Origin of the sequence: Mesorhizobium sp. M0848 (assembly GCF_040319805.1) — a bacterium.
Taxonomy (GTDB): domain Bacteria; phylum Pseudomonadota; class Alphaproteobacteria; order Rhizobiales; family Rhizobiaceae; genus Mesorhizobium.
The window spans coordinates 1-56902 of the sequence record NZ_JAMYOM010000034.1 but is presented as its reverse complement, the minus strand read 5'-3'; the positions used below and the strand labels follow the sequence as shown (position 1 = coordinate 56902).

56 protein-coding genes, 1 tRNA gene and 1 riboswitch (1 of these 58 cut by a window edge) are annotated in these 56902 nt (G+C 64.1%); of the genes, 23 read left to right on the top strand and 34 right to left on the bottom strand.

All coding sequences use genetic code 11. The features are described from left to right. A protein-coding gene (gene lipB, locus NKH95_RS29515) for a lipoyl(octanoyl) transferase LipB (protein ID WP_352775544.1) crosses the window boundary here: on the top strand, positions 1-33 show its 3' end. 711 nt of this gene lie to the left of the window's left edge; 33 of the gene's 744 nt are visible here — the last part of the coding sequence; its start codon lies beyond the left edge, outside the window; its stop codon occupies positions 31-33. A gap of 72 nt (positions 34-105) precedes the next feature. Here lipB and NKH95_RS29510 read toward each other — a convergent pair whose 3' ends face one another. The 23 genes from NKH95_RS29510 to NKH95_RS29400 all read right to left on the bottom strand — a co-directional run bounded on the left by NKH95_RS29510 (position 106) and on the right by NKH95_RS29400 (position 25206). Next, positions 106-1356 carry a site-2 protease family protein gene (locus tag NKH95_RS29510; protein WP_352439835.1) on the bottom strand — a complete coding sequence of 417 codons (1251 nt, stop codon included), beginning with the start codon at positions 1354-1356 and terminating at the stop codon, positions 106-108. A 600-nt stretch (positions 1357-1956) separates the two neighbouring features. Beyond that, complete coding sequence (locus NKH95_RS29505; protein WP_206535279.1) at positions 1957-2685, bottom strand: ABC transporter ATP-binding protein; 729 nt, start codon at positions 2683-2685, stop codon at positions 1957-1959. Then, a complete protein-coding gene (locus tag NKH95_RS29500; RefSeq protein WP_127293254.1) occupies positions 2637-3923 on the bottom strand; it encodes a lipoprotein-releasing ABC transporter permease subunit in 1287 nt (428 codons plus the stop codon). The genes NKH95_RS29505 and NKH95_RS29500 overlap by 49 nt, the downstream gene beginning before the upstream one ends. Next, complete coding sequence (proS, locus tag NKH95_RS29495) at positions 3920-5248, bottom strand: proline--tRNA ligase (RefSeq protein ID WP_352894075.1); 1329 nt, start codon at positions 5246-5248, stop codon at positions 3920-3922. Before proS ends, NKH95_RS29500 begins: the two co-directional genes overlap by 4 nt. Before the next feature lie 654 nt (positions 5249-5902). Continuing rightward, on the bottom strand, positions 5903-6187 hold the full coding sequence (locus NKH95_RS29490) for a DUF1467 family protein (protein ID WP_023812375.1): 285 nt from the start codon (positions 6185-6187) through the stop codon (positions 5903-5905). After that, positions 6184-6588, bottom strand: a complete 405-nt coding sequence (mce, locus tag NKH95_RS29485) for a methylmalonyl-CoA epimerase (protein ID WP_128304418.1) — start codon at positions 6586-6588, stop codon at positions 6184-6186. The genes NKH95_RS29490 and mce overlap by 4 nt, the downstream gene beginning before the upstream one ends. 102 nt (positions 6589-6690) lie before the next feature. Continuing rightward, on the bottom strand, positions 6691-8361 hold the full coding sequence (locus NKH95_RS29480; protein WP_127267199.1) for a ribonuclease J: 1671 nt from the start codon (positions 8359-8361) through the stop codon (positions 6691-6693). Between the two features lie 118 nt (positions 8362-8479). Then, the gene (locus NKH95_RS29475; RefSeq protein ID WP_352751316.1) at positions 8480-9301 is read right to left on the bottom strand and encodes a biotin--[acetyl-CoA-carboxylase] ligase; all 822 of its coding nucleotides are present in this window, start codon (positions 9299-9301) and stop codon (positions 8480-8482) included. Positions 9302-9306: 5 nt separating this feature from the next. Then, positions 9307-10743 (bottom strand): NADH-quinone oxidoreductase subunit NuoN, encoded by a 1437-nt coding sequence (nuoN, locus tag NKH95_RS29470; protein WP_352894073.1) that lies wholly within the window; start codon positions 10741-10743, stop codon positions 9307-9309. An 18-nt stretch (positions 10744-10761) separates the two neighbouring features. Further along, positions 10762-12267: an NADH-quinone oxidoreductase subunit M gene (locus tag NKH95_RS29465; protein WP_023812379.1), complete on the bottom strand. Its 1506-nt coding sequence runs from the start codon at positions 12265-12267 to the stop codon at positions 10762-10764. Next, complete coding sequence (nuoL, locus tag NKH95_RS29460; RefSeq protein WP_023812380.1) at positions 12267-14240, bottom strand: NADH-quinone oxidoreductase subunit L; 1974 nt, start codon at positions 14238-14240, stop codon at positions 12267-12269. Before nuoL ends, NKH95_RS29465 begins: the two co-directional genes overlap by 1 nt. 10 nt (positions 14241-14250) lie before the next feature. After that, positions 14251-14559: an NADH-quinone oxidoreductase subunit NuoK gene (gene nuoK, locus NKH95_RS29455; protein ID WP_010910101.1), complete on the bottom strand. Its 309-nt coding sequence runs from the start codon at positions 14557-14559 to the stop codon at positions 14251-14253. 1 nt (position 14560) lies between these two features. After that, positions 14561-15181 carry an NADH-quinone oxidoreductase subunit J gene (locus tag NKH95_RS29450; RefSeq protein WP_023812381.1) on the bottom strand — a complete coding sequence of 207 codons (621 nt, stop codon included), beginning with the start codon at positions 15179-15181 and terminating at the stop codon, positions 14561-14563. Between the two features lie 240 nt (positions 15182-15421). Further along, positions 15422-15913 (bottom strand): NADH-quinone oxidoreductase subunit NuoI, encoded by a 492-nt coding sequence (gene nuoI / locus NKH95_RS29445; protein WP_023812382.1) that lies wholly within the window; start codon positions 15911-15913, stop codon positions 15422-15424. Next, positions 15913-16956 (bottom strand): NADH-quinone oxidoreductase subunit NuoH, encoded by a 1044-nt coding sequence (nuoH, locus tag NKH95_RS29440; RefSeq protein ID WP_352894072.1) that lies wholly within the window; start codon positions 16954-16956, stop codon positions 15913-15915. Before nuoH ends, nuoI begins: the two co-directional genes overlap by 1 nt. 2 nt (positions 16957-16958) lie before the next feature. Continuing rightward, positions 16959-19040: an NADH-quinone oxidoreductase subunit NuoG gene (nuoG, locus tag NKH95_RS29435; protein ID WP_352894069.1), complete on the bottom strand. Its 2082-nt coding sequence runs from the start codon at positions 19038-19040 to the stop codon at positions 16959-16961. 73 nt (positions 19041-19113) lie between these two features. Continuing rightward, positions 19114-19803 (bottom strand): helix-hairpin-helix domain-containing protein, encoded by a 690-nt coding sequence (locus NKH95_RS29430; RefSeq protein ID WP_023812384.1) that lies wholly within the window; start codon positions 19801-19803, stop codon positions 19114-19116. Between the two features lie 71 nt (positions 19804-19874). Then, positions 19875-21179, bottom strand: coding sequence for an NADH-quinone oxidoreductase subunit NuoF (gene nuoF / locus NKH95_RS29425; RefSeq protein ID WP_023812385.1), 1305 nt, complete (start codon positions 21177-21179; stop codon positions 19875-19877). Positions 21180-21189: 10 nt separating this feature from the next. Next, on the bottom strand, positions 21190-22470 hold the full coding sequence (locus NKH95_RS29420) for an NADH-quinone oxidoreductase subunit E (RefSeq protein ID WP_352894066.1): 1281 nt from the start codon (positions 22468-22470) through the stop codon (positions 21190-21192). Next, positions 22471-23661: an NADH-quinone oxidoreductase subunit D gene (locus NKH95_RS29415; protein ID WP_023812387.1), complete on the bottom strand. Its 1191-nt coding sequence runs from the start codon at positions 23659-23661 to the stop codon at positions 22471-22473. It abuts the gene before it with no gap. Then, positions 23662-24264 (bottom strand): NADH-quinone oxidoreductase subunit C, encoded by a 603-nt coding sequence (locus NKH95_RS29410; protein ID WP_127293230.1) that lies wholly within the window; start codon positions 24262-24264, stop codon positions 23662-23664. It abuts the gene before it with no gap. A 4-nt stretch (positions 24265-24268) separates the two neighbouring features. Continuing rightward, complete coding sequence (locus NKH95_RS29405) at positions 24269-24850, bottom strand: NuoB/complex I 20 kDa subunit family protein (protein WP_013531090.1); 582 nt, start codon at positions 24848-24850, stop codon at positions 24269-24271. After that, the gene (locus NKH95_RS29400) at positions 24841-25206 is read right to left on the bottom strand and encodes an NADH-quinone oxidoreductase subunit A (protein WP_010910112.1); all 366 of its coding nucleotides are present in this window, start codon (positions 25204-25206) and stop codon (positions 24841-24843) included. The genes NKH95_RS29405 and NKH95_RS29400 overlap by 10 nt, the downstream gene beginning before the upstream one ends. Positions 25207-25537: 331 nt before the next feature. Here NKH95_RS29400 and NKH95_RS29395 point away from each other — a divergent pair, with 331 nt between their 5' ends. The 8 genes from NKH95_RS29395 (at position 25538) to NKH95_RS29360 (ending at position 35867) form a co-directional block, all read left to right on the top strand. After that, positions 25538-26737, top strand: a complete 1200-nt coding sequence (locus NKH95_RS29395) for a winged helix-turn-helix domain-containing protein (RefSeq protein ID WP_352894063.1) — start codon at positions 25538-25540, stop codon at positions 26735-26737. A 30-nt stretch (positions 26738-26767) separates the two neighbouring features. Beyond that, positions 26768-26972, top strand: a riboswitch (cobalamin riboswitch). A 38-nt stretch (positions 26973-27010) separates the two neighbouring features. Next, complete coding sequence (locus tag NKH95_RS29390) at positions 27011-27439, top strand: DUF1636 family protein (RefSeq protein WP_352894061.1); 429 nt, start codon at positions 27011-27013, stop codon at positions 27437-27439. A gap of 2 nt (positions 27440-27441) precedes the next feature. Continuing rightward, the gene (gene cobW / locus NKH95_RS29385; RefSeq protein ID WP_352894058.1) at positions 27442-28479 is read left to right on the top strand and encodes a cobalamin biosynthesis protein CobW; all 1038 of its coding nucleotides are present in this window, start codon (positions 27442-27444) and stop codon (positions 28477-28479) included. Between the two features lie 18 nt (positions 28480-28497). Continuing rightward, positions 28498-32208, top strand: a complete 3711-nt coding sequence (locus tag NKH95_RS29380) for a cobaltochelatase subunit CobN (protein ID WP_352894055.1) — start codon at positions 28498-28500, stop codon at positions 32206-32208. Further along, the gene (gene cobG, locus NKH95_RS29375; protein ID WP_352894053.1) at positions 32205-33716 is read left to right on the top strand and encodes a precorrin-3B synthase; all 1512 of its coding nucleotides are present in this window, start codon (positions 32205-32207) and stop codon (positions 33714-33716) included. The genes NKH95_RS29380 and cobG overlap by 4 nt, the downstream gene beginning before the upstream one ends. A gap of 2 nt (positions 33717-33718) precedes the next feature. Next, positions 33719-34351, top strand: coding sequence for a precorrin-8X methylmutase (locus tag NKH95_RS29370; RefSeq protein ID WP_352551936.1), 633 nt, complete (start codon positions 33719-33721; stop codon positions 34349-34351). Beyond that, positions 34348-35106, top strand: coding sequence for a precorrin-2 C(20)-methyltransferase (locus tag NKH95_RS29365; protein WP_352551934.1), 759 nt, complete (start codon positions 34348-34350; stop codon positions 35104-35106). The genes NKH95_RS29370 and NKH95_RS29365 overlap by 4 nt, the downstream gene beginning before the upstream one ends. Further along, positions 35103-35867, top strand: coding sequence for a precorrin-3B C(17)-methyltransferase (locus NKH95_RS29360; RefSeq protein WP_352551932.1), 765 nt, complete (start codon positions 35103-35105; stop codon positions 35865-35867). Before NKH95_RS29365 ends, NKH95_RS29360 begins: the two co-directional genes overlap by 4 nt. Here the strand turns inward: NKH95_RS29360 and NKH95_RS29355 are convergent. Next, positions 35831-36598, bottom strand: coding sequence for a cobalt-precorrin-6A reductase (locus NKH95_RS29355; protein ID WP_352894048.1), 768 nt, complete (start codon positions 36596-36598; stop codon positions 35831-35833). The genes NKH95_RS29360 and NKH95_RS29355 overlap by 37 nt on opposite strands. 1 nt (position 36599) lies before the next feature. Between NKH95_RS29355 and cbiE the strand changes: the two genes are divergently transcribed. From cbiE to cobT, 7 genes are read left to right on the top strand one after another with little or no spacing between them, the layout of a single operon-like run. Then, positions 36600-37829, top strand: a complete 1230-nt coding sequence (gene cbiE / locus NKH95_RS29350; protein WP_352751294.1) for a precorrin-6y C5,15-methyltransferase (decarboxylating) subunit CbiE — start codon at positions 36600-36602, stop codon at positions 37827-37829. Continuing rightward, positions 37826-38212, top strand: coding sequence for a cobalamin biosynthesis protein (locus tag NKH95_RS29345; RefSeq protein ID WP_352799203.1), 387 nt, complete (start codon positions 37826-37828; stop codon positions 38210-38212). The genes cbiE and NKH95_RS29345 overlap by 4 nt, the downstream gene beginning before the upstream one ends. Beyond that, positions 38209-38973, top strand: coding sequence for a precorrin-4 C(11)-methyltransferase (gene cobM, locus NKH95_RS29340; RefSeq protein ID WP_352751290.1), 765 nt, complete (start codon positions 38209-38211; stop codon positions 38971-38973). Before NKH95_RS29345 ends, cobM begins: the two co-directional genes overlap by 4 nt. Continuing rightward, positions 38970-39788, top strand: a complete 819-nt coding sequence (gene cobA / locus NKH95_RS29335; RefSeq protein ID WP_352751288.1) for a uroporphyrinogen-III C-methyltransferase — start codon at positions 38970-38972, stop codon at positions 39786-39788. The genes cobM and cobA overlap by 4 nt, the downstream gene beginning before the upstream one ends. Further along, positions 39785-41098 carry a cobyrinic acid a,c-diamide synthase CobB gene (locus tag NKH95_RS29330; protein ID WP_352751286.1) on the top strand — a complete coding sequence of 438 codons (1314 nt, stop codon included), beginning with the start codon at positions 39785-39787 and terminating at the stop codon, positions 41096-41098. Before cobA ends, NKH95_RS29330 begins: the two co-directional genes overlap by 4 nt. A gap of 3 nt (positions 41099-41101) precedes the next feature. Then, a complete protein-coding gene (locus NKH95_RS29325; protein WP_128304434.1) occupies positions 41102-41878 on the top strand; it encodes an adenosylcobinamide-GDP ribazoletransferase in 777 nt (258 codons plus the stop codon). Between the two features lie 49 nt (positions 41879-41927). Further along, complete coding sequence (cobT, locus tag NKH95_RS29320; protein WP_128304435.1) at positions 41928-42938, top strand: nicotinate-nucleotide--dimethylbenzimidazole phosphoribosyltransferase; 1011 nt, start codon at positions 41928-41930, stop codon at positions 42936-42938. Between the two features lie 253 nt (positions 42939-43191). Here cobT and NKH95_RS29315 read toward each other — a convergent pair. Next, positions 43192-43267, bottom strand: a tRNA-Lys gene (locus NKH95_RS29315). 106 nt (positions 43268-43373) lie between these two features. Next, positions 43374-44282, bottom strand: coding sequence for a PhzF family phenazine biosynthesis protein (locus tag NKH95_RS29310; RefSeq protein WP_023812407.1), 909 nt, complete (start codon positions 44280-44282; stop codon positions 43374-43376). A 101-nt stretch (positions 44283-44383) separates the two neighbouring features. Between NKH95_RS29310 and NKH95_RS29305 the strand changes: the two genes are divergently transcribed. The 4 genes from NKH95_RS29305 (at position 44384) to NKH95_RS29290 (ending at position 47984) form a co-directional block, all read left to right on the top strand. After that, positions 44384-45676, top strand: coding sequence for an efflux RND transporter periplasmic adaptor subunit (locus NKH95_RS29305; RefSeq protein WP_352894044.1), 1293 nt, complete (start codon positions 44384-44386; stop codon positions 45674-45676). 4 nt (positions 45677-45680) lie between these two features. Beyond that, on the top strand, positions 45681-46388 hold the full coding sequence (locus tag NKH95_RS29300) for an ABC transporter ATP-binding protein (protein WP_023812409.1): 708 nt from the start codon (positions 45681-45683) through the stop codon (positions 46386-46388). A 2-nt stretch (positions 46389-46390) separates the two neighbouring features. Next, complete coding sequence (locus NKH95_RS29295) at positions 46391-47608, top strand: ABC transporter permease (RefSeq protein ID WP_023812410.1); 1218 nt, start codon at positions 46391-46393, stop codon at positions 47606-47608. Between the two features lie 133 nt (positions 47609-47741). Beyond that, positions 47742-47984: a hypothetical protein gene (locus tag NKH95_RS29290; protein ID WP_352439810.1), complete on the top strand. Its 243-nt coding sequence runs from the start codon at positions 47742-47744 to the stop codon at positions 47982-47984. Here the strand turns inward: NKH95_RS29290 and NKH95_RS29285 are convergent. Together NKH95_RS29285 and NKH95_RS29280 are read right to left on the bottom strand one after the other, a co-directional pair. Next, complete coding sequence (locus NKH95_RS29285; RefSeq protein WP_352894042.1) at positions 47981-48697, bottom strand: hypothetical protein; 717 nt, start codon at positions 48695-48697, stop codon at positions 47981-47983. The genes NKH95_RS29290 and NKH95_RS29285 overlap by 4 nt on opposite strands. Before the next feature lie 23 nt (positions 48698-48720). Further along, a complete protein-coding gene (locus NKH95_RS29280; RefSeq protein ID WP_352439808.1) occupies positions 48721-49851 on the bottom strand; it encodes an endonuclease/exonuclease/phosphatase family protein in 1131 nt (376 codons plus the stop codon). Positions 49852-50040: 189 nt separating this feature from the next. Between NKH95_RS29280 and NKH95_RS29275 the strand changes: the two genes are divergently transcribed. Then, complete coding sequence (locus NKH95_RS29275) at positions 50041-50604, top strand: BA14K family protein (RefSeq protein WP_352894040.1); 564 nt, start codon at positions 50041-50043, stop codon at positions 50602-50604. 102 nt (positions 50605-50706) lie between these two features. Here NKH95_RS29275 and ilvC read toward each other — a convergent pair whose 3' ends face one another. From ilvC to NKH95_RS29260, 3 genes are all read right to left on the bottom strand, one after another. Beyond that, the gene (gene ilvC, locus NKH95_RS29270; protein ID WP_013531065.1) at positions 50707-51726 is read right to left on the bottom strand and encodes a ketol-acid reductoisomerase; all 1020 of its coding nucleotides are present in this window, start codon (positions 51724-51726) and stop codon (positions 50707-50709) included. Between the two features lie 26 nt (positions 51727-51752). Next, a complete protein-coding gene (locus NKH95_RS29265) occupies positions 51753-52406 on the bottom strand; it encodes a TetR/AcrR family transcriptional regulator (protein ID WP_352894038.1) in 654 nt (217 codons plus the stop codon). 151 nt (positions 52407-52557) lie between these two features. After that, positions 52558-53016, bottom strand: coding sequence for a MarR family winged helix-turn-helix transcriptional regulator (locus NKH95_RS29260; RefSeq protein ID WP_352894036.1), 459 nt, complete (start codon positions 53014-53016; stop codon positions 52558-52560). 100 nt (positions 53017-53116) lie between these two features. On the opposite strand from NKH95_RS29260, the gene NKH95_RS29255 reads away from it, so the two are divergent. After that, entirely contained in the window at positions 53117-53863 is a 747-nt protein-coding gene (locus tag NKH95_RS29255; RefSeq protein WP_352894033.1) for a glutathione S-transferase family protein, read from the top strand. On the opposite strand, the gene NKH95_RS29250 is transcribed toward NKH95_RS29255, so the two are convergent. Continuing rightward, positions 53811-55073, bottom strand: coding sequence for an FAD-dependent oxidoreductase (locus NKH95_RS29250; protein ID WP_352894031.1), 1263 nt, complete (start codon positions 55071-55073; stop codon positions 53811-53813). The genes NKH95_RS29255 and NKH95_RS29250 overlap by 53 nt on opposite strands. Positions 55074-55119: 46 nt before the next feature. Next, the gene (locus NKH95_RS29245) at positions 55120-55530 is read right to left on the bottom strand and encodes a winged helix-turn-helix transcriptional regulator (protein ID WP_127293162.1); all 411 of its coding nucleotides are present in this window, start codon (positions 55528-55530) and stop codon (positions 55120-55122) included. Positions 55531-55665: 135 nt separating this feature from the next. Between NKH95_RS29245 and NKH95_RS29240 the strand changes: the two genes are divergently transcribed. Beyond that, positions 55666-56559 carry an SDR family oxidoreductase gene (locus NKH95_RS29240; protein WP_352612395.1) on the top strand — a complete coding sequence of 298 codons (894 nt, stop codon included), beginning with the start codon at positions 55666-55668 and terminating at the stop codon, positions 56557-56559. A gap of 62 nt (positions 56560-56621) precedes the next feature. Here the strand turns inward: NKH95_RS29240 and NKH95_RS29235 are convergent. After that, a partial coding sequence (locus NKH95_RS29235) for a KUP/HAK/KT family potassium transporter (protein WP_502895379.1) occupies positions 56622-56902 on the bottom strand: 281 nt, incomplete at its 5' end.

Sequence of the window (56902 nt, the reverse complement as noted above, 5' to 3'; positions counted from 1 at the left end):
TTGCCTGTCGAAGCCGAGCGCAAGGCCGGCTGATTCTTCCTGATCCGGTACGGCTCAAGCTATGTGTGATTCACAGGCCGGCATCCATCTGAATATCAACACACCTCAGATGAGCTGGGCGGAGGCCCACAGGACGCCATAGCCATGGATGGCGAACACCGCCAGCAACGCCGCGGCCATGGCGAGGCGGTCGATGGTGCGGATCGGCTTCAGCTCGTAACGCGGCTTGACCCCGCTGCTCATCGTCAACAGGCTGAGGATCGAAAACACCGCTCCCGTCGCGAGCAGGAAATTGGAGGAAAAGCCGGCCTGCCAACCCACGGCCAGGAAAGCCGAGAGCAGGAAGAAGGAAGCCAGCGCCAGCGCGACCGGCCCCGGACAGATCTGGCGCAGCACCTGACCGCCGTCGAACTTCCACACCGGCACCAGATTGGCGATGTTGAACAGGGCGGCGAAGCCCGCCAGTGTCGCCAGCAGCGCCGCCGCCAGCCGATGTCCTTCAGCGCCGGCAAAGGTGCTGGCGGCGATAGCGATCGGCACCAGGAATGCGGAGAAGCCGGCGCCCATCAGCGCCACGAAGGCGACTTCGAAACGGCTGTCATAGGGCCGCCCGCCAATGGCGATGCCGCCGAGCAGCGGAATGAAGATCATCCGTGCCCGGTTGTGGCCCATAAGCCGAAACGCCGCCATATGGCCAAGCTCATGCAGGGCGACCACTGATGTGAGGATCGCGGCCAGTGCCAGGCCGCCGAAGTGAAGGCCGAAGAATGGCCACAGGATCAGCGCCGAAAGCCCGGCGAAACCGACCTGGCTCAACGGATGCTCGAACCAGCCGCCCTTGCGATACTGCCCGGTCCGCGCCCAGCGCTGCAGTTTGCCAAGCTCGCGGCGCATGGCGAAATAGCGGAACACCAGGAAGGCAACGCCGCGATAGCGATCGGTCTGGCTGAGCGTCACCCGCGTGCCGTTGCCCTCGGAAACGAGCTCAGTGGTCTCGCGAAAATCCTTCCAGAATGAAGCGTCGAGCGCGGTGTCCTCGATGACGCGCATCGAGAAGCTGATACCTTCGACGACGTCCTCAAACCGCGACTTGCGTTCGATCGGCTTGCCGTCGCGACCTTCCCACGACAGCGTGATGCGGGCCACGCCCTCGCCGTCCGGCGCCTCGGCGGAAAGGATCTCACCGGACCAGCCAGCATCGCTGCCGAGCGGCCACAGCGCCTGCCAGAGGCGCTGCCGGTCCATCGCCACCAGACGAGTCAACCGGATCGTGCGCAGACCCAGCGGCACGGTCATCAAGAGAAAGATTAGCCCGAGATTGCTTGCCACCAGAATGGCCGTGACGATGGGCGACACCTGGACGTTGCTCCCTGTCTTGCCGGGGCACCCTAACGCCGCGACGGCAAGAAAAGCTTAACGGCGGAACGGCCTTCGACCGTGCGGGAACAGCGACGGCGAACGCCGCCAAATCACATGGCTCCGATCCAGATCGCCATGGAAACAAGGAACGTGCTCATGCAAACCAGTGAGATGACATCCTGAACCAGATCGGTCATAACTCTCTCCTGTTGTTGATATGTTCGCATTTTGTTCTAATTTTGTCTCAAAGTCAACGGGCACGATCCGCCCGCATCCGGATTTTTGCGGCGATCAGATCGGCATGGTTAAGAAAAGGTTGATGGGCGTCGGACGGTGCTACGTGGTGAGATCGCAGTCTTTGCGATTAGCCAATACACCCATTGCTTCGTCATCCTAGGGCGGAGCAAGGAGCGGAGCGACGCGCACAGACCCTAGGATCCATGCCGTGACCTTGGGGCGATGCTACGGTGCAGAATTATCGCTCTGATAAAGGTCGCATATCCTCGACCCCTGCATTTGTCTCGAAAGTAACGGCATGGATCCTAGGGTCTACGCTCCGCTCCGCGGAGCTCCGCCCTAGGATGACGACATCGGAGACTAAAGCGGCACCACTTTGCCGTCGGCCAGGGTGACGCGCCGGTCCATGCGCGATGCCAGTTCGTGATTGTGGGTGGCAATCAGCGCCGCAAGGCCCGATTGCTTGACCAGCGCCGCCAGCGCCTCGAACACATAAGACGCGGTGACCGGATCGAGATTGCCGGTCGGCTCGTCCGCCAGCAGCACCAGCGGCGCATTGGCGACCGCGCGCGCGATGGCGACGCGCTGCTGCTCGCCGCCGGAGAGTTCGGACGGCCGGTGCGACGCGCGTTTGCCGATCTGCATGTAATCGAGCAGCTGCGCCGCGCGCTCGGCCGCGTCCTTCCGGCTGAGCCCTTTGATGAGCTGCGGCATCATGATGTTTTCCAGCGCCGAGAATTCCGGCAGCAGATGATGGAACTGGTAGACGAAGCCGACATCGTTGCGGCGGATCGCCGTGCGCTCGTCGTCGGAGAGCCGCCCGCAGGCACGGCCGGCCAGGATGACGTCGCCGGCGTCGGGACGCTCCAGCAGGCCGGCGGTGTGCAGCAGCGTCGACTTGCCGGTGCCCGACGGCGCCACCAGCGCCACCATCTCACCGCGCTTCAGCGAGAAATCGGCGCCGTTCAGGATGGTGAGCTTGCGCGGCCCCTGGACATAGTGCCGCTCGACGCTCTTCAGCTCGATAATGACCTCGGCCACTACTCGTACCTCAAGGCTTCGACCGGATCGAGACGCGCGGCGCGCCATGCCGGAAACACCGTTGCCAGGAAGGACAGGCCGAGCGCCATCAGGACGACATAGGTGGTCTCGCGTGGATCCATCTTCGCCGGCAACTGGCTGAGGAAATAGAGTTCAGGATTGAACAGCACCTTGCCGGTCATCCATGAGAAGAACTGGCGGATGGATTCGATGTTGGTGCAGATCAGCACGCCGAGCAGCACACCGGCAAGCGTGCCGGTCACGCCGATCGCCGCACCCGTCATCAGGAAGATGCGCAGGATGGCGCCGCGCGAAGCCCCCATGGTGCGCAGGATGGCGATGTCGTGGCCCTTGTCCTTCACCAGCATGATCAGGCCGGAGATGATGTTCAGCGCCGCCACCAGCACGATCAGCGTCAGGATCATGAACATGACGTTGCGCTCGACCTGCAGGGCGGAGAAGAAGGTCTCGTTGCGCTGGCGCCAGTCGACCATGTCGATCGGCCGCTGCGCCGCCGCCTCCACCTTCGGTTTCAGCGCATCGACATCGTCTGGATTGTCGACATAGATCTCGATCGTCTGCGCCCGCCCATCCATGTTGAAATAGAGCTGCGCTTCGGAAAACGGCATGTAGACGATGGAGGTGTCATATTCGGACATGCCGACTTCGAAGATCGCCGCGATCTTGTAGCCCTTCATGCGCGGCGTGGTGCCGATCGGCGTCACGTCGCCGTCGGGCGAAATCAAGGTGATGGTATCGCCAAGCGTCAGGCCGAGATTCTCGGCCATGCGCTTGCCGATGGCAACCCCCTCGCCAGAGTCGAAATCGGCGATCGAACCCTGCTTGATGTTGCTGGCAACGATGGCGATCTTGCTCAGATCCTCGCCGCGTATGCCGCGCACCAGCGCTCCGGTTCCGCCGCCGACATTGCCTTGCGCAAGCACCTGGCCATCGATCAGCGGGATGGCGTATTTGACGCCTGCTACACCGTTGATGCGGCTGGCGACCTGCGCATAGTCCTCCAACGGCGAATCGAGCGGCTGCACGATCAGGTGGCCGTTGACGCCGAGGATGCGCGTCAAAAGCTCCGCCCTGAAACCGTTCATCACCGCCATGACCACGATCAGCGTGGCGACGCCCAGCATGATACCGAGGAAGGAGATCGAGGCGATCACGGAGATCACCGTCTCCTTGCGCCGCGAACGCAGATAGCGCCAGGCAACCATGCGCTCGAAGATGGAAAAGGGTCCGGCGCCGACCGGTCTTGCCGCCACCGCCTCGCTCATGCGGCGACACCGAAGCGCTTTTTCACGTCTGCGATCGGCAGCGTCTCACGCTCGCCGGTCTTGCGATTCTTGATCTCGATCTCGCCGGCGGCGACACCGCGCGGGCCGACGATCACTTGCCAGGGAAGGCCGATCAGATCGGCGGTGGCGAACTTGCCGCCGGGCCGCTGATCGGTGTCGTCGTAGAGCACGTCCTTGCCGGCGGCGACGAAAACGGCATGCAGTTCGTCGCAGACGCGGTCGCACTCGGCGTCGCCCGCCTTCATGTTGATCAGCCCGATGTCGAACGGCGCCACCGCCTCCGGCCAGATGATGCCGTTGTCGTCATGGCTGGCTTCGATGATCGCAGCGACCAGCCGCGACGGACCGATGCCGTAGGAGCCTCCGGAGACGAAATGATCCTTGCCGTCGGGCCCGGTCACCTTGGCGCCCATGGGCTTCGAATATTTATCGCCGAAATGGAAGATGTGGCCGACCTCGATGCCGCGCGCCGAAACCTTGTCGCTCTCGCCGATCTTCTCCCACGCCGCCTCGTCATGCATCTCGTCGGTGGCCGCGTAGGGTGTCGTCCAAGTCTTGACGATATCGCCGATCTCGGCGGCATTGGCGAAGTCGGTCTTCTCTCCGGGCACATCGAGCGAAAGATAGTCGCGGTGGCAGTAGACCTGGCTCTCGCCGGTGTCGGCCAGGATGATGAATTCATGGCTGAGATCGCCGCCGATCGGCCCGGTATCGGCCCGCATCGGTATTGCCTGCAGCCCCATGCGCGTAAAAGTCCGGAGATAGGACACGAACATCCTGTTGTAGGCCGCCCTGGCGCCCTCGAAGTCGAGGTCGAAAGAATAGGCGTCCTTCATCAGGAATTCGCGCGAACGCATGACGCCGAAGCGCGGCCGCACTTCGTCGCGGAACTTCCACTGGATGTGGTAGAGATTGAGCGGCAGGTCCTTGTAGGATTTGACATAGGCGCGGACGATCTCGGTGACCACTTCCTCATTGGTCGGGCCGTAGAGCATGTCGCGGTCCTGCCGGTCCTTGATGCGCAGCATCTCCTTGCCGTAGTCGTCATAGCGGCCGCTTTCGCGCCACAGATCGGCCGACTGGATGGTCGGCATCAGGATTTCCAGCGCACCGGCGCGATTCTGCTCCTCACGGATGATGCCGCAGACCTTGTCCAGCACCCGCTTGCCGAGTGGCAGCCACGAGAAACTGCCCTGCCCCTGCTGGCGGATCATGCCGGCGCGCAGCATCAGCCGGTGCGAGACGATCTCGGCCTCGCGCGGGTTTTCTTTGAGGATAGGCAGGAAATAGCGCGACAAACGCATGGACTGGTCCGTGAGTGAGGAGGGTCGCGTCAGAATCGGCGCGACTTTGGCTTGCTTGACCCGGCTTCATAGCCATTTCAAGGCGGAATGGGAACCCGGACGCTTCGGCCCGAAAAGCGGCAATCGATTTTCAAAAAGCACGGGATAGCCGGGATCAGAAGCGTCGCACCGTCCTTCGCCCGCCCAGAAGACCCACGGCGCCGCAAGGCCTCCCGGTCACCGCGCGCGTCTTGATGATCGTTCGCCAAGCAACGCCTGCCACACTATTGTGCAGTGCAGCACGAGAATGCCCGTTTCAAGGCAAAATTCTTCGTGACATTGTCATTCGCCTTAGGCTAATGTACCTCGATAACCGAGAGGGTAGAAAAAAATCTGCTCTCCTACGCGGTCAAAGTCTTGGGAGGATGCGATCTAGGCGCGGTTACTCGCTGCCGCCGGAAACCGGAAACAGATCGGACGCGTTTAAATTGCAAGGCCTCGTGCCTTGCATTTTTTTTGTGCAATCATCTGCTTAGCGCAATGCGTTGCCAAACCACCTTACCTAGCGTCAGCGCTCGTCCGGCCGCAAAACGACACAGCATTCCTGTCTGGAACCAAGCTGTTCCGACGGATGAAAACGTCTTTGCCGAACAAATCTTCTTGGGCCGGGACCGGCTATTTGGCTGGGGTTTGGCTGAATTCCGGCACGATGTGCGGGATGTCGTTGAGGCTGTATCCCAGCCCATGCGTCAGGCCATAGAAAATGCCCATCAGGATCGCGGTGGCGATGGTGGTGCGGATCACGGCGCGCAGCATGTGAGGCCCACGCGGCGCGCTCGGAACCGTGCCGAGCGTCACGTCACGATCGTCGTCCTGCGTCCTCACGCTGAACGGCAGCACGGCGAACAGCACCACCCACCAGGTCGCGAAAAACAGGGCGGTGAACGAAACCCAGCTCATGATTGCTCCAGTTCGATCAGCGTTCCGAAAAAATCCTTCGGATGCAGGAACAGCACCGGCTTGCCGTGCGCGCCGATCTTCGGATTGCCGTCGCCCAGCACGCGGGCGCCGGCGGCCTTGAGCTGATCGCGCGCGGCCAGGATGTCATCGACCTCGTAGCAAAGATGGTGCATGCCGCCGGAAGGATTCTTCTCCAGGAAGGCGGCGATCGGCGACCCCTCGCCCAAGGGCTCCAGAAGTTCGATCTTGGTGTTGCCGACATTGACGAACACCACCGTCACCCCATGCTCCGGCAGCGCCTGCGGCGCCGTCACTTCCGCGCCGAGCGTGTTGCGATAGGCAGCGACGGCAGCAGCCAGATCCGGCACGGCAAGCGCGACATGGTTCAGTCGTCCGAGCATTGGCACTCCCAAGTAGGGAGTATGGGAATACGGGAGTAAGGGAAAAGACAGGTATGTCAGCTGTTTGCTCTTCCTACTCCCCTACTCCCCTACTCCCTTTCGTCACCTTGTGACGAATACAGTCACCAGCGGCTTCTTGCCCCAGGCTTCGTTGGCGGCGCCGCGCACGGCGCGCCGCACTGCTTCTTGCACCAGGTCGAGGTCTTTTCGGCGCTGACGGGGGATCGAGTCCACCGCGCCGATTGCCGCATCGATCATCAAGTCTTCCAGCGACTCGCCACGGCCATCGGCCTCGGCGACGCCGATGGCGACCAGATCGGGGTCGCCGGCAAGCTCATATTTGTCGTCCAACACGACATTGACCGCCACGTGGCCGGCAAAGGACAGCTTGCGCCGGTCACGGATGCCCATCGCCTGATCGGTGCCGATCAGTCTGCCATCCTTGTAGATACGGCCGAACGGCACCTGATCCATGATGGTGGCTGGGCCGGGAGCAAGCCTGAGCATGTCGCCGTCGCGCACCTGCGCCACCTGGCCGATGCCCGATGTCGACATCAGCGAGCCCTGCGCCACCAGATGTGCCGCCTCGCCATGCACGGGAACGCCGATCTGCGGGCGCACCCATTCATACATCTTGCGCAATTCGCTGCGCCGCGGATGGCCGGAGACATGCACCAGTGCATCGCCGTCCTCTATGATCTTGACGCCGAGGTCGATGAGACGGTTCTTGATCTCGAGGATCGCCTTCTCGTTGCCGGGAATGGTACGCGAGGAAAACACCACCGTGTCGCCTGCCGTCAGTGACACCGACTTCATCTCTTCGCGCGACAGCTTGGCCAGTGCGGCCAGCGGCTCGCCCTGGCTGCCGGTGCAGATGATGACCAGGTTTTCGCGCGGGATGAAACCAAAATCCTCCTCGGCGATGAACTCCGGCAGACCGTCCATGTAGCCGAGTTCGCCGGCCACATCGATGACCCGCTTCAGCGAACGGCCAAGCACCAGACACTGGCGTCCGGCATCGCGCGCCGCTTTGGCGATCGAGACGATGCGTCCGACATTGGAGGAGAATGTGGTGACGGCGACACGGCCCTTGGCAGCCTGGATGACGCCTTTGAGGCCCTCGCCCACAGCCACTTCCGAAGGCGACTCACCTTCGCGCAGCGCATTGGTCGAATCGCAGATCAGCGCCAGAACGCCCTTGTCGCCATAGGCCCGGAAACGCGCCTCGTCGGTCTTCGGCCCAATCGTCGGCTCCGGATCGATCTTCCAGTCACCGGTATGGATGACGGTGCCGGCCGGCGAGGTAATCGCCAGCGACATCGGCTCGGGAATCGAGTGCGCGACCGGAATGGCTTCGATCTCGAACGGGCCGACGGTGAATTTCTCGCCCGCCCGATAGATCGTGACCGGTATTTTCGGCGCGCCCTGCTCGCCTTGCCGCTTGGCTTCCAGCAGGCCGGCGCTGAACGGCGTCATCCAGACCGGCGCCTTCAGCTTCGGCCATGTGTCGAGCAGCGCGCCGTAATGGTCTTCATGCGCGTGCGTGATGATGATGCCGCGCAGATTGGCGAGGTTCTCCTCGATGAAGCGCGTGTCGGGCAGCACCAGGTCGACGCCCGGCAGGCTGGCATCGGGGAAGGTCACCCCGACATCGATGACGATCCATTCGCGCGCATTGGGCGGCCCGTAGCCGTAAAGAGCGAAGTTCATGCCGATCTCGCCGACGCCGCCGAGCGGCACGAAGACGAGTTCGGCGGTTTCCGCTTTCGCCATGATTTTTCCCTTCCTGGCCCTCAGGCCAAGCCCAAAAAGCAATTCCGGGAAAAGTGTGTAACGGTTTTCCCACCGGAGTTGCGCAAAAACAAACAGTTAGAACGGTGCATAAACGGCCCTATGCCCTGGCCGAAGCGACCGCGCCGAAATGCACGTCGCCGGCGGCGATCGTCCGAACCGAACCTTCATCGTCGCGGATCACGAAACGGCAGTCCTCGTCAATGGTCTCAAACACCCCACGCACCACATTACCGTCAATTCTGACAGCAACCTCGCTGCCAAGCCCCGCAGCACGATCAAGCCACCGACGCCTGACGGCGGCAAGTCCGCGCCCCTCATCCCACAACCGGGCATTCTCGCTCCAGGCATCCGACAGCGCCAGGAACAGTGTTTCCGCATCGCATGCCGCGCCCAGCGCGCTGAGTGATGTTGCGGGATAGGGCAAATCCTCGGGGTATGCCACCACATTGACGCCGATTCCGACCGCCACCGCGAAACGGCCGCCTTCCAGGATTGCCGATTCCAGCAGGATGCCGGCCAGCTTGGCGCCGGAGGCAAGCACGTCGTTCGGCCATTTCAGTTCGAAACGGTTTTTCCCTTCGCTGCCACCGTCGAGGCCGATGGCTATCCGGCCTTTCGGCACCACGGCGTCGAGCGCATCGGCCAGCGCCAGTCCGGCGACGAAGCCCAGCGTCGCGGCAAGGCGAAGCTCTGCCTTGGTGATGACCAGTAGCGTCGCCGCGAGGTTGCCTTCTGGCGTCGCCCAGACGCGGCCGCGCCGGCCACGCCCACTTTCCTGTTTCTTGGAAACGACCCACAATTTGCCGGGGTCGCCTGCCCTTGCGTGGTCCAGTGCCAGCGCATTGGTGGAGCCTACGCTCTCATGCGCCTCGAGCCGGAACCCATCCGACGCCGAGGTTGGAGCCAGCCGAAATGCCATGCCGACTAGAAAAACGTCTTGGCGGCGGCTTCGGCATAGGTGCCGATCGGCCCGCCGATCAGCACGTAGAACAGCACGAAGGCGCCGGAGACGCCGAGCACGACACGCAATTCCGTCGCCATCGGCACGAAGCCGCCGACCGGTTCGTCGAACCACATGATCTTGATGATGCGCAAATAGTAATAGGCGCCCACCACCGAGGCCAGCACGCCGATGATCGCCAACGCATAGAGATTGGCGTTGATGGCGGCGAGGAAGACGTACCATTTCCCCCAGAAGCCGGCGAGCGGCGGGATGCCGGCCAGCGAGAACATCAGGATGGTCAGGATCGTCGCCATGATCGGATTGGTCGACGACAGGCCGGCCAGCTCGCTGATCTGCTCGACATTGCCTTCCTTGCGCCGCATGGCGAGGATGAAGGCGAAGGTGCCGAGCGTCATCACCAGATAGATCAGCATGTAGATGGCAACGCCGCGCACGCCGGCCTGGCTGTTGGCGGCAAGGCCGACCAGCGCATAGCCCATATGGCCGATCGAGGAATAGGCCATCAGCCGTTTGATGTTGGTCTGGCCGATGGCGGCGAAAGCACCAAGCGCCATCGAGGCGATCGAGATGAAGACCATGATCTGCTGCCAGTCGGAGGCGATCGGCTTGAACGCACCCATGGTGACGCGCACCATCAGCGCCATCGCCGCCATCTTCGGTGCTGCCGCCAAAAAGGCCGTCACCGGTGTCGGCGCGCCCTCATAGACATCTGGCGTCCACATGTGGAACGGCACCGCCGAGATCTTGAAGGCAAGGCCGGCCAGCACGAAGACGAGGCCGAAAACGAGACCGAGCTGGCGCTCGCCGCTGCCGAGCGCAGAAGCGATCTCCTGGAAGCCGGTGTTGCCGGTGTAGCCGTAGACCAGGCTGATGCCATAGAGCAGCATGCCCGACGACAGCGCGCCGAGGACGAAATATTTGAGGCCAGCCTCAGTCGAACGCAGATTGTCGCGGTTGATCGCGCACAGCACGTAGATCGCCAGCGACTGCAGCTCGAGGCCGAGATAGAGGCCGATCATGCCATTGGCGGAGATCATCAGCATCATGCCGAGCGTGCAGAGCAGGATCAGCACCGGATATTCGAACTTGTCGAAGCGTTCAGCCTTGGCGAAGCGCATCGACATCACCAGCGTCACCGCCGAACCGATCAGCGCCAGCACCTTCATGAAGCGGCCGAAGGAATCCTGGATGAAGGCATTGCCGTAAGCGCTGCCCTGCCCGGTCCGGAAGATCAGCCAGGCGCCCGCGATCGCCAGAACGGCAACCGCAAGGCCGGTTACCGTGTTGGCCGTGTTGGCGCGCGAATAGGCTCCGACCATCAGCAGCGCCAGCGCGCCGACGGCAAGGATCAGCTCTGGCGTCGAGAGCGACAGGCTGGAGAGAAGGTCCGGCGTCATGGTTCGCAAAACCTCTGGTCAGTTCGCCGCCGCGGTCTGCGCGGCGCCGATGGATGCAGTGACATTGGTGACGAGCGACTTGACCGATTCGGCCGTCGCGTCGAAGACCGGGGCGGGATAGACGCCGAAGAAGATGACCAGCACGACCAGCGGGTAGATGATCACCTTCTCGCGCGGCGACAGATCGAGCAGGCCCTTCAGGCTCTCCTTGGTCAGTGCGCCGAAGATCACCCGGCGGTAGAGCCAGAGCGCGTAGGCGGCCGACAGGATGACGCCGGTGGCGGCGAAGAACGCCACCCAGGTGTTGACCCGGAACACGCCCAGCATGGTCAGGAACTCGCCGACGAAGCCGCTGGTACCGGGCAGGCCGACATTGGCCATGGTGAAGATCAGGAACACCGTGGCGTATTTCGGCATGTTGTTGACCAGGCCGCCATAGGCGGCGATCTCACGTGTGTGCATGCGGTCGTAGATGACGCCGACGCACAGGAACAGCGCGCCGGAGACGAGGCCGTGGCTGAGCATCTGGAAAATCGCGCCCTGCACGCCTTCCTGGTTCATGGCGAAGATGCCCATGGTGACGAAGCCCATATGAGCAACCGACGAATAGGCGATCAGCTTCTTCATGTCTTCCTGCATCAGCGCCACCAGCGAGGTGTAGATGATGGCGACGACGGACAGCGCGAAGACCAGCGGCGCGAACATTTCCGACGCCAGCGGGAACATCGGCAAGGAGAATCGCAGGAAGCCATACCCCCCCATCTTCAACAGGATGCCGGCCAGGATGACGGAGCCCGCCGTCGGCGCCTCGACGTGCGCATCGGGCAGCCAGGTGTGCACCGGCCACATTGGCATCTTCACCGCGAAGGAGGCGAAGAAGGCAAGCCATAGCCAGGTCTGCATGTTGGCCGGGAAGTTGTGGGTCAGCAGCGTCGGGATGTCGGTTGTGCCGGACTGGAAGAACATCGCCATGATGGCGAGCAGCATCAGCACCGAGCCGGCGAGCGTGTAGAGGAAGAACTTGAACGAGGCGTAGACGCGCCGCTTGCCGCCCCAGACGCCGATGATGATGAACATCGGGATCAGGCCGGCTTCGAAGAAGACGTAGAACAGCACGATGTCCAGCGCGCAGAACACGCCGATCATCAGCGTTTCGAGCAGCAGGAAGGCAATCATGTAGGCCTTCACGCGCTTCTCGATCGATTCCCACGACGCCAGGATGCACAGCGGCATCAGGAACGTCGTCAGGATGACGAACAGCATCGAGATGCCGTCGACGCCCATATGGTAGGAAATGCCGGAGTCGAGCCACGCGACCTTCTCGACGAACTGGAAGCCGGACTGCGAATTGTCGAATCCGGTCCAGATGAACAGCGAGATGATGAACGTGAACGTCGTCGTCAACAGCGCGATGGAGCGGATGTTGCGGCGTGCATTTTCGCTGTCGTCATTGATGAACAGGATAAGCAGCACACCAACCAGCGGCAGGAAGGTGACCAGCGAGAGGATTGGCCAGGCGGTCATCAGAGCATCATCCAGGTGACGAGTGCGGCAACGCCGATCAGCATGGCGAAGGCGTAGTGGTAGAGATAGCCGGTCTGCAGCTTGACGACGCGGTCGGTGACATCGACGACGCGCGCCGAAATGCCATCCGGGCCGAGGCCGTCGATGATGGTGCCGTCGCCGGTCTTCCACAGGAAATGGCCGAGGCGCTTGGCGGGCCGCACGAACAGGAAGTCGTAGAGCTCGTCGAAATACCACTTGTTGAGCAGGAAGGCGTACAGCCCGCGATGCTGCGCGGCGAGGTTGACCGGCATTTCCGGCGAGCGGATGTAGAATTTCCAGGCCAGCGCGAAGCCGATCAGCATGGCGATGAAGGGCGACAGTTCGACCCACAGCGGCAATTCGTGGATGTCGTGCAGGATGTGGTTGTCAGGCAGCGTGAACAGCGATGCCTTCCAGAACTCGGCATAGCCCTCGCCGATGAAGGCGCGGTGGAAGATGATGCCGGCAAACAGTGCGCCAGCGGCCAGGATGAACAGCGGCACCAGCATCACAGGCGGCGATTCATGGACGTGGTGCATCACTTCATGGCTCGCCCGCGGCTTGCCGTGGAAGGTCATGAAGATCAGCCGCCAGGAGTAGAAGGAGGTGAAGCAAGCGGCGACGACCAGAGCCACGAAGGCCATGCCGGCAACCGAATTGTGGCCGGCAAAGGCGCTCTCGATGATGGCGTCCTTGGAGAAGAAGCCGGCGGTGCCGATGACCGTCACCGGAATGCCGACGCCGGTTAGCGCCAGCGTGCCGATCACCATCATCCAGTAGGTGGTCGGGATCAGTTTCCTGAGGCCGCCCATCTTGCGCATGTCCTGCTCGTCGGACACGGCATGGATGACCGAGCCCGAGCCGAGGAACAGCAGCGCCTTGAAGAAGGCATGCGTGAACAGGTGGAAGATCGCCGCGCCATAGGCGCCGACGCCGAGCGCCACGAACATGTAGCCGAGCTGCGAGCAGGTCGAGTAGGCGATGACGCGCTTGATGTCGTTCTGGACGAGACCGACGGTGGCCGCGAAGAAGGCCGTGAAGGCACCGATGAAGGTCACGACAGTCAGCGCCGAATGCGAGAGTTCGAACAGCGGCGACAGCCGTGCCAGCATGAACACGCCGGCCGTCACCATGGTGGCGGCATGGATCAGCGCGGAAACCGGTGTCGGGCCTTCCATGGCATCCGGCAGCCAGGTGTGCAGCGGCACTTGCGCCGACTTGCCCATGGCGCCCATGAACAGCAGCAGGCAGACGATCGTCATGGCCGCCTGCTTGTCCAGCGCATAGCCGAGGAAGGTCAGCACGGCGGCGCCGTGCGGGGCGCCTTCGGCCGGAATGAACGTTGCCGCATTGGCGAAGATCGTGCCCAGATTGACCGAGCCGAACAGCACGAACACGCCGAAGATGCCGAGTGCGAAGCCGAAATCGCCGACGCGGTTGACGACAAAGGCCTTGATTGCCGCGGCATTGGCCGACGGCTTCTTGTACCAGAAGCCGATCAGCAGGTAGGACGCCAGCCCCACGCCTTCCCAGCCAAAGAACATCTGCACGAGGTTGTCCGCCGTCACCAGCATCAGCATGGCGAAGGTGAACAGCGACAGATAGGCGAAGAAGCGCGGCCGGTTCGGATCGTGGTGCATGTAGCCGATCGAATAGATGTGGACCAGCGCCGAGACGGTGTTGACCACCACCAGCATGACCACCGTCAGCGTGTCGATCCGCAGTGCCCAGGACGCTTCCAGTCCGCCCGACTGTATCCAGCGCAGCACCGGCACGGTGAACACCTCGCCATGGCCGAAACCGACGGTGAAGAAAGCGACCCACGACAGCACGGCCGCGATCACCAGGAAACCGGAGGTGATGTATTCGGACGCCTTGGCGCCGAGCGACGTGCCGAACAGGCCGACGATCAGGAAGCCGAGCAGGGGAAGGAAGACGATGGCCTGATACATGGTGGTTCCGTCAACCCTTCATCATGTTCACGTCTTCGACCGCGATCGAGCCGCGGTTGCGGAAGAAGACGACGAGAATGGCAAGTCCGATGGCGGCCTCGGCCGCAGCTACCGTCAGCACGAACAGCGCGAACACCTGGCCGACCAGATCGCCCAGTGCCGCCGAAAAGGCGACGAAATTGATGTTGACCGCCAGCAGGATCAGTTCAACCGACATCAGGATGACGATGACGTTCTTGCGGTTCAGGAAGATGCCGAACACGCCGAGCGTGAACAGAACAGCCGATACGGTCAGATAATGTGCGATGCCGACAACCATCTCAGAGTCCCTCGCCTGTCTTGACCTTGCGGATTTCCATGCCGGTCGCCGGCGTGCGGCCGACCTGGGCCGCGATCGACTGCCGCTTGACGCCTGGCTTATGGCGCAGCGTCAGCACGATGGCGCCAATCATGGCGACCAGCAGGATGAGGCCCGAAATCTGGAAGTAGTAGAGGTAGTCGGTATACAGGATGTCGCCGAGCGCGGCGGTGTTGGTCCGCGTGGCGAGATCCGGAATGGGCTTGGAGACCGTCGAAGCGAGCTGCGGCGCGAAAGTGTAGCCGCCGAGAACGACGATCAGCTCCGCCGCCAGGATCAGCCCGACCAGCGCGCCGATCGGCGCATATTGCAGGGCGCCTTCCTTCATCTCGGCGAAATCGACGTCGAGCATCATGACGACGAACAGAAACAGCACCATCACCGCGCCGACATAGACGACGAGCAGGATCATCGCCAGGAACTCGGCCCCGGTCAGCATGAACAGGCCGGCGGCGTTGAAAAAGGTCAGGATCAGGAACAGCACCGAATGCACGGGGTTGCGCGACGAAATGACCATGAACGCCGACGCCACCGCGACAAAGGCGAAGAGGTAGAAAAAGGCCGCCTCTAGTCCACTCAACATTGGGGATCCCCCGGGTTCCTGTACGAACAGGACGCTCGTCCTGTTTGTTGTCTCTGGCCTGGTTCCGCCTCCGGTTCCAAAGCCGCGTTGTCCTAGCCCATGTTCCGATCGGGTTGAAAGGCCCGATCGAAAGAAACATGGGCCACTCTGTATTCCGGAGCATGATCTGGTCCGAAAAAGTCCGCAACTTTTCGGGATCATCCTCTGGACGAGGCCCCTGCCCCGTCCATGCGTCAAATATCAGCGGTAGGGCGAGTCCAGCGAGATGTTGCGCGCCAGTTCGCGCTCCCACCGGTCGCCATTCGCCAACAGCTTGTCCTTGTCGTAGTAGAGTTCCTCGCGCGTCTCCGTCGCGAATTCGAAATTCGGCCCCTCGACGATGGCGTCGACCGGGCAGGCTTCCTGGCAGAAGCCGCAATAAATGCACTTCACCATGTCGATGTCGTAGCGAACCGTGCGGCGCGTGCCGTCATTGCGGCGCGGGCCGGCCTCGATGGTGATGGCCTGCGCCGGGCAGATCGCCTCGCACAATTTGCAGGCGATGCAGCGTTCCTCGCCATTGGGATAGCGGCGCAGCGCATGCTCGCCGCGGAAGCGCGGACTGGTCGGCCCCTTCTCGTGCGGATAATTGATCGTCTCTTTCGGCGCGAAGAACTGGCGCATCGACAGGAAGAAAGCGCTGACGAAATCCTGCAGCAGCAGCGATTTGGCGGCTTGGGAAAGAGCGGACATCACGCAAACCCCGTGATCTTGAGGAAGGCCGCGGTGGCGACCACCATGAACAGCGAGATCGGCAGGAACACTTTCCAGCCAAGCCGCATCAATTGGTCGTAGCGGTAGCGCGGCACGAAGGCTTTCACCATGGAGATGCCGAAGAACACGAAGCAGACTTTCAGCACGAACCAGATGACGCCCGGCACCCAGGTGAACGGCGCGAAGTCGAACGGAGGCAGCCAGCCGCCGAGGAACAGGATGGTGGCCAGCGCGCACATCAGCACGATGGCTACATACTCGCCGAGGAAGAACAGCAGGAACGGCGTCGACGAATATTCGACCATGTGGCCGGCGACCAGTTCCGATTCGGCTTCCACCAGATCGAAGGGCGGGCGGTTCGTCTCGGCCAGCGCCGAGATGAAGAAGATGATGAACAGCGGGAACAGCGCCAGCCAGTTCCAGTCGAGGAACGTATTGGGCAGGCCAAGCCGCGTACCAATTCCATCATGCTGCGACAGCACGATGTCGGACAGGTTGAGCGAGCCGGCGGTGAGCAGAACAGTGACGATGACGAAGCCGATCGAGACTTCGTAGGACACCATTTGTGCCGCCGAACGCAGCGCGCCGAGGAACGGATATTTCGAGTTGGAGGCCCAGCCGCCCATGATCACGCCGTAGACCTCGAGCGAGGAGATGGCGAAGACATAGAGGATGCCGACATTGACGTTGGCGATCGCCCAGCCCTGATTGACCGGGATGACCGCCCAGGCCGAGATCGCCAGCACGGCCGAGACCAGCGGCGCCAGCAGGAACACGCCCTTGTTGGCGCCGGACGGGATGACCGGCTCCTTGAAGACGAATTTCAGCAGATCGGCGAAGGCTTGCAGCGTGCCCCAGGGGCCGACGACGTTCGGGCCACGGCGCAGTTGCACCGCCGCCCAGATCTTGCGGTCGGCATAGAGGATATAGGCGACGAAAATCAGCAGGATAACGATCAGCACGACCGATTTCAGCAGAATGATCAGCGCCGGCAGCACGTAGAAGGAGAAGAAAGTGTCCATGCTTATTCCGCCGCCTGCTTGAAGCCGCTCTTGGCCAGTGCCGAGCATTCCGCCATCACGGCCGATGCCCGCGCGATCGGGTTGGTCAGGTAGAAATCCGTCACCGGCGACGTAAAGGTGCCCTTGTTCAGCCGCCCGCCGAGCTTCGCCACCCCAGCGATGTCCTCGGCATTGCCGGCCGCGACCTGGTCGATACGGGCCAGATGCGGGTATTCGCCATAGAGCTTGGCGCGCAGTTGCGGCAGCGAATCGAACGGCAGTTTCTTGCCCAGCACATCCGACAGTGCCCGCAGGATCGCCCAGTCCTCGCGAGCCTCGCCCGGCGCGAAGCCGGCGCGGTTGGTCTGCTGCACACGCCCTTCGGTGTTGACATAGGTGGCCGACTTTTCCGTGTAGGCGGCCGCCGGCAGGATGACATTGGCGCGGTGCGCGCCCTGATCGCCATGCGTGCCGATATAGACGACGAAGGCGCCGCCGGTCTTGGCCATGTCGATCTCGTCGGCGCCGAGCAGGAACAGGAGCTCCATTTCGCCCAGCATGCCGGCAACGTTTCTGCCGCCCTCGCCCGGCACGAAGCCGAGATCGAGACCGCCGACGCGCCCGGCCGCATTGTGCAGCACGGCAAAGCCGTTCCAATCCGCGCGGGCAGCGTTGACGGCGGCGGCGAGCTTGGCCGCCTGACCGAGCACGGCCGCGCCATCGGCGCGCGCCAGCGCGCCCTGGCCGACGATGATCAGCGGATGCGTCGCCTTCTTCAGCATCTGGAAGAACTTGCCATTGCCGTCAGCCAAATCCTTCAGCGAATCCGGTCCGGCGCCCAGCTGTTCGTAGTCGTAGCGTGTGTCGCCGACATCGCCGATGACGCCAACCGGCAGATTGCCGGTCCGCCAGCGCTTGCGGATACGGGCGTTGAGCACCGAGGCTTCATAGCGCGGGTTGGCGCCGATGATCAGCACCGCATCGGCCTGCTCGATGCCTTCGATGGTCGGGTTGAAGATGTAGCTCGCACGGCCGAGCGCCGGGTCGAGTGCGGCGCCATCCTGGCGGCAATCCGTATTCTTCGAGCCGAGCGAAGCCATCAGCAGCTTGAGCGCATAGGTTTCCTCGACGGCGGCGAGATCGCCCGCGATAGCGCCGATCTTTTCGGGCGCCGTCTTCGACACCGCGTCCTTGATCGCGGCGAAGGCCTCGGCCCAGCTGGTGGCAACCAGCCTGCCGTCCTTGCGCACATAGGGGCGGTCGAGACGCTGCGTGCGCAGGCCGTCCCAGATGAAGCGGGTCTTGTCGGAGATCCACTCCTCGTTCACCGCCTCGTTGACGCGCGGCAGGATCCGCATCACTTCGCGGCCCCGGCTATCGACGCGGATCGCCGAGCCGACCGCATCCATCACGTCGATGGATTCGGTCTTGGTCAGCTCCCACGGCCGCGCCTGGAAGGCGAATGGCTTCGAGGTCAGCGCGCCGACCGGGCAAAGGTCGATGACATTGCCCTGCAGCTCCGACGTCATCGCCTGTTCGAGATAGGTGGTGATCTCGGCATCCTCACCACGGCCGATCAGGCCCAGTTCGGAAATGCCGGCGACTTCGGTGGTGAAGCGGACGCAGCGCGTGCAGTGGATGCAGCGGTTCATCACCGTCTTCACCAACGGTCCGATGTATTTGTCTTCGACCGCGCGCTTGTTCTCGTGATAGCGCGAGGAATCGACGCCGAACGCCATCGCCTGGTCCTGCAGGTCGCATTCGCCGCCCTGATCGCAGATCGGGCAATCCAGCGGATGGTTGATCAGCAGGAACTCCATCACGCCTTCCCTGGCCTTCTTGACCATCGGCGTGTTGGTGAAGATTTCCGGCGCCTCGCCATTCGGCCCGGGACGCAGATCGCGCACGTTCATGGCGCAGGAGGCCTGGGGCTTGGGCGGCCCGCCCTTCACCTCGATCAGGCACATGCGGCAATTGCCGGCGATCGACAGCCGCTCATGGAAGCAGAAGCGCGGCACTTCCGCGCCAGCGTCTTCAGCCGCCTGCAGCAGCGTGTAGTGGTCGGGTACAGTGATCTCTTTCCCGTCGACCTTGAGCTTTGCCATTCGCCTCAAACCCCTGCGGAGTTCCCGCAATCTCTTTTTCCGGACGCGGTCGAGACCACGTCGGGCACTTCATTCACTTCTTGACGGCGAGCGCCGCCGCTTGGGCTGTCCAATCGTCGCGGCCGATGCGGCCGCCGAGCGACAGATAGTCCTCGACCCAGGCAACCTCTTGCGGCGTCCATGCCGCGATCTGGGCATACGTCCAGATGCCGAGGCCGTTGAGAACCTTTTCCAGCTTCGGCCCGATGCCCGAGATGGCCTTGAGATCCGCCGGTTTGGCCGGCTTCTCCATGGCGTTGGGCTGCCTGAAATCCTCGGGCATCAGCGCATCGCCGGCGCCGCCCGCAGCCGGAGCGGCATTCGCGGCCGGCACGGCAGTGGCGGCTTCCTTGGCGGCAATATCGGTGACCTCCCTGGCGAAGGACTGCGCCTCGGCGATCATGGTTTTCGCCGTCGCCCGCGCCTTAGTGGAGGAAGAGTTCGGATCGTCGAACTGCGCGACGCGCGCCTCGAAATCATCGACGATCGGCTGCAGCAGCCGTTGCGAGGCCTCAGTCGCTCCCGAAAGCGCGCCCAGCCAGACGCCGAAAGCGTGGTTGGCGAGCCCGAGGCCAAGCGCCGACATCGCCGCCGCACCCGCCACGGGATGCACGAAAAGGTTGACGGCGCTGGCCATCTCCTTCGGCATCATCCTGGTCAAGTCCTGGTTCATCTTCTCGATCTGGTCCAAATTGGGCATCAGCGGGTTCGAATACGGCGCCATAGAGTTCTCCTGGTCGTTTCTTCGTTCGCCCCGCCCTTCGCTGCGGACTTTCATCCGCATAAAACGTTATTCTATTCCGCCGCCACCATCACAGGCTCCGCCCGGTGCGCATTGCGCGAAAACTCGTCGATGCGCCGCTCCACTTCGCCGCGGAAATGCCGCATCAGGCCCTGGATCGGCCATGCCGCCGCGTCGCCCAGCGCGCAGATCGTGTGGCCCTCGATCTGCTTGGTGACGTCGAGCAGCATATCGATCTCGCGCTTCTGCGCCTCGCCGCGCACCAGCCGTTCCATCACCCGCCACATCCAGCCGGTGCCTTCGCGGCATGGCGTGCACTGGCCGCAGCTCTCGTGCTTGTAGAAGTAGGAAAGCCGCGCAATCGCTTTCACGACATCGGTCGACTTGTCCATGACGATGACAGCCGCGGTTCCAAGGCCGGATTTGAGGTCGCGCAAGGCGTCGAAATCCATCGGCGCGTCGATGATCTGCTCGGCCGGCACCAGCGGCACCGAGGCGCCACCCGGTATGACCGCCAAAAGATTGTCCCAGCCGCCGCGAATGCCGCCGCAATGCGTCTCGATGAGCTCGCGGAACGGGATCGACATCGCCTCCTCGACCGTGCACGGATTGTTGACGTGGCCGGAGATGCAAAACAGCTTGGTGCCGACATTGTTGGGCCGGCCGAAGGACGAGAACCAGGCCGCACCGCGGCGCAGGATGGTCGGCGCAACCGCGATCGATTCGACATTGTTGACCGTGGTCGGGCAGCCATAGAGGCCGACATTGGCAGGGAATGGCGGCTTCAGCCGGGGCTGGCCCTTCTTGCCTTCGAGGCTTTCGAGGAGCGCTGTCTCCTCGCCACAGATATAGGCGCCGGCGCCGTGGTGCATGTAGATGTCGAAATCGTAGCCGGACGTGTTGTTCTTGCCGATCAGCTTGGCCTCGTAGGCCTCCTCGATCGCGCGCTGCAGCGCCTCGCGCTCGCGGATGAACTCACCGCGCACATAGATGTAGGCGGCAATCGCGCCCATGGCGAAACCGGCAAGCAGCGCGCCCTCGACCAGCGTGTGCGGGTCGTTGCGCAGGATGTCGCGGTCCTTGCAGGTGCCGGGCTCGGATTCGTCGGCGTTGATGACGAGATAGCTCGGCCGGCCGTCGCTCTGCTTGGGCATGAACGACCATTTGAGCCCGGTCGGGAAGCCTGCGCCGCCGCGGCCGCGCAGGCCCGACGCCTTCATCTCGTTGACGATCCACTCGCGCCCCTTGGCAACGATGCCGGGCGTGTTGTCCCAGGCGCCGCGCGCCATCGCGCCGGCCAGCGACTTGTCGAACAGGCCGTAGATATTGGTGAAGATGCGGTCTTTATCCCCGAGCATTTTTCGTCCCTCAGACCGGCTTCTTGCCGAAGACGCGGATGTATTCGGCCACGCCACCCTTGGCGAGCGCCTTGGCCTGCTTGACCCAGTCGTCGCGATCGATGCGGCCCTGGAAAGAGAGATAGCCATCCACCCACTCGCGTTCGGCCTTCTTCCACGACGCGACCTGCGCGAAGGTAAAAATGCCCAGCGTATGCAGGATGCCCTCGATCTTGGGGCCGACGCCGGAGATCAGCTTTAGGTCATCGACCTGTACCGGTTTATCGATGCCGGCCGGACGGTTCTTATCCTCGAGCGACGGTTTGGCCGGCTTGGCTGCCGGTACCTTGACCTCCGGCGCCTTGAAGGCGGATGCCGGCTCGGCCTTGGTTATTGGACCGTTGCGCTGCTTGGAAACCTGCTCGACTTTGGAGTCTGCCTTGTTGGCATTGGCGGCCGAATGCAGTGGGGCGGCAACGCTCGCCGCTTTTTCGACCGCCGGCGCGACCTTGGTTTTCGAAGGCGTCTTCAATGCCGGGCTGGTTTCAGGGGCGTCGGTCTTCGGCTTGCTGGTGTTGGATGGTGCGACAGGGGCCGCACCCGGTGCCGGCACGGGCGCTGCGATGATCGCGTCGGGCGCCGCCCTGGCAGCCTTGGCTGCCTCCCTGGCTTCCCTTTCGCGGGTCGACTTGAGGATCGCCTTTTCGCTCTTCAGCGTGGTGAGGCCGGAGGCCGGCTCCGAGCCGGTGCGGCCGTTCTGCGGCCCCGGCGCCACCGACGCGCCCTTGCCGGCGCCGTATAGATCGATGATCTCGGCAAGCCGTTCCGGGGTGAGGTCTTCAAACGTGTCCTTGAAGATCATGACCATCGGCGCGTTGACGCAAGCGCCGAGGCATTCGACCTCTTCCCAGGACAAAGTGCCCTTGTCATTGGTGTGGAACTGATCGTGATGGATTTTGGAGCGGCAGACATCCATCAGCGCTTCCGAGCCGCGCAGCATGCAGGGCGTGGTGCCGCAGACCTGGATATGCGCACGCGTGCCGACCGGATTCAGCTGGTACTGCGTGTAGAAGGTCGCGACCTCGAGCCCGCGGATACGCGGCATGCCGAGCATGTCGGAGATCGTCTCGATCGCCGCCTTCGTCACCCAGCCTTCCTGCTCCTGCGCTATCATCAGCAAGGGAATGATGGCCGACTGTTCGCGACCCCTCGGATATTTCTTGATCCATTGCTTCGCAGCCGCGGCATTCGCCCGGTTGAAGGCGAAGGAGGCTGGCTGGACGCTGGCTTCTGCGAGACGGCGGACTGACATTTAGCGATCGACCTCACCAAACACGATGTCGAGGGAGCCGAGAACGGCGGTGACGTCGGCCAGCATGTGGCCGCGGCAGAGGAAATCCATCGCCTGCAGATGCGCGAAACCCGGCGCGCGCAGCTTGCAGCGGTAGGGCTTGTTGGAGCCGTCGGAGACGAGATAGACGCCGAATTCGCCCTTCGGCGCCTCGACCGCGGCGTAAACCTCGCCGGCTGGCACGCGATAACCCTCGGTGTAGAGCTTGAAGTGATGGATCAGCGCTTCCATCGAGCGCTTCATCGCCTGGCGCTTGGGCGGCACCACCTTGCCGTCGAGGTTCGACACCGGGCCGGTGCTTTCCTTGCCGAGCAAGAGATCGACGCACTGGCGCATGATCTTCGCCGACTGGCGCATTTCTTCCATGCGCACGAGGTAGCGGTCAAAGCAGTCGCCGTTCTTGCCGATCGGAATGTCGAAATCCATTTCCGAATAGCATTCATAGGGTTGCGACTTGCGCAGGTCCCAGGGTGCACCCGAGCCGCGCACCATCACACCCGAAAAACCCCAGGCCCAGGCATCGGCCAGCGAGACGATGCCGATATCGACATTGCGCTGCTTGAAGATGCGGTTGCCGGTCAGCAGCTGATCGAGGTCGTCGATCGACTTCAGGAACGGGTCGATCCACTTGCCGATGTCCTCGACCAGCTTCTGCGGCAGGTCCTGATGGACGCCGCCGGGACGGAAATAGGCGGCATGCATGCGCGAACCGGAGGCGCGCTCATAGAACACCATCAGCTTTTCGCGCTCGACGAAGCCCCACAGCGGCGGCGTCAGCGCGCCGACGTCCATAGCCTGCGTCGTCACATTGAGGATGTGCGACATGATGCGGCCGATTTCGCAATAGAGCACGCGGATCAGCTGCCCGCGCTTCGGCACTTCGATGCCGAGCAGGCGCTCGGCGGCGAGCGCGAAGGCGTGCTCTTGGTTCATCGGCGCGCAATAGTCGAGCCGATCGAGATAAGGGATCGCCTGCAAATAGGTTTTGGCTTCGATCAGCTTTTCGGTACCGCGATGCAAGAGCCCGATATGCGGATCGACGCGATCGACGACTTCGCCGTCCAGCTCCAGCACAAGGCGCAAAACGCCGTGCGCCGCAGGGTGTTGCGGGCCGAAATTGATGTTGAAGTTGCGGACCGAGGTTTCAGCCATTTACTGCTTTGCCTTCTCGTCACCCGGCAGCACGTAATCCGTACCTTCCCACGGGGACAAAAAATCGAAATTGCGGAATTCCTGCTTGAGCTCGACCGGCTCATAGATGACGCGCTTGGCCTCGTCGTCGTACCGCACCTCGACGAATCCGGTCAGCGGGAAATCCTTGCGTAGCGGATGGCCTTCGAAACCGTAGTCGGTCAGCAGGCGACGCAGATCGGGATGGCCCGAAAACAGCACGCCGTAGAGATCGTAGGTCTCGCGCTCGAACCAGTCGGCGCCGGGGAACACGCCGGTGATCGACGGCACCATGGTTTCCTCGTCGGCCTGCACCTTGACGCGGATGCGCACATTCTGCTTCGGCGACAACAGATGATAGACGACGTCGAAGCGCTTGGCCCGCGACGGATAGTCGGCGCCGCAGACGTCGATGATCGAGATGAACTGGCAGCGCGCATCGTCGCGCAGGAAGGTCATCACCTCGACCAGATCGCGCGGCTCGACGTGAACGGTAAGCTCGCCATAGGCAAGCACCCCGTCACTGAAGCGGCCAGGCAGCTTCTCGCCGAGATAGGTCGACAGTTCGCTCAGGGATGCGGTCATGGATTTACCGTTCGATCGTGCCGGTGCGGCGGATTTTCTTCTGCAGCAGAAGAATGCCGTACAGCAACGCTTCGGCGCTCGGCGGACAGCCGGGCACATAGATGTCGACCGGCACGATGCGGTCGCAGCCGCGCACTACCGAATAGGAATAATGGTAGTAGCCGCCGCCATTGGCGCAGGAGCCCATCGAGATGACGTAGCGCGGTTCCGGCATCTGGTCGTAGACCTTGCGCAGCGCCGGCGCCATCTTGTTGGTCAGCGTGCCGGCGACGATCATGATGTCGGACTGGCGCGGGGACGCACGCGGCGCGACGCCGAACCGCTCCGAATCATAGCGTGGCATCGAGGTGTGGATCATCTCGACCGCGCAGCAAGCGAGGCCGAACGTCATGAACATCAGCGACCCGCTGCGCGCCCAGGTGATGAGCGCCTCGGTCGAAGTGACCAAAAAGCCCTTGTCGGCCAACTCATTGTTGATCTCGAGGAAGAAGGGATCGTCCTCCCCCACCGGCCTGCCGGTGTTGGGATCGATAATACCCTTGGGCTTCGGCGCGACGAGGGTGCCTGAACTGTCGTTCAATCCCATTCCAGCGCTCCTTTTTTCCATTCATAGGCAAAGCCGATGGTCAGCACCGCCAAAAACACCATCATCGACCAGAAACCGAGCATGCCGATCTTCGAAAACGACACCGCCCACGGAAACAGGAAGGCCACTTCCAGGTCGAAGATGATGAACAGGATCGACACCAGGTAGAAACGGATGTCGAACTTCATGCGCGCGTCGTCGAACGAGTTGAAACCGCACTCGTAGGCGGAAAGCTTTTCGGGATCGGGATTGCGATAGGCCACCAGGAAGGGTGCGGCCAGCAACGCCAGGCCGACAACCAGCGCCACGCCTATGAACAGGACGATGGGCAGGTATGAGCTCAAGAGTGCGTTCATGCTCGGCTTTCCGTTGGCGCCAATCCACTTTGATTACAGCACCGGACCCTAATGCGGAAGCGTGACAGTTTAACCGCTGAACCGTTTTAAGGGCCTATGCTGCAACGCGGCGAGGGTTAGCGCAGCACTTCCAGCGAAGCAAGTCAAACCTTGTTCAAAACACCGACCTGGACGGCATATCGCGGCAAACTGGTCCGATCCGCTCCTGTTTGATTTCCTTCGCTTTTTACTCCACTTTTCTCTCCTGACATGGATGCCGCCAAAACCCTGCTAGCATGGGTTGGAATCAGCCATTCGACCCTCGGTCAAAACACTTCAAAGTGATGCCTGCATGAAGGAAAAGATCTCGCTCCCCACGGCCCGTCGCATCGCGCTTGCCGCCCAGGGGTTTCTCGATCCCCGCCCGACCGGCACGCCTGACCGCCGACATTTTGCCCGCACCCTCTCCCGCACCGGCCTGCTGCAGATCGATTCCGTCAGCGCGGTGGTGCGCGCTCATTATATGCCGCTCTATTCGCGCCTTGGCCCCTACCCGTTCTCGCTGCTCGACAACGCGGCCGTGGCGCGCAAGCGCACGGTTTTCGAATACTGGGGGCACGAGGCCTCCTTCCTGCCGGTCGAGACATACCCGCTGATGCGCTGGCGCATGCAGCGCGCCGAGCGCGGCGACGAAATGTATCTGGGCCTCGCCAAATGGGGCCGCGAGCACGCCGCCTACATCGAAGAGATCTACCGCCAGGTCGCCGAGCGCGGCCCGATCGCCGCTTCCGCGCTCGAAGGCCAGAAAGGCTCGGGCGGCTGGTGGGGCTGGAGCCATGCCAAGCACGCCTTCGAATGGCTGTTCTGGGCCGGGCGCATCACCACGGCGCACCGCCGCGGTTTCGAGCGCTTCTATGACCTGCCCGAACGCGTGCTGCCGCAGGCGATCCTCGATCTGCCGGTACCGACGCCTGAGGACGCGCACCGCGAATTGCTGCGCATTTCCGCCCGCGCCCACGGCGTGGCGACTTCAGGCGATTTGCGCGATTATTTCCGGCTGTCGCCGGCCGACATGAAAGGCCGGTTGGAGGAACTGGTTGAAACGGGCGAGCTGCTGCCGGTGCGTGTCGAAGGTTGGGACAAGCCGGCCTATCTTCATAAAGACGCCCGCCTGCCGCGCAAAGTCGAGGCCCGCGCCCTGCTGGCGCCGTTCGATCCGGTCGTCTTCGAGCGGTCGCGCACCGAGCGGCTGTTCGATTTCCACTACCGCATCGAGATCTACACGCCGGCCGACAAGCGGCAATATGGCTATTATGTCCTGCCGTTCCTGCTCGGCGACAGGATCGTGGCACGCGTCGACCTCAAGGCCGACCGTCCGGCCAGCATACTGCGCGTCCATGCGGCCTATGCGGAGCCCGGTGCACCGCCTGAAACCGCTGCAGAGCTGTTCGAGGAATTGAAGCAGATGCAGGGCTGGCTCGGACTCGAACGCATCGAAGTGACGCCTGCCGGGGATTTGGGTCCGGCGCTGGCCGACATCGCCGTGTCGTAAGCTCGCGTTGACACCGCCGCCCGCAAAAGCCTAAATCCGGTTCCAGATGGTCCCTTGCCCGCAACGGCAAGGGCTAAGAGGGAATGCGGTGCGGGGCAAAATCCCAAATCCGCGGCTGTCCCCGCAACTGTAAGCGAAGAGCCAAGGCCGAAAGCCACTGGGGAGTTCCCGGGAAGGCGGCTACCCAAGGCGATGACTCGCGAGCCAGGAGACCTGCCGTCTGCGACTTTAGAATCCGATCGCCCGGCGGGTTTCCGGGCAAGGAGCCCGATCTTGGACCACGACAGCAGTTTTTCGGCTGGCACAGCGGATATTTCGTCCGGCCATGATGATGCCTTGGCCGGCGTCACCATCATCGTCTGCGCCTCCTGCCGCAATGAGACCGGCTCCGACGCCCATCCCCGTGCCGGCGAATTGCTGGCGGACGACACGCGCCGCGCCGCATCTGGCGACGATATTCGCATCCGCAGCGTCGAATGCCTCGGCAATTGCAAGCGGCGCCTCAGCGCCGCCATCCTGCGCGACGGCTGCTGGAGCTATGTCTTCGGCGACCTGACCACGACCAGCGGCGCCGACCTCGTGACAGGCGCCAAGCTCTTCGCCACCTCGAAGGACGGCCTGATTCCATGGCGCGGCCGCCCCGATAGCCTGAAGCGTGGCCTCGTTGCCCGCATCCCTCCCCTCGACCTGTTGAAGGACTGATCATGACTGCTTCCGTCTCGCGCGTTCCCTGCACCGTCGTCACCGGCTTCCTCGGCGCCGGCAAGACGACGCTGGTCCGCCATCTCCTGGAAAACGCCGGCGGCAAGCGTATTGCCATCATCGTCAACGAATTCGGCGACATCGGCATCGACGGCGAGATTTTGAAGGGCTGCGGCATCGACACCTGCCCGGAGGAAAACATCGTCGAACTGGCCAATGGCTGCATCTGCTGCACCGTCGCCGACGATTTCGTCCCGGCGCTCGACAAGATCCTCGCGCTGACGCCGAGGGTCGACCATATCCTGATCGAAACCTCGGGCCTGGCGCTGCCCAAGCCGCTGGTCCAGGCGTTCCAGTGGCCGAGCGTGAAGAGCCGCGTCACAGTCGATGGCGTCATCGCCGTGGTCGACGGCCCGGCATTGGCCGAAGGCCGCGTCGCCAACGACATGGACGCCCTGCAGGCGCAGCGCGCCGGGGACGAGACGCTCGATCACGACGATCCGGTGGAAGAGGTGTTCGAGGACCAGATCGCCTGCGCCGACCTGATCATCCTGTCGAAGAGCGACCTGATGGACGCCGCCGGCACCGCCCGCGCCAATGCCATCATTGGCGAACACTCCGCCCGCGCGGTGAAGATCGTGCCGACGTCGCATGGCAAGGTCGATCCCTCCGTGCTGCTCGGGCTCGGTCTGGCCGTCGAGGACGACATCGAAAACCGCAAGTCCCATCATGACGGCGCATTCGACCACGAGCATGACGACTTCGACACGTTCATCGTCGACATTGCCTCGATCGCCAATCCCGATGAGCTGGCAAAGCGTGTCGCCACCGTCGCCGAAGAAGAAAACGTGCTGCGTGTAAAAGGCTTCGTCGAGGTCGGCGGCAAGCCGATGCGGCTGTTGCTGCAGGCTGTCGGGCCGCGCGTCAACCACTACTATGACCGCGCCTGGACGGTGCAGGACGACCGCCGTTCGCGCCTCGTCGTCATCGGCCTGAAGGGGCTGAACCGCCCGGCGATCGAGCGTATACTCGCCGGCTGATTTCGGACACGGGTTGCGATGCACATCCTCACCACGACATCCGCCTCGCTCGACGACCTCGCCGAGCCGGTCGATCTGCGGCAGACGCCGGCGGATATCGTGGCCCTGTCCTTCACCGACAGCGACCTCGCCGGACTGGCGGCAGCCTGGAAGGCCGATGCCGGCCGCCTGCCCTCGATGCGGCTGGCTGCCCTGCGTGACCTGCGCCATCCCATGTCCGTCGACCTCTGGGTCGACAGCGTCGCCCGCCACGCCGAGGTCATCCTCGTGCGCATCCTCGGCGGCTACGACTGGTGGCGCTACGGCTGCGACCAGCTTGCCTCGACCGCTCGCGCACACGGCATAAAGCTGGCGCTGCTGCCCGGCGAATGCCGCGACGAGGATCTGCGCCTGATCGAAGCCTCGACGCTGCCGCGCGAGGAGCTCGATGGCCTGCTCGACTATTTCCGCGAGGGCGGCCCGGCGAATATGAGCGCGCTGGTGCGGAGATTGGCGGGGCTGGCTGGATCGGATGCGGACGTAGCAGAGCCGGTTCCAGTGCCGAAAGCCGGGTTTTATGAGCCAGGACTTGGGGTCGTTGGTGATCCTTCACACCCCCCTCTGTCCTGCCGGACATCTCCCCCGCAAGGGGGGAGATCGGACTTCATCAAAGCCGGCTCTTTTCCCGTTTCATTAGAAGCTGACGCGTCCGCAACCTCGACAATTGGCGAAATCTCCAATGACAGCGCAATCTCCCCCCTTGCGGGGGAGATGTCCGGCAGGACAGAGGGGGGTGTGAAGGAACTCGACGCTGACAACGTCAACGCTCCTATCATCCCCATCCTGTTCTATCGCTCGATGCTATTGGCCGCCGATGTCGCGCCCATCGATGCGCTTTTCCACGCGCTCCGCCAGCGCGGCATCAATCCGGTCCCCATCTTCGTCTCCAGCCTCAAGGACCCCTCATCCCTGGCGTTCGTGGAAACCGCACTCGCCGCGCTCAAACCCGCCGCCATCATCACCGCGACCGCTTTCGCGTCCGGCGCCGAACCCGGCATTGAAACCCTGTTCGACCGCGCCGGCGTACCGGTCTTCCAGGTCATCGTCGCCACCACCCGCCGCGACATCTGGGAGACCAACCAGCGCGGCCTGGCGCCCGCCGACCTCGCCATGCATGTCGTGCTGCCCGAACTCGACGGCCGCATCCTGGCCGGCGCCATTTCCTTTAAGGGCGAGAGCGAGATCGATCCAGCACTTGGCCACCGCGCCTTTGCCAACCGGCCGGAACCGGATCGTGTGGCGCAAGTGGCTGACCGCGTCGCGGCCTTTATCCGCCTGCAGGAGACAGCCCGCGCCGAACGCAAGCTGGCCATCCTGATGCCGGATTATCCCAGTGCCCCCGGCCGCACCGGCTACGCCGTGGGTTTGGATGTCCCGTCCAGCGTGCTGGCCATGCTGCAGGACCTCAGCGAACAGGGCTATGTCGTTGAGGGGATTCCGCAAACGCCGCGTGAGTTGCTGGCGCGGCTGGGCCAGGGCGGGCATGGCTTGGCCTTGAGGGATTATGTGGAGTTCTCGAAGGCATTGCCGTCTGCAGCAATTGCTGCCGTAGATGCAGCTTGGAAGGCTGAATATGAGATAGGTTTGTGCGAGGCACCCCCCTCTGTCCTGCCGGACATCTCCCCCGCAAGGAGGGAGATCGGCAGTTCCGCCATCGGCGCTCATTCTGCGACGTTCGTAGCTGGCGAAAGCGGCAATGAGAGCTCAATCTCCCCCCTTGCGGGGGAGATGTCCGGCAGGACAGAGGGGGGCGCCTCGCGCCAAAGCTTCCCCTTCCGCGCTGCCACCTTCGGCAACATCACGGTCGCCCTCGCCCCAGACCGCGGCCGCTCCGCCGACCGCCGCGCCGACTACCACGACCCGACGCTGCCGCCGCGCCATGCGCTGATCGCCTTCGGCCTGTGGCTGCGCAAATCGCTCGGCGTCCATGCGCTCGTCCATGTCGGCGCGCATGGCACGCTGGAATGGCTGCCGGGCAAGACCGTTGCGCTTTCGGAGAACTGCTTTCCCGAGATCGTCACCGGCGCCTTGCCCGTCATCTATCCCTTCATCGTCTCCAACCCAGGCGAAGCGGCGCAAGCCAAGCGCCGCATCGCCGCCGTCACCCTTGGCCATCTGCCACCGCCGCTGACCGGCGCCGGGCTCGACGAGAACCAGCACAAGCTCGAACGGTTGGTCGACGAATATGCCCAGGCCGACGGGCTCGACCGCCGCCGCCGAGACCGTCTGGCGAAACTGATCGTCGACACCGCGCAAAAGACCGGTCTCGCCTCAGCCGGCGTCGCCACGACCGACGCGCCTGACGAAGCGTTGCGCCGCATCGACGCCTGGCTCTGTGACCTCAAGGATTTTGCCATCAAGGACGGGCTGCATATCTACGGCCGCGCTCCGGAGGATGAGCCCGACGCCATGCGGCGACAAAGCGCTGAAGCCGAGAAAGCGGCGCTGCTCGCCGCGCTCGATGGCCGCCACGTCAAGGCCGGCCCGGCCGGCGCGCCCGCGCGGGGTCGCTCGGACGTTCTGCCCACCGGCCGCAACCTGTTCACCTCGGACCCGCGCACCATACCGACGCCGACCGCCTACGATCTGGGCAAGGCAGCGGCGGAGGAAGTCGTGCGCGGCTACATGCAGTCGCATGGCGACTGGCCGCGCTCGCTGGTCATCGATCTCTGGGGCTCGGCATCGCTGCGCACCGGCGGCGAGGAGATCGCGCAAGGCCTGGCGCTGATGGGCTGCCGACCGCAATGGGATTCGGCGACCGGCCGCATCACCGGCATCGAGGTGCTACCGCCGGCCGCGCTCGGCCGCCCGCGCGTCGATGTCACCTGGCGCATATCCGGCCTTTTTCGCGACATGTTCCCGACCCAGATCGCGCTGATCGATGCCGCCGCCAACGCGGTAGCCGCCCGCGACGAGGACGATACGGAAAACCCGCTCGCGGCCAAAACCCGTGCCGATGGCAAGCTCAGCCCGCGCATCTTCGGCACCTCGCCCGGCACCTATGGCGCCGGCGTCGAGGATATCTTGTCCTCCGGCAACTGGGCCGCGCGCGAAGAAATCGGCCGCGCCTATCTCGACGCCACCTCGCACGCCTATGGCGGCGCAGAAGGAGAAGGCATTTCGGCGCCCGGCGCCTTCGAAGGCCGCATCGCCGAAGCCGATCTTCTCGTCCACACCGGCGACGACCCCGGCCGCGACATCCTCGAGGGCTCCGCCGACGTCGCCTTCATCGGCGGCTTTTCGGCCGCCTTGGCAACGCTCGGCAGGAATGCCGACGTCATCGTGCTCGACACCACGGACCCGCAAAAGCCGAAGCCGCGCTCGGTCAGCGAAGCCGTATCGCGGGTGGTGCGCGCCCGCGCCGTCAATCCACGCTTCATTGCAGGCCAGATGCGCCACGGCCCACGCGGCGCCTCCGAATTTGCCGAAACCGTCGACCGGCTGGTCGGCTTTGCCGAAACCACACACGCCATTTCGGGAACGCTGATCGAGGCGGTTCATGACGCCTATCTCGGCGATCCACTGGTCCGCGCCTTCATCCTGCGCGAGAACCCCGCCGCTGCCAAAGTCATCGCCGAGCGCTTCCTGTCGGCGCGACGGCGTGGCCTCTGGCATCCCTTGCGCAATTCCATCGACGACGATCTCGCCGCCCTGATTGCCGAGGCAGAAGCGCTTGGGGTGGCGGCATGAACGCCTTCTCGCGCCGCGGCGCCTGCCCGGCTTTGTCGGCGCCAATGCAAACCGGCGACGGGCTTTTGGTGCGGCTCAACCCGGTCGCTGGAGGCCCATCTTCTGGAGGATTGTCGCCGAAGCTTTTGATCGGGTTAGCCGAATCGGCTTTGCGGCATGGCAACGGCATCATGGAAGTGACAGCGCGCGGCAGCCTGCAGATACGCGGCCTGACGGCGGAAAGCGCGGCGCTGCTGGCGGCGGAGGTCGATGCGCTTGATATCGCGGTGCGCACCGGCGTGCCGGTCGAGACCGGGCCGCTGGCCGGCATCGATCCGCAAGAGATTGCCGATCCCCGGCCGCTGGCGGAGCGGATCAGGGCGGCAATTGAAGAGGCTGGGCTGACGCAACGGCTGGGGCCGAAGGTTTCGGTGATTGTCGATGGTGGCGGGCAGCTTGGGTTGGATGCGGTCACGGCCGATGTGAGGCTGAAGGCGGTGCGGGCCAGCGCTGGCGTGCTGTGGGCTGTGTCTGTTTCAGGTGACGGCCAAAGCGCGAGGCCGCTTGCGACGGTCGATGACGATGTAGCGCGCGATATTGCCGTTGCGGTGCTCAGGATGATTGCCGAGAAGAGTCGGGAGGCGCATGCGAGGGATTTGACGGACCGCCAATTGGCCTCTCTCGCAGGTTGGCACTCCGTCACACCCCCCTCTGTCCTGCCGGACATCTCCCCCGCAAGGGGGGAGATCGGCAGTTCCGACGCCGGCTCTCGTCCTGCAACATCGGCGGTGGACGTGACGTCGGCAATTGGCGAAAGCGCCGATGACGGCTCAATCTCCCCCCTTGCGGGGGAGATGTCCGGCAGGACAGAGGGGGGTGTGCAGGATCGCCGACCTATCGGTCTTTTCTCTTTATCGACCGACCACGCCCTCGGCATCGCCCTCCCCTACGGCAGCATGCCGGCGGACAAAATCATCTCTCTCGCCCAGAGTGCCCTCACCCTCGGCACCACCGAAATCCGCCTCGCCCCCGGCCATGCCCTGCTTTTCCTTGGTCAACCAACCGCCGCCAACCAAACCCTTCAGCACACCGCCGCCACCCTCGGCTTCGTCACCGCCCCCACCGACCCGCGCACGCGCATCGCCGCTTGCCCCGGCACACCGGCCTGCGCCTCCGGCCGCATCGCCACGCGCGACATTGCCGAGACGATTGCCGCTGAAACTGCCGACATCCCAGACCTCACCCTGCACATTTCCGGATGCGCCAAGGGCTGCGCCCACCCCGGCGTGGCGGCGTTAACAATAGTCGGCGGCGAAAACGGAGCCGGACTTGTCGTGAACGCGACGGCAAAGGCTCTTCCTGCCGGCTACAGGCCGGGCTATGACGCCGCGCGCGGCATCAGCCGCGTCGCGGCAATGATCCGCAGCGCACGATATCAAGGCGAAACCGCCGCCGCTTGCCTGACAAGGCTCGGGCCGGTGGCAATCGCCGAGGCTTACCGACAGGCCCAAACTGAAAAACGGAAATGAGCATGGCCGCCTACGACTATATCCATGACGGCACGGCGATCTACGAGCGCTCCTTCGCCATCATCCGCGCCGAGGCCGATCTGTCGCGCTTCTCCGAAGCCGAGGCCGATGTCGCCATCCGCATGATCCATGCCTGCGGCCAGGTCGAAGCCGCCAGTCATTTCGTCTTCTCCACCGATTTCGTTGCCGCCGCGCGCACCGCTTTGGCGGCTGGCGCGCCAATTTTCTGCGACGCGGAAATGGTCTCGCATGGCGTCACCCGCGCCAGGCTGCCGGCCGGCAACGAGGTGATCTGCACCTTGCGCGACCCGCGCACGCACGACATCGCCAGGGAGATCGGCAACACCCGTTCGGCCGCCGCGATCGACCTGTGGGGCGAGCGCATGGCCGGCTCGCTGGTCGCCATCGGCAATGCGCCGACCGCGCTCTTCTATCTCCTGGAAAAACTGCGCGACGGCGCGCCGAAGCCAGCGGCCATCATCGGCATGCCGGTCGGCTTCGTCGGCGCGGCCGAATCCAAGGATGCTTTGGCCGAGAATTCCTATGGCGTTCCCTACGCCATCGTGCGCGGCCGGCTCGGTGGCAGCGCCATGACCGCCGCCGCGCTCAATTCATTGGCGAGGCCGGGCCTGTGAACGCCTTTCTCAAAGGCCGTCTCATCGGCGTCGGCACCGGTCCCGGCGACCCCGAACTGCTGACGCTAAAAGCCGCGCGCGTCTTGGCGGAAGCCGATGTCGTGGCCTATTTCGCCAAGCGCGGCAACAACAGCAACGCGCGTGCCATTGTCGAAGCGCAGTTCCGGCCCGAAATGACGGAATTGCCGCTGCTCTATCCCGTCACCACCGAAATCGACAAGGATCACGACGACTACCGCTCGCAGATCACGGCTTTCTACGAGGAGTCCGCCGAGAAGGTCGCCGAACACCTTCAGGCGGGCAGAATGGTTGCCGTGCTGTCCGAGGGCGATCCGCTTTTCTACGGCTCCTACATGCATCTGCATGTGCGGCTCGCTCATCGCTTCCCGACCGAAGTCATTCCCGGAATCACCGCCATGTCCGGCTGCTGGTCGCAGACTGGTGTTCCGATCGTCCAGGGCGACGATGTGCTGACGGTGCTGCCCGGCACGATGAGCGAGTTCGAGCTGACGCGCCGGCTGGCTGACACCGATGCCGCCGTCATCATGAAGGTCGGCCGCAACCTGCCCAAGATCAGGCGTGCGCTGGAGGCTACGGCCAAGCTGTCGCGCGCCGTCTATGTCGAGCGCGGCACCATGGCCGGCAGCGTGTCGATGAAGCTTGCCGACAAGCCGGACGACAAGGCCCCCTATTTCGCCATCGTGCTGGTCGCCGGCTGGTCCGGCCGCCCCGGCGCTTTGGGAGCGCAAGCATGAGCGGCCGTCTCACCGTCATCGGGCTTGGCCCCGGCAATACCGATCAGGTCACGCCGGAAGCCAGCCGCGCCGTCGCCGAGGCCAAATTCTTTTACGGCTACAAACCCTATCTCGACCGGCTGGACCTGCGCCCGGATCAGACCCGCGTCGCTTCCGACAATCGCGAGGAACTTGCCCGCTCCAAGGACGCACTGGTCAAAGCCGCCGAGGGCCACGACGTCGCGGTGGTTTCCGGTGGCGATCCCGGCGTGTTCGCGATGGCGGCGGCCGTCTGCGAGGCGATGGAGGCCGGACCGGCCGAATGGCGCGCGGTCGATGTCGCTGTGGTGCCCGGCATCACCGCCATGCTGGCGGTCGCCGCCCGCATCGGCGCGCCGCTTGGTCATGATTTCTGCGCCATCTCGCTGTCCGACAATCTCAAGCCGTGGGAGCTGATCGAATTGCGTCTGCTGGCGGCGGCCGGCGCCGGCTTCGTCATCGCGCTCTACAACCCGATCAGCAAGGCACGCCCCTGGCAGCTCGGCCGCGCCTTCGAATGCCTCACCGCGATCCTGCCAGGCACCACGCCAGTGATTTTCGGCCGCGCCGCCGGCCGCCCGGACGAGCGTATTGAGGTCTACCTGCTGGCAGACGTCGACGCGCAAAAGGCCGACATGGCGACCTGCATCATCATCGGCTCGCCGGAAACCCGCATCATCAAGCGCGCTGAGAAGCCGGCGCTGGTTTACACGCCGCGCTCGTCCACGGGGCGGACAAAATGATCGACCATCACGGTCAGCGCTTCAACGCTTTCAGCCGCGGGAACATCCGGCAAGGTTGGCCGTTGGATCATGACCACCTCGAGGCCAAGCGCCCGCGCCGCGGCGATCTTGCCATAAGTCGCTTCGCCGCCGCTGTTCTTGGACACGACGACATCGATGCGTTGCTTTTCGAGCAGCGCGCGTTCCTCCGCCTCACGAAACGGGCCACGGGCCAGAAGATAGCTCGCATCCGGCACGGCAAGCTTGGGCTCGATCGCGTCGACGCTGCGGACGAGATAATGATGCTGGGGCGCAGCTTCGAAAGCGGCGACCTCTTGCCGGCCCAGCGCCAGGAAAACACGGCGCGGCGCCAGTCCAAGTGCTCGCGCGGCATCGCCGGATGTATTGACCTCAGTCCAGCGGTCGCCTTCGACAGGCTCCCAGCCGGGGCGTCGCAGCGCAAGGATCGGCACACCGGCCACGCGGGCGGCTTGCGCCGCATTGGCGGAGATCCGCGCTGCATAGGGATGCGTGGCGTCAATCAGCAAGTCGGTGCCCGTCTCTCGGAGATAGGTAGCAAGCCCGTCGGCGCCACCATAACCTCCGCTTCGCACCGGCACGCCTTGCGCGACCGGGCTCTCGGTACGGCCAGCCAGCGACAGCGTGACCGACAGCTCGGCGCGCTCGGCCAATTTTCCTGCCAGTTGCCGGGCTTCCGTGGTGCCGCCGAGGATCAGAATGCGGTGGGTCATCATGCCTGCTAGGGGTCAATCGAGCGCCGCTTGGCTTACAATCGTTGGCATCGGCGAGGACGGTTTAGCCGGTCTCGGCGACGAGGCCAAGCAGCGGATTGCCAGGGCGGAAGTCATCTTCGGCGGCAAGCGGCACCTGGCGCTCGTCGCTTCCTTCTCCAAGGGCGAGCCGCGCGCCTGGCCGGTTCCTTTCGATGCCGAGATGGCTGACGTCCTGGCGCTTGCCGGCAGGCGCGTCTGCGTGCTCGCCTCGGGCGATCCGTTCTTCCACGGCGTTGGCGCCACCCTCGCCCGGAAAGTGAAGGCGCAGGAGATGCATGTCATTCCCGCGCCGTCAGCGATTTCGCTGGCGTCCGCCCGCCTTGGCTGGGCGCTGCAGGACATCGAGACCGTCTCGCTGCATGGCCGGCCACTCGACCTGATCCGGCCACTCCTGCAACCGAACGCGCGCATCCTGGCGCTGACGTCGGACGCCGAAGCCCTTGCGGCGATCGCCCGCCTGCTCACCGAACTCGACTTCGGCGCATCGCGGCTCACCGTTCTGGAGGCACTGGGCGGGCCAAACGAGAACCAGCGTTCGGCGCGCGCCGATGCCTTCGATCTCGAAAGCATCAATCCGCTGAACGTGTTGGCGGTCGAAGTTGAATCCGGTCCGGATGCGCGCGTCCTGCCGCTCACATCAGGCCTTGCCGATCATCTGTTCGACCATGACGGCCAGATCACCAAGCGCGAAATCCGCGCGATCACCCTGTCGGCGCTGGCGCCACGGCGCGGCGAGCTGCTGTGGGACATCGGCGCCGGCTCCGGTTCCATCGGCATCGAATGGATGCTGGCCCACCCTTCCATGCGCACTATAGCCGTCGAGGCCGACCCGGTCCGCGCCGCCCGTATTGGCCGCAACGCCGCCGCCTGTGGCGTTCCCGGCCTTGTCGTGGTGGAAGGCAGCGCCCCCAGGGCGCTTGCCAGGCTGGACACGCCTGATGCGATCTTCATTGGCGGCGGCGGCAGCGATGCCGGTGTCTTGAATGCCGCCATCAAGGCGCTGCGCGCTGGCGGCCGCCTCGTTGCCAACGCGGTGACGCTGGAGATGGAAACCCTGCTTCTCGCCCGCCATGTCTCGCTTGGCGGCGATCTCACGCGGATAAACATATCCCGCGCATCGCCCGTCGGCTCGATGCAGGCATGGCGGCCGGCCATGCCGGTCACCCAATGGAGCTGGGTGAAGCCATGATGGTCGCAGGCATAGGCTGCCGAAAGGGCGTGAGCGTCGAAGACGTGCTTGCAACGGTCGAAACCGCGCTGGAGACGCATGGGCTGGCGGTGACGGCGCTTTCGGCACTGGCAACTGCCGAGTTCAAGAAGGATGAAGAAGCGATCGCCGCCGCTGGCCGCGCGCTGAGCCTTCCGGTCATCGTCGTCGACAACTCAGCACTTCAGGCTGCCTCGTCGGACACGCTTAGCCATTCCGAGCTCTCGCAGGATGTTGCCGGCACGCCCTCGGTTTCCGAGGCGTCAGCCCTCGCCGTTGCCGGCGCCGGGGCAAAACTGCTCGGCCCCCGCACGGTGCTCGGCTCGGTCACTTGTGCCATCGCCATCAGCGGAGATGCGCCATGACCGTTCATTTCATCGGCGCCGGTCCCGGTGCCGCCGACCTCATTACGCTACGCGGCGCGAGACTCTTGGCGAGCTGCCCGGTCTGTCTTCATGCCGGATCGATCGTCGCGCCCGAATTGCTGCAGCATTGCGCGCCAGGGACAAAGCTGATCGACACCGCGCCGATGTCGCTCGACGAGATCGAAGCCGCCTATGTCGAGGCCCACAAATCAGGCCATGACGTCGCCCGCCTGCATTCCGGCGACCTGTCGGTATGGAGCGCCGTGGCCGAGCAGATCCGCCGGTTGGAAAAGCATGGCATTCCCTACACGCTGACGCCGGGCGTCCCCTCCTTCGCCGCTGCCGCCGCAGCATTGCGCCGCGAGCTGACCATTCCCGAAGTCGCGCAAAGCCTGGTGCTGACCCGCATCTCCGGGCGCGCATCAAAAATGCCGCCCGGCGAAACGCTCGCCGGCTTCGGCCGCACCGGCGCCACGCTTGCTATTCATCTTGCCATCCACGCCATCGACCGCATCGTCGCCGAGCTCACGCCGCACTATGGCGGCGATTGCCCGGTGGCGGTCGTCTTCCGCGCCTCCTGGCCGGACGAGCGTGTGCTGACCGGCACGCTGGCGACCATCGAAGAGTTGCTGGCCGCCGATCCGATGGAACGCACGGCGATCATCTTCGTCGGCCGCTCGCTGGCGGCACAGGATTTCGGGGAGAGTTCATTGTACGACGCCCATTACCAGCGGCGTTTTCGCGGACGGGACGGATTGTGAGCGGCAGCACCAAAAAAACCGGCGAAAACGCCACGCTCGAAAAAGCCTTGTCCCGGCTGAATTTCAAGCCGCGCCCGCTCGAACCGGGCCATGTCTGGCTGGCCGGCGCCGGTCCCGGCGATCCCGGCTGCCTGACCCTGGAAGTGCTGGCTGCGTTGGCCGAGGCGGACGCCTTGGTCTACGACGCGCTGGTCTCCCCCAATGTCGTCGCCGTTGCCGAAAGCGCCGAGCTGTTCTTTGCCGGCAAGCGCGGCGGAAAACCGTCGATGAAACAGGACGACATCACCGCTTTGCTGGTCCGGCTGGCACGCGAAGGCCGCCGCGTCGTCAGGCTGAAGGGCGGCGATCCCTATATTTTCGGCCGTGGCGGCGAAGAGGCCTTGGCGCTCGTGCGCGAAAACATTCCGTTCCGCGTCCTGCCCGGCCTGACATCGGGGCTCAGCGCGCTGGCCGCCACCGGCATCCCGGCCACCATGCGCGGCATCAACAAGGGGGTGATCCTGGCGACCGGCCACGCCGCCGGCACCGATGACGATCTCGACTGGGCGGCGATCGCCCGAACCGGCCAGCCTGTGGTCGTCTATATGGGCATGGCCAATCTGCCGCTGATATCAGCGGCACTGCTGGATGGCGGACTGGCGCCGTCGACACCGGCGGCAGTGATCGTCGCCGCGACGACGCCGCAGGAACGAACCGTCGTCGCCACGCTCGCCACCATTGCCGAGGAAGCCGCGGCCGCCGGCCTTGCCTCGCCGGCGCTGATCGTCGTCGGCGGCATCGTCGCCATGCGCGCGGCACTGGTAGGTGCTTTGTGACCGCCCGCGCGATCATCATCGGCGCGCCGCGCTCCGGCTCCGGCAAGACCAGCGTCACCATAGGCATTTTACGCGCGCTGACCCGGCGCGGACTGAAGGTGCGAGGCGCCAAATCCGGCCCCGACTATATCGACCCCGGCTTCCACACCGCCGCCACGGGACTGTCCGGCGTCAACCTGGACAGCTGGGCGATGCCGCCATCGCTGCTCAACGCACTCGCTGCGCAAGCCGCCGACGACACCGATTTCGTCATCCTCGAAAGCGCCATGGGCCTGTTCGACGGCATTCCGGCCTCGCCGGGGCGCACCGGCTCGGCCGCCGACCTGGCGCGGCTCTACGGCCTGCCGGTGTTGCTGGTGCTCGACGTTTCCGGCCAGTCGACCACCGCGGCCGCCGTCGCCAAGGGCTTTGCCACCTACGATCCGGATGTACGCATGGCCGGAATCGTGCTCAACCGGCTGGGCAGCGAGCGCCATCGCAAGCTGTGCAGCGAGGCCATCGAGGCGATCGGCTTGCCGGTCGTCGGCGCCATCCTGCGCGATCCCACGCTGAACCTGCCCGAGCGCCATCTCGGCCTCGTCCAGGCCGGCGAATATGACGACCTGATGGCGCATCTCGACCGGCTGGCCGACATGGCGGAAAAGTCGCTCGACCTCGATGCGATCATGGCCCTGGCGACACCCCTCACCCCGGCACATGGCGGCTTCGACGACGCGCTGGCGCCGCCCGGCCAGCGCATCGCGTTGGCCGAGGATGCCGCCTTCACCTTCCTCTATCCACATGTCGCCGCCTACTGGCGCAAGGCAGGTGCGGAAATCGTCCCGTTCTCGCCGCTCGCCGACGAAGCGCCCCACGAGACCTGCGATGTCTGCTGGCTACCCGGCGGCTATCCCGAGCTACACGCCGGCAAGCTCGCCGCCGCCGCGAATTTCCGCGCCGGGATGGCGTGTTTTGCAGCAACAAAGCCCATCCATGGCGAGTGCGGTGGCTTCATGGTGTTGGGCGAAGCGCTGGAGGATGCGTCGGGCGAAACGCATGCGATGCTCGGCCTGCTCGGCCATTCCACCAGCTTCGCCAAACGCAAGATGAATCTCGGCTACCGCGAGGCGCGGTTGCGCGTCGACTGCCCGCTGGGCTCACAAGGTGCGCTGATCCGCGGCCACGAATTCCACTATGCGCAGATGACGGCCACCGGCAATGACGAGCCGCTGGCCGACCTTGCCGACGGCCAGGGCAATCCGATCGGCGCCTCGGGCTATCGGCGCGGCTATGTCAGCGGCACCTTCTTCCATGCGATTGCGAGGGGCTAAAGCATGAAGTTCAAGAATCTGGCTCTTTCACCGCGGCAGGTCGTCGACGACATCGCGCTTTGCCTGGTCTTCTTCACCAGTCTGCCGCTGCCCGTCTTCGATTTTCGCGGCCGCAGTCTTGCCGCCGCGATCTGGGCAGCCCCCATTGCCGGACTTGTCGTCGGCCTGATCGGCGCCATCGTCTTCGCCACGGCGGAACGGTTTGGCCTGGCCATGGGGCCAGCGGCCGCACTTGCGCTTGTGGCAACCGTGCTCACCACCGGCTGCCTGCATGAGGACGGGCTATCCGACGTCGCCGACGGCTTTGGCGGCGGCAAATCACGCGGCCGCAAACTCGAGATCATGCGCGACAGCCGCATCGGCGCCTATGGTGCGGCGGCGCTGGGCCTGTCGCTGCTGATCCGCTGGAGCGCGCTGTCGGAACTCGTCGACCCTACACAGGCCCTGTTCGCCCTCCTGGCCGCGCACGCGGCCTCGCGCGGCCTGCTTGGCGCTTTCATGCATCTGCTGCCTCCAGCGCGCGTCGACGGCCTCTCGGCCGATGCCGGCACCGTCTCGCAGGAAACCGCCATGGCCGGCGCCGTGCTCGGCGCGATCCCGCTGCTCCTGCTCGGATTGGGCGGCGCCGTCTTCGCGCTGATCCTGCTTGGCCTGCTGTTTGCCGCTTTCCGCGCCCTTTGCCTCAACCAGATCGATGGCCAGACCGGCGACACGATCGGAGCCTTGCAGCAGGCAAGCGAGATCGCGGTGCTGCTCGTCGCTTCCGTAGCGCTTTCCTGATCCTTGGCCTGATCCCTTGGCCTGATTCCTTTTCGGAGACTTTGCCCCCATGCCCTTCAAATCGCTTAGTGAATTGCGCGCCGCCTGCCTCGACCTGCCGGCCGGCAGCGATGCCGCGGCCAATGCGGTCGTCCGCCGCCAAGACACGCTGACCAAGCCGCAAGGCAGCCTTGGCCGGCTGGAGACGATCGCCGCGTGGTTGGCACGCTGGCAGGGCCGCGACATGCCAAAACTCGACCGCGTCAAGGTTTTCGTCTTCGCCGGCAACCATGGCGTCACCGCGCAAGGCGTTTCGGCCTATCCTTCGGAGGTCACCGTGCAGATGGTGGCGAATTTCGCCGGCGGCGGTGCCGCCATCAACCAGCTTGCCCGCATGGCCGGCGCCGAACTCGACGTCATTCCGCTCGATCTCGACCATCCCACCGGCGATTTCACCCAAGTGCCGGCGATGGACGAGAAGTCGTTCCTCGCCGCCGTGTCGGCCGGCTACGACGCGGTGACAAAAGACCTCGACCTCGTCTGCTTCGGCGAAATGGGCATCGGCAACACCACGCCTGCAGCCGCCATTTCAGCCGCCTTGTTCGGCGGCGGTGCTGAAAAATGGACCGGGCGCGGCACCGGTGTCGACGACGCCGGCCTCAAGCGCAAGGTGGTCGCCATCGAAGCCGGCCTGGAGCGCCACGCCGCCGCCCTTGCCGATCCGCTTGCTATCGCTGCCACGCTCGGCGGCCGCGAACTCGCCGCCATCTTCGGCGCCACGCTGGCCGCCCGCCATGTGGGCATACCCGTGCTGCTCGACGGCTTCGTCTGCACCGCCGCCGCGGCCCCGCTAGCCAGACTGCACCCGACCGGCCTCGCCCACACGATTGCCGCGCACGTTTCGGCCGAATCGGGCCATCGCGGCCTGCTCGAAGCCCTCGGCCTGCCGCCGCTGCTCGATCTCGGCATGCGACTCGGCGAAGGCTCCGGCGCCTGCCTGGCCGTAAACATCGTCCGCTCGGCGCTGGAGTGCCATGCCCGCATGGCAAGTTTTGCAGAAGCGGGTGTTTCGGAGAAGTAGGTATCCAACCCCCGTATCGACCGACAAAGAAGCCGTTGTCACGACAAAGGAAGCATCTTCCGGCATCGGCGATTCTCAACCGGGGAAAAGAGCATTGCTTTTCGATTCGGCCGGTTTCTGAGCCGCATTTTTCAACGCGGCTGAATCGCCACGAGATCCGGATAGCGGTTGAAGAATCACGGCCAGACGCATGCCCGAGACGCGCCAAACGCGTCTCGCTTTCAGGGTCTTTCCACCAACTCTCCTAGGAATTTGGTGGGTGCGCACAGGATTGAACTGTGGACCCGCTGATTAAGAGTCAGCTGCTCTACCAACTGAGCTACGCACCCACTCGGCCGGCAAAAACCGGCGTTGGCGGGCATATAGCCGCCACCACCGGTCCTGTCCAGCCCTGCCGGAATCATTTCCCGACAAATCGACCGAGCATGCGTTCGATCAGACGAACAGCTTGCCCTCCGCCACCTTGACCGCATTGCCGCCGATGCGCGCCGAGGCCAGTTTTCCGCCTTGCACGGTCAGTTCGAGGCGGATGCGCGATGGCCGGCCCATCTCCAGCCCCTGCTCGATCCACAGCTGCGAAATGCCGTCGGTCGGCGCGTCGAAATGCATGATGGCGCCGGCAAAGGCGGCAGCCGCCGAGCCGGTCGCCGGATCCTCGTAGGAAGGCGTGCCAGGCACGATCATGCGCACATGGAAGGCGCTTTCGTGGTTCACCGTTTCGCGGCAATAGACATAGGGGCTGGCAAAGGCCCATTCGCTCTTGCGCGGCGCCAGTTCCGACCAGGCCTGGTTGTCCAGCCGGATTCGGCCCGCCGCCTCGAGATTGGCAACCGGAATGGTGACGTAGGGCACGCCGGCCGACCAGAACGCGACGCGGTGATTCTCGAAGCCGATTTCATGCGGCGTCAACCCAAGGGCGGCGCCGATCGCCTCCGGATCGGCCTCGAGCTTCAGCGGTTCCGGCAGCTTCGCCAGGTCGAACTCGGCGAAGGTGTTGCCGTCGTGCTTGCTGACGGCGCAACGCACCGGGCCGATGTTTTCCTCCAGCACGAAGATGCCGGCGCCGCCCTCTTCCGCCAGTTCGGCCAGCGCGATCGCGGCGCCCACGGTCGGGTGGCCGGCGAATGGCATTTCATAGTCGGGGGTGAAGATGCGAATGCGGTTTCTGTGCTTGGGATTGTCCGGCGGCAGCACGAAAACCGACTCGGACAGGTTGAATTCGCGCGCGATGGCCTGCATCGCCGCCGTGTCCAATCCCTCGCTGTCCAGCACGACGGCCAAAGGATTGCCGGCCAGTCGCTCGGTCGTAAACACATCGTAAAGCAAGTAATTCCGAGTTTTCATTCCTGCCTCAATCCCAACATGGGCGAAATTTAATTTGATATTTGAACCAGTAAGCCTGATCTGTGCACAGATAGGGACATTGCGCATTATAGGGGTCCAGCGTGGACCAGATTGTCAATCTGCCAAACACGGAATCGGATTCCGCCATCGAGACGGCGCTTGGGCTCGACCAGACGGGGCGGCGCAAGTCGCGTCGGCGCGGCTGGCTCTATGCGCTGCTGGCGCTGATCGTGCTCGCCGCCGCGCTCGGCGTCTATCAGTGGTATGCCGGCTCGCCGGCCGGGATCGATTACACCACCGTGCCTGCCGCCAAGGCTGATCTCACCGTCGCGGTATCGGCGACCGGCACGCTGCAGCCGCTCACCCAGGTCGACATTTCAAGCGAACTGTCCGGCATCATCCGCTCGGTCTCGGCCGAGGAGAACCAGCAGGTCAAGAAGGGTGACGTGCTGGCGACACTCGACACGGTGAAACTAGAGGTCCAGATCGAGCGCGCCGAAGCTTCGGCCAAGGCCGCCGCCGCCAATGTCGAGGACGCCACGGTTACGCTGACCGAAAACGAGAAGGCGCTGGTGCGCGCCGCCGAACTGACCAGGCGTGGCATGGCGACCGACCAGTCGCTTGAAGCAGCAACCGCCACGCGCGACCGTTCCAAGGCAGCGCTCGACAGTGCGCAGGCCAACCTCGCCATCGCCCAGGCCGACCTCAAGGCGCAGCAGACCGACCTTGCCAAGAGCACCATCTATGCGCCGATCGACGGCATCGTGCTGACGCGCTCGGTCGATCCCGGCCAGACGGTCGCCTCCTCCCTGCAGGCGCCGGTGCTGTTCATCATCGCCGCCGATCTCAGGAACATGGAACTGGTGGCGGCGGTCGACGAAGCCGACATCGGCGCGGTCAAATCCGGCCAGCATGCCCGCTTCACCGTCGATGCCTTCCCCGAGCGGCCGTTCGACGCCGAGATCCGCGACATCTCCTATGCCTCGGTCACCACCGACGGCGTCGTCACCTACAATGCGCGGCTCGAGGTCGACAACAACGAGCTGTTGCTGCGGCCCGGCATGACCGCAACCGTTTCGGTCGTCACCAAACAGGCCAAGGGCGTGCTCACCGTGCCGGCCACCGCCTTCCGCTATCGTCCGGCGCAGCAGGCCGCCCGCGGCTGGAGCCTGAGCGACCTGTTCACCGGCCGCATGGGGCGCCCCGGCGGCAACCGCCAGCGCCAGGCCGCCACAGTGCCCACCGACGGCTCGCGCACGCTCTACGTGCTGGAGAACGGGCGTCCGCACCCGGTCAACGTCAAGATCGGCTCGACCGACGGCGAACTGACCGAGATCATTTCGGGCCTGGACGAAGGCGCTCAAATCATCACCGCGTCGCAGCAGCGGAGCTGATGCCGTGGCTGCGGGCGCGACCCTCATCACCTTCGACAAGGTCTGGAAGAGCTACGGCCAGGGCGAGGCCAAGGTGCATGCGCTGGCCGGCGTCGATCTTGCCATCCGGCGTGGCGAATTCGTCGCCATCATGGGTCCGTCCGGCTCCGGCAAGTCGACGGCGATGAACATCATCGGCTGCCTCGACACGCCGACGGCCGGAACCTATTCCTTCATGGGCATCGACGCCGGCCGCCTCGACCGCAACCGCCGTGCCATGCTGCGCAACCTCTATGTCGGCTTCGTCTTCCAGGGCTACAACCTGCTGGCCCGCACCACGGCGGCCGAAAATGTCGAACTGCCGCTGATCTATCGCGGCGTCGCCGCCCGCGAGCGCCGCGACCTGGCCATGCAGGCCTTGGCGCAGGTCGGCCTTGTCGGCCGCGAGCACCACACGCCGGCCGAACTGTCCGGCGGCCAGCAGCAGCGCGTGGCGATCGCGCGCGCCATCGTCACGCGCCCGACACTGCTCGTCGCCGACGAGCCGACCGGCAATCTCGACACCGCCCGCACGCACGAGATCATGGAGCTGCTGACCCGGCTCAACACCGGGCTTGGCCTGACCGTCGCCATGGTTACGCATGAGGCCGACGTCGCCGATTATGCCGAACGAACCATCCGCTTCCTCGACGGTCATGTCGCCTCCGACACAATGAAGCTGGAGACGGCATAACCATGATCTGGGAAACCGTCCGCCTCTCGCTGCGCTCGATCCGCCGCAACGTGCTGCGCTCGTTCCTGACCTTGCTCGGCATCGTCATCGGTGTTGCCGCCGTCATTGCCATGCTTACCATCGGCTCGGGTACCACAGCAAAGGTCAAGGCCGACATCTCCAAGCTCGGCAGCAATCTACTGGTGGTCCGCTCCGGCCGTCCGGCCGGCCCCGGCGGACCGGGCGGGCTCGACCAGGTGGTGCGTCCGCTCGCGGAAAAGGACCTTGCGGCACTTGTGGCGCATCTCAGCGGCGCGCGCGCGATTTCACCGGCCTCGCAAAAGCAGGTCCGCGTCATCTTCGGCACCGAGAGCCTGACCTCGGGCGTCACCGGCACCGACAGCGCCTATCTCGATGCGCGCGACTGGAAGCTGGTGTCGGGCCGCCCGTTCAGCGATTCCGAAACCCGCTCGGGCACCGGCGTGTGCCTGATCGGCGAGACCGTGCGCCAGCAATTCTTCGGCGCCGGCGATCCCGAAGGCGAGATCATCCGCGTCAACCGCACCTCCTGCAAGATCATCGGCCTGCTCGAGCCCAAGGGCTATACCGGCTTCGGCCAGGACCAGGACAATGTCGTGCTGATGCCGTTGCACGCCTACCAGCGCCGCATCGCCGGCAACCGCGACATCGACAACATCTACATCGCCGCCGACGACCGCACACCGACCAGCGAATTGCAGCCGCGCGTCGAGGATATTTTGCGTGATGCGCGCCGCATCACGCCGGACCGCGAGAGCGATTTCGCCATCCGCGACATGACCCAGATCGCCGACGCCATGGCCAGCGCCACAACCACCATGACCGGCATGCTGGGCGCCGTCGCCGGCGTCAGCCTGCTGGTCGGCGGCATCGGCATCATGAACATCATGCTGGTGTCGGTCACCGAGCGCACCCGGGAGATCGGCATCAGGCTGGCCATCGGCGCGCATGAGAAGCACATCCTGATCCAGTTCCTGGTCGAGGCGACGGTGCTGTCGCTGCTCGGGGGCATCATCGGCATCCTGATCGGCCTGGCGCTGGCCGGCCTCGCCGCGGTGACGCTGACCATCCCGTTTGCGCCGAGCCCGGCGGTGATCCTGCTCGCCGTCGGCTTTTCCGCCCTGATCGGCATGGTCTTCGGCTTCTTCCCAGCATTGCGCGGCGCCAGGCTCGATCCGATCGACGCGCTAAGGCACGAATAGGGCAACCCGGCCAGAACGCGGCCGGCGCTCCGACCCGGTTTTGCACAGTCTTCGACGTTTCCACCCGGCCCGCCACTGTCCCCACACTGTTCGCGATGCTAGGGCAATTGACCTTGGGTGGAGGAATAGCGGGATGAGCAAGAAGGCGCGACTGGTCCTGGCGATGGTGGTCATCGAGGCAGGTCTTGCAGGCATCTGGTGGTATCTCGCCCGCTTCGGCATGGCCAATCCCGATCGCGTCACATCAGATTTCCAGGCAGTCGTCGGCCAGACCATGGGAATGGCGATGGGCGGCTTGCTTGGCATCGGCTTCATCCTGTTCCTCGTCGCCGCCCGCAACGATCGCAACGCGGCACAGAACAAGACGCGCCCTTAATTCCTGTTTGCGAAATGCCACTCGATCAGCGGCTTCATGTGCGGCGACAGCCCGACCGGCAGGTCGGCGGCATGGCGAATGATCACCGGCCCGTCGATCTCCGGGTCGGTCTCGGTGGCGACGAAGGCCGAGATGCGCCTGGCGATCTCGTCGGCGGACGCCGTCGCGTGATAACGGCGGAAGATTACCGTGCCGCTGCTGGTCGACATGGCATGGTAGCGCTTGCCGCGTTCCGCACCTGACAGGTCGAGACCGGTTTCCTCGCGCACCTCGCGGATCATGTTGAAATCGACATCGACCAGCCCATCGCGAAAATCGATCGGCTCGAACGAGCCGGCAGCGAAATAGACGCGGCCGGCATTGACTGTGTGCGGCCCCATGCGGATCGCCACCAGCGCATTGTCGCCGGCCACCAGCATGGCATGGGCATAGGCATGCTCGGCGCCCGAATTCTCGCGCCGCTTCCGCCACAGCATGAACGTCGAGTAATTGACCGCATGGCAGCGGCCGACGAGACGGCTGTCGCGGTAGGCAAGTTGCGACAGCAGCACCACCATGCCGTCGAACAGCGCCGGATTGGCGGCGATTTCGTGCTGCCAGTTGTCGGCGATCGCCTCTGCATTGTCCCTTGCGAAAGGGTGCGGACCGGGATCGAGCCGGACGTCGATGTCGTCGACCGGCAGGATGACGTTGCGCGGCAGGTCGAAACTCATACCGTATCAGGCCCCAATACTGCTTACCGGACAATGTCCAGCGTGATCGCCACCGGGCAATGATCCGATGCCTTCGGCCGGTCCCAGCCGGCGCGCGGAAACCGCTCGACCTCCTGGCCGGGCGGAAAAATGGTGCGCCAGGGCTGGCCGTTGCGGATAATGTCGGGAACGGCCGTTGCGTTGCTGGCGGCGAGCCCCTTCGACAACAGAATGTAGTCGAGTTGGCACAGATGCCGCTCTTCGGGTCCTCGCGTGTGGTAGAAACTCCAGCGGTTCATCTCCGGCCGCCGCTCGACGACATTTTCGCAAAAGCCGCCTGCCGTCAGCACGTTGATGCAGGACAGGGCTTCGTCGACCACCTCGAAGCGATAACCGTCGATCGCATCGCCTGCTACCTTCACGCGCTGGCGATAGTCATTCATGTCGCCGCAGATCGCCCAGCGTTTGTCGGCGGCCCCACTTTTGTCAGCGGTGTCCCCACCGAAGCGCTCCTCGATGATGCGGCGCACGGCCTGCGCCTCTGCGATGCGCACCGGCATCGTCGCCTCGCGCCCGTCGAGCCCGTTGCGCGGCGAGCCCATCGACTTGAAATGCACGAGATAGAGCGTCAGCGGCACGCCACCCACGGTGACGTCGATCTCCAGGCAGTCGCGCCGGAAAATGCGCTCATTGGCCTGATTGCCCAGTGCCTCGAGTTCCGGCGTGTGCAGCCCGAACTGCTCGTAGGTGACATAGGCGTGGCTGGTCATGCGCACGAATTCGATCGGCTGGCCCTGCGCGGTCTCGTTGCGCATCATTACGGCAACGTCGATACCGCGCGAATCATTGCCCGCTGTGGTGTATTTCTGCCGGTAGCCCTGCCCCACCATCTTGAACAAATAGCCGTATTCGAAGGCCTTCAGCGCTTCGATGTTGTCGACCTCCTGCATGCAGATGATGTCGGCCCGGGTGGCAGCGATCGCCAGCGCCGTCAGCTGGCGCGTGTCGTCGGACTGGGCGATGGCGCGGGCCTGCTCCAGGATCCTGTATTCCGCTTCGCTCTGGATATCGAACAGCGCCAGCGTTCGATCCTCGTTGAGCTGGTTGCGATAGCCGGAAAAATCGAACCTGTTCATCAGGTTCTCGACATTGAAGGTGGCAAGGCGCAGCGACATGCCATGACCTTTGCCCGCAAGTGCTTGGGAAAACAAGCTCGCAAAACCACCATCTGAGATCGATTGGTCCTGGGCGCGTTCGCGTCATGGTTGACGGAACCTTTCCGTTCATCCGCCGTTCAGATGCAAACATCCATTGTTGCCCCATTCCTCGGGTGGGCGTGGGGCCTGTAACTCTTGGAGAGTGCAATGAGTTCGCTCTTTTCTTCCACGGTCAAATCGGGGCTGGTAGCCCTCGGTATCCTGTCCGGCGTCACGGCACCGTCCGCCGCCGGACCGATCATGCAGCCGGATCTGTCGATACCCACCAGCACGGCGGCGCCGAATGTCACGCCGGTCCGCGACAGCTGGGCGGGCGGCAACAACCGTCAGTTCAACAACGACGATTGGAGATGGCGCCGGTCAGGCAATTGGGACGGCGGCCGTCGACACTGGCACGGCGGCGGTGGTAACTGGAATGGCGGAGACAACTGGCGTTGGCGCCATGGTCGCCATCACTATCGCGGCGGCCGTTACTATGATGATGGCGCGAGTGCCGCGATCCTGGGCCTTGGCCTGGGGCTTGGCCTCGGCAGCATGTACAACAATAACGACTACTACGACCGGCCGGCGCCGCGCCGCTACTACCGCGCGGGACGGCTTTCGAGCGTCCATGTCCAATGGTGCTACAACCGCTACCGGTCGTACCGGGCCTACGACAACACGTTCCAGCCCTATAACGGCCCGCGGCAGCAGTGCTACTCACCCTATTGAGCTGGCCTGTGGCTGAGCTGACCGACAGAATGAAGAAACGGCGCCACTTGGCGCCGTTTTTTGTCATGGAAGCCGCTGTTTTCGAGCGCTTGTGGATTTCGCTCAATTCTTCGCCTTGTCGACCAGCTTGTTCTTGGAAATCCAGGGCATCATCGCGCGCAGCTTGGCGCCGACTTCCTCGATCTGGTGGCTGTCATTGTTGCGGCGGATGCCCTTGAAGCGGGACATGCCGGCGCGGTATTCCTGCATCCACTCCGAGGTGAATTTTCCCGTCTGGATGTCCTTCAGCACGCGCTTCATCTCGGCCTTGGTCTCGGCGGTGATGATGCGCGGGCCCGAGACATATTCGCCCCATTCGGCGGTGTTCGAGATCGAGTAGTTCATGTTGGCGATGCCGCCTTCATAGATCAGGTCGACGATCAGCTTGACCTCGTGCAGGCACTCGAAATAGGCCATCTCAGGCGCGTAGCCGGCTTCCACCAGCGTCTCGAAACCGGCCCGGATCAGCTCGACCAGACCGCCGCACAGCACGACCTGCTCGCCGAACAGGTCGGTCTCGCATTCCTCGCGGAAATTGGTCTCGATGATGCCCGAACGGCCGCCGCCGACGCCGCAGGCGTAGGACAGCGCCAGGTCGAGCGCATTGCCCGAGGCATCCTGGTTGACGGCGACCAGGCACGGCACGCCGCCGCCCTTCTGGTATTCGCCGCGCACCGTGTGGCCGGGACCCTTCGGTGCGATCATGACGACGTCGACCGTCGACTTCGGCTCGATCAGGCCGAAATGCACGTTGAGGCCATGCGCGAAGGCGATAGCGGCACCATCGCGGATATTCGGCGCGATCTCGTTTTTGTAGATGTCGGCCTGCAGTTCGTCCGGCGTTGCCATCATCATCAGGTCGGCCCATTTGGCGGCGTCCGCCACGCTCATCACCTTGAGCCCGTCGGCCTCGACCTTCTTGGCGGTCGCCGAGCCGGCCTTGAGGCCGATGGCGATCTCCTTGGCGCCGGAATCCTTGAGGTTGAGCGCATGCGCCCTGCCTTGGCTGCCATAGCCGATGATGGCGACCTTCTTGCCCTTGATCAGATTGAGATCGGCATCACGATCGTAATAGACGCGCATTTTGTCTTCCTTCCCGTTTTTACAAATCAGAGGGCCTTGCGGCCGGTTGTTGCTCCATGAAGAGCGAGAAACTGCTGCGTCGCGCGCGCGGCATCGCCGCCGATTGCCGCCTCAGTCAATTCCAGCCGGTCGCCAAGCAGCAGACGGATCTGCACGTCGCGGGCGACCAGCCCGAAAAAGGTGCGGAACGCCGTCTCGGCATCCGCGAAATCCAAAAGCCCGGTCCGTCGGCCGGCCTCAAGCACCGGCTTCAACCGTTTGGCCAATGCGAAGCGGCCGTTCTCAAGCACGACGGCGCCGAGATTGTCCTTACCCGAGCCCGCATGGCTGACCGCCACCCGGTTGAGGGCGATCGACGTGTCGCTGGAGATCACCTTAAGCCAGTCCGAGGCAAAGCGTTCGAGGCTTGCAGTCAGCGAGGCAGGATCGAGCCCCTTGCCGTCAACCGGCGCCACCCGCACTTTCGAAGCCTGCCACTGCACCGTCGCCGTCAGCAGCCCGTCACGGTCGCCGAACCATTTGTAAAGCGTTTCCTTGGAGCAGCTAGCGCGGCGCGCCACGGCGGTCATGGTCAGATGATCGCCCTCCTCGACCAGCAGCCGCAACGCCGCGTCGAGGACGGCCTTCTGCCGTTCTGTCAGCGCTTCGCTGGTGTCCATATCGGGCAAGATGTGCAACACGCTTTTCTCTCGAAAGGCAGGCCACCGATCACTCGGCAATCCGTACCGTACGTTACGGTTCGGCATATTGCGCATTCCAAGGCCGCACGCAAGAGGACGAGAGCAAAATATCTGCAAGTGGATGAGCGTTGCCGCGCGCGACAAGCCTCGCCTAGTCGCCGGCTGGCGGTTGACGCAGCCGTCCAAGCAATGCCGAGACCATGGTCAGCTCATCCGCCGACAATTTGGCGCCTACTAGTTCCGCAATCGAGCGTCCGTAGACAGCCCACATCTGGCGGCGTGTCTCTCGCCCGCTGGCGGTGATGCGGATGGTCTGGCCACGGCCGTCATCGGCCACCGGCAGTTTCTCCACCAGTCCGTCGGCCTCTAGGCGGGCCAGAAGCCGAGAGATGTTGTATTGCGCGAACAGCGTGCGCTCGATGAGCTGGAACGGCCGCAACCCGCCCTCACCCGCCTCGGCGAGCTCATGCAGCACGTCGTACCAGGCAAGCGGCGGCAGGCCGGCGGCCTTCAACGCCTCTTCGGCGCTTTCCATCAGTTGGCGCGAAACCCGCATCAGGCGGGCCCAGGCCTTGATGGCGGCTGGCGAAGGCGTGGCTTTCTCGGTCATGGCGCATTCCTAGACGATAGATGCAATTGCATCAAGCTTGACGGTGGATGCATGTGCATCTACATAGATGCAATTGCATTAACCCTGGAAAGCCGATCCGATGAAACACGAAACCTGCACACGCGCCGACAAGCTCATTCTCGTCAGCCACCACCTCTGCCCCTATGTGCAGCGCGCCGCGATTTCGCTGGCCGAAAAGGGCGTGCCGTTCGAGCGCATCGATATCGACCTCGCCAACAAGCCGGACTGGTTCAAGGCGATCTCGCCGCTCGGCAAGGTGCCGCTGCTGCGCGTGCAGCGAAATGGCGAGGAAACGGTGGTCTTCGAGTCAGCGGTCATCCTGGAATTCCTCGAAGAGACGCAGGCCAATCCCCTCCACCCTGTCGATCCCTATGCCCGCGCCCGTCATCGTGCCTGGATCGAGTTCGGTTCGGCAGCCCTCAACGCCATCGGCCGGTTCTATTCAGCCCCGACCGAGGCTGGCTTCCTTGCCGAATCCAGCGCGCTGTCCGCCATGTTCGATCGCCTCGAAGCCGAGCTGGCGGACGAGCCCGGCGGACCCTGGTTCGCCAGCAACCACTTTTCGCTGGTCGACGCCGTTTACGGTCCGGTCTTCCGCTATCTCGATGTCTTCGACCACATCGGTGATTTCGGCATTCTGGACGGCAAACCGCTCGTCCGAGCCTGGCGCAAGGCGTTGAGTGAACGCCCGTCGATCAGGCAAGCCGTGGCGCCGGACTATCCGCAGCGCCTGCATGCTTTCCTGCAAGCGAAGGGATCGCACCTTTCAGGCCTCATCCGGCAAAACGATCCAGCCACCGCGCCTCGGTCAGCCCAATCCGCTTGAACGGATTGATCATCGTACCGGCCACCATCGAGGCGAGAAACTGCGGCGCCGGCGGGATTTTTGCCACCGTCGCCACCAGCCTGTCGCGGATGAAGGGCAGCGCCACCGAATCCGACTGGTAGAACGGCGTGAATGCCAGCGACAGCGCCTGGAAGATGCGGACATGCCAGCGCCGCGCCTTCGCATAGGCCTCCAGTGCTGCGTCGACACTCGTTGTCCGCACAAGCGCATGGCTGAGCGCCGCCGCGTCGAGCAGCGCCATGTTCGCCCCTTGCCCGAGTTGCGGACTGGTGGAATGCGCCGCGTCGCCGATGACGGCCAATCGCCTACCGGCCGGGAGCTTCATCGTGTGGTGGCCGTAGCGGGCCAGCGAGAGCTGGTCGAAACTGTCGATCTGGCTGGTGAACGCCTCGCTCTGTGGCCACAGCCGGACCACCCTTTCCTTCCAGGCGTTCAGGCCGCGGACGCGCACCTCATCGGCATCCGACGGCTTCAGGCTCCAGAAGAAGGCCGCCATCTTTTCAGCGCCCGGCTGCGGCCGGCCGACCGGCAGCACGCCGATCATCACGCTCGCTTTGTCGTAGCGTTGCAGCAGCGCATGCTCATCGAAACCGTCGCCGCGCCAACCAAGCGAGGCCCAGAACGCGCCATAGGTGAGTGCTCTTGGCTCGCCTGGAGCGCTCGCGCGGCGCAGTTTCGAGCGCGAACCGCTGGCGTCGATGACGAGGTCGAACGGCCCTGCCCTTCGTCGGTTGCCGCATATCAGCGTCGCCCGTTCGCCGGTCTCCAGAGCCTCGATCTCGACGCCGGTCTCGATGGCGATCGCCTCGCGCTGCGCGGCGCGGAAAAGCACGCCGAACAAGGCCGCCCGGTGCACCGCCAGCCCGAAGCGGCCACCGCGTTGCGCATCGTAGCGGACATCGAGCACCGTACGGCCCGTGGAAGCATCGGCGCCATGCAGGCGGTCGATACGGCTGCCCAGCGCGAGTATGTCGTCAAGCAGGCCAAGATCGGCCAGGACCGTCAGCCCTGTCGGCTGCAGAATCAGCCCGGAGCCGACCGGCTTCGGCTCATCGAAGCGCTCGAAGACCGTGACCCGATGCCCGGCACGCTTGAGATAGAGCGCCATGGCCAATCCCGCCGGCCCGGCGCCGGCAATTGCTATGTCGTAGGAAATGCCAATGCCCCCAAGCCGAACTGGCCGGGACAATCCTTCAGCCGCCCGACGAAATCAAGCCGCGGGTTTTAACTGCCGTTCAAGCCTGCATGGCATCAAAGCCGGAACGCGCGTCGCGCACCGCGTCATGATTGAGTTCGGCCCATAGGATCAGCTGATGCAAGGCGCCGAACATCGAGTGTCCGAGATCGGTCAGGCTGTATTCGACGCTCGGCGGCTTGGTCGGGAACACTTCGCGATGCACATAGCCGTCACGCTGCAAATCATGGAGCGTCTGCGTCAGCATGCGCTGTGAGATATCGGGCACCAGCCGCCGCAATTCGCCAAACCGATAGGGCTTTTCGGCCAGCGCCATCATCAGCAGCGAGCTCCATTTGCCGCTCACCCCCTGGATGACATCGCGGACTGGACAATTTGCAAAATTGCCGCCGCCGGAGATCGCCTTGTAGACCTCCATCTTCGATCTCAGATTGACGATCTTGCTGTCCACCGCTGGTTCCCTGCGCCTGCCTACCTCCCGAAAAACTGCCTTCTTTACGGCCATGGGTCAATTCCTATTTTAGTGCTGGTCTCTTTTTGAGACTGCCACTCGAACCGCCTTAGCGGCGCAATGTCAGGATCTTCCATGACCGAAACCCTTCTCATCACCGGCGCTTCCGGCCAGCTCGGCCGCGGCGTCATCAACCATCTGCTGGACACGTTCAAGGTTCCAGCGGCACGGATCATCGCCGCCACCCGCAATCCGGAAAACCTCGCCGGCCTGGCGGCGCGAGGCGTCATCACAAGGGCGGCTGACTTCGACGACACACTATCGTTGGAGGCTGCGTTCAAGGGCGCCGACAGGGTGCTGATCATCTCGACCGGCGAGATCGACCTGCTTCACGGCAAGCGCCTGAGGCAGCACGAGAACGCGGTTGCCGCCGGGAAGAAGGCCGGTGTTTCCCACCTTCTCTACACCTCGATGCCTAATCCAGAACCGGTTTCGCCGGTGCTGTTTGCCAATGATCACTACGGCACCGAGCAGGCGATCAAGGCGAGCGGCATCCCCTACACGATCTTCCGCAACGGCTGGTACCAGGAGAACCTGTTCATGGCCCTGCCGCACGCGATCGCTTCGGGAAAATGGTACACGTCCGCCGGCGACGGCCGCATGGCGCACGGTGCGCGCGACGACATGGCGGCAGCGATCGCCGCCGGCCTCGCCGCCGCATCAAGCGAAAGCGAGACCTACACCTTGACCGGCCCGCAGGCCTACACGACGGCCGAGATTGCCGCCCTGGTAAGCGAGGTCACCGGCAAGCCGCTAGATGTCGTGCAGGTTCCGGATGAAGCCCTGACCGAGGGCGTGAAGGCGGCTGGCGTTCCCGAGGACTTTGCCCGCATCATCGTGTCGTTCGACGCCAACACGCGTTCCGGCCGCATCGCCATGGTGACGGACGCGGTCGAGACGCTTTCCGGCCGAAAGTCGAAGACGCTGAAGCAGTTCCTCGAGGCAAACAAGGCCGCGCTGGCCGGTTGAAGCGGAGTGACATGGACTGTGCCGTGAAGCACAGTCCATTCGCCGATCCGCCAGGACATGTCCTAGATCGCCACCTGCGTGCCGATCTCGACCACGCGCCCGGTCGGGATTTGGAAATACTCCGTCGCATCGGCCGCCGTGCGCGCCAGGCCGATGAACAGCCGATCCTGCCACACCGGCATGCCGGAATTGGGCGAGGCCTTGAGCGAACGCCGTGACAGGAAGAACGAGGTCGTCATGATGTCGAACTTCCAGCCCTGCTTGCGGCAGATCGCCAGCGCGCGCGGGATGTTCGGCTGCTCCATGTAGCCGAAGGTCAGCGTCACCCGCATGAACAGCTCGT

Bases quoted from the DNA above. Each gene is read 5' to 3' on its own strand.
- NKH95_RS29505 (WP_206535279.1), bottom strand. From the start codon at position 2,685: ATGGCGCGCCGCGCGTCTCGATCCGGTCGAAGCCTTGAGGTACGAGTA.
- NKH95_RS29500 (WP_127293254.1), bottom strand. From the start codon at position 3,923: ATGAGCGAGGCGGTGGCGGCAAGACCGGTCGGCGCCGGACCCTTTTCC.
- proS (WP_352894075.1), bottom strand. From the start codon at position 5,248: ATGCGTTTGTCGCGCTATTTCCTGCCTATCCTCAAAGAAAACCCGCGC.
- NKH95_RS29490 (WP_023812375.1), bottom strand. From the start codon at position 6,187: ATGAGCTGGGTTTCGTTCACCGCCCTGTTTTTCGCGACCTGGTGGGTG.
- mce (WP_128304418.1), bottom strand. From the start codon at position 6,588: ATGCTCGGACGACTGAACCATGTCGCGCTTGCCGTGCCGGATCTGGCT.
- NKH95_RS29480 (WP_127267199.1), bottom strand. From the start codon at position 8,361: ATGGCGAAAGCGGAAACCGCCGAACTCGTCTTCGTGCCGCTCGGCGGC.
- NKH95_RS29475 (WP_352751316.1), bottom strand. From the start codon at position 9,301: ATGGCATTTCGGCTGGCTCCAACCTCGGCGTCGGATGGGTTCCGGCTC.
- nuoN (WP_352894073.1), bottom strand. From the start codon at position 10,743: ATGACGCCGGACCTTCTCTCCAGCCTGTCGCTCTCGACGCCAGAGCTG.
- NKH95_RS29465 (WP_023812379.1), bottom strand. From the start codon at position 12,267: ATGACCGCCTGGCCAATCCTCTCGCTGGTCACCTTCCTGCCGCTGGTT.
- nuoL (WP_023812380.1), bottom strand. From the start codon at position 14,240: ATGTATCAGGCCATCGTCTTCCTTCCCCTGCTCGGCTTCCTGATCGTC.
- nuoK (WP_010910101.1), bottom strand. From the start codon at position 14,559: ATGGTTGTCGGCATCGCACATTATCTGACCGTATCGGCTGTTCTGTTC.
- NKH95_RS29450 (WP_023812381.1), bottom strand. From the start codon at position 15,181: ATGTTGAGTGGACTAGAGGCGGCCTTTTTCTACCTCTTCGCCTTTGTC.
- nuoI (WP_023812382.1), bottom strand. From the start codon at position 15,913: ATGTCCGCTCTTTCCCAAGCCGCCAAATCGCTGCTGCTGCAGGATTTC.
- nuoH (WP_352894072.1), bottom strand. From the start codon at position 16,956: ATGGACACTTTCTTCTCCTTCTACGTGCTGCCGGCGCTGATCATTCTG.
- nuoG (WP_352894069.1), bottom strand. From the start codon at position 19,040: ATGGCAAAGCTCAAGGTCGACGGGAAAGAGATCACTGTACCCGACCAC.
- NKH95_RS29430 (WP_023812384.1), bottom strand. From the start codon at position 19,803: ATGGCGCCGTATTCGAACCCGCTGATGCCCAATTTGGACCAGATCGAG.
- nuoF (WP_023812385.1), bottom strand. From the start codon at position 21,179: ATGCTCGGGGATAAAGACCGCATCTTCACCAATATCTACGGCCTGTTC.
- NKH95_RS29420 (WP_352894066.1), bottom strand. From the start codon at position 22,470: ATGTCAGTCCGCCGTCTCGCAGAAGCCAGCGTCCAGCCAGCCTCCTTC.
- NKH95_RS29415 (WP_023812387.1), bottom strand. From the start codon at position 23,661: ATGGCTGAAACCTCGGTCCGCAACTTCAACATCAATTTCGGCCCGCAA.
- NKH95_RS29410 (WP_127293230.1), bottom strand. From the start codon at position 24,264: ATGACCGCATCCCTGAGCGAACTGTCGACCTATCTCGGCGAGAAGCTG.
- NKH95_RS29405 (WP_013531090.1), bottom strand. From the start codon at position 24,850: ATGGGATTGAACGACAGTTCAGGCACCCTCGTCGCGCCGAAGCCCAAG.
- NKH95_RS29400 (WP_010910112.1), bottom strand. From the start codon at position 25,206: ATGAACGCACTCTTGAGCTCATACCTGCCCATCGTCCTGTTCATAGGC.
- NKH95_RS29395 (WP_352894063.1), top strand. From the start codon at position 25,538: ATGAAGGAAAAGATCTCGCTCCCCACGGCCCGTCGCATCGCGCTTGCC.
- cobW (WP_352894058.1), top strand. From the start codon at position 27,442: ATGACTGCTTCCGTCTCGCGCGTTCCCTGCACCGTCGTCACCGGCTTC.
- NKH95_RS29380 (WP_352894055.1), top strand. From the start codon at position 28,498: ATGCACATCCTCACCACGACATCCGCCTCGCTCGACGACCTCGCCGAG.
- cobG (WP_352894053.1), top strand. From the start codon at position 32,205: ATGAACGCCTTCTCGCGCCGCGGCGCCTGCCCGGCTTTGTCGGCGCCA.
- NKH95_RS29370 (WP_352551936.1), top strand. From the start codon at position 33,719: ATGGCCGCCTACGACTATATCCATGACGGCACGGCGATCTACGAGCGC.
- NKH95_RS29360 (WP_352551932.1), top strand. From the start codon at position 35,103: ATGAGCGGCCGTCTCACCGTCATCGGGCTTGGCCCCGGCAATACCGAT.
- NKH95_RS29355 (WP_352894048.1), bottom strand. From the start codon at position 36,598: ATGACCCACCGCATTCTGATCCTCGGCGGCACCACGGAAGCCCGGCAA.
- cbiE (WP_352751294.1), top strand. From the start codon at position 36,600: ATGCCTGCTAGGGGTCAATCGAGCGCCGCTTGGCTTACAATCGTTGGC.
- NKH95_RS29345 (WP_352799203.1), top strand. From the start codon at position 37,826: ATGATGGTCGCAGGCATAGGCTGCCGAAAGGGCGTGAGCGTCGAAGAC.
- cobM (WP_352751290.1), top strand. From the start codon at position 38,209: ATGACCGTTCATTTCATCGGCGCCGGTCCCGGTGCCGCCGACCTCATT.
- NKH95_RS29325 (WP_128304434.1), top strand. From the start codon at position 41,102: ATGAAGTTCAAGAATCTGGCTCTTTCACCGCGGCAGGTCGTCGACGAC.
- cobT (WP_128304435.1), top strand. From the start codon at position 41,928: ATGCCCTTCAAATCGCTTAGTGAATTGCGCGCCGCCTGCCTCGACCTG.
- NKH95_RS29310 (WP_023812407.1), bottom strand. From the start codon at position 44,282: ATGAAAACTCGGAATTACTTGCTTTACGATGTGTTTACGACCGAGCGA.
- NKH95_RS29295 (WP_023812410.1), top strand. From the start codon at position 46,391: ATGATCTGGGAAACCGTCCGCCTCTCGCTGCGCTCGATCCGCCGCAAC.
- NKH95_RS29290 (WP_352439810.1), top strand. From the start codon at position 47,742: ATGAGCAAGAAGGCGCGACTGGTCCTGGCGATGGTGGTCATCGAGGCA.
- NKH95_RS29285 (WP_352894042.1), bottom strand. From the start codon at position 48,697: ATGAGTTTCGACCTGCCGCGCAACGTCATCCTGCCGGTCGACGACATC.
- NKH95_RS29280 (WP_352439808.1), bottom strand. From the start codon at position 49,851: ATGTCGCTGCGCCTTGCCACCTTCAATGTCGAGAACCTGATGAACAGG.
- NKH95_RS29275 (WP_352894040.1), top strand. From the start codon at position 50,041: ATGAGTTCGCTCTTTTCTTCCACGGTCAAATCGGGGCTGGTAGCCCTC.
- ilvC (WP_013531065.1), bottom strand. From the start codon at position 51,726: ATGCGCGTCTATTACGATCGTGATGCCGATCTCAATCTGATCAAGGGC.
- NKH95_RS29260 (WP_352894036.1), bottom strand. From the start codon at position 53,016: ATGACCGAGAAAGCCACGCCTTCGCCAGCCGCCATCAAGGCCTGGGCC.
- NKH95_RS29255 (WP_352894033.1), top strand. From the start codon at position 53,117: ATGAAACACGAAACCTGCACACGCGCCGACAAGCTCATTCTCGTCAGC.
- NKH95_RS29240 (WP_352612395.1), top strand. From the start codon at position 55,666: ATGACCGAAACCCTTCTCATCACCGGCGCTTCCGGCCAGCTCGGCCGC.